The organism is Pseudomonas pergaminensis (genome assembly GCF_024112395.2).
In the GTDB taxonomy this organism is placed as follows: Bacteria; Pseudomonadota; Gammaproteobacteria; order Pseudomonadales; family Pseudomonadaceae; genus Aquipseudomonas; species Aquipseudomonas pergaminensis.
Genome location: NZ_CP078013.2, coordinates 4465517 through 4520619, shown reverse-complemented (window position 1 = coordinate 4520619; position 55103 = coordinate 4465517). Strand labels below are relative to the sequence as shown.

Sequence of the window (55103 nt, the reverse complement as noted above, 5' to 3'; positions counted from 1 at the left end):
TGGGGCGCCGCCGAACCGCTGCGTCGCATGCTGCGGATTCTGCTGGAGCGTTGATCGCTTGAGGCAATATTGGAAACCCGCGCTCTGGTGACAGGCGCGGGTTTTTTGTTGGCCTTTGGGGCCTCTTCGCGAGCAAGCCCGCTCCCACATTTGATTGCATTTCAACTGAATAAACTCGGTTGAATGTGGGAGCGGGCTTGCTCGCGAAGAGGCCATCAGCCACACCACAAAAGCCGGGTTAATTGCCTCACCCACCACCACCCGGTAAAGTGCCGCTCCCCCCGCAATGCCCGAGGCAGCCCCCATGACCCAGACCTTTGATATCGCCGTGATCGGCGCCACCGGTACCGTCGGCGAAACCCTGGTGCAGATCCTCGAAGAGCTGGACTTCCCGGTTGGCACCCTGCACCTGCTGGCCGGCAACAACTCTGCCGGTGCCTCGGTGCCGTTTCGCGGCAAGAACCTGCGGGTGAGGGAGGTCGATGAGTTCGACTTCAGCAAAGTACAGCTGGCGTTCTTTGCGGCGGGGCCGGCGGCCACCCTGAGTTTTGCGCCGCGTGCCACGGCAGCGGGTTGCTCGGTGATCGACTTGTCCGGCGCCTTGCCGGCCGAGCAGGCGCCTCAAGTCGTGCCGGAAGCCAATGCCCATGTGCTGGATGGCCTGGAAAAACCGTTCCAGCTCGGCAGCCCAAGCCCATCGGCGACCAACCTGGCGGTCGTCCTTGCGCCCTTGCGTGGCCTGCTGGATATCCAGCGAGTGAGTGTCACCGCCAGCCTGGCGATGTCAGCCCAGGGGCGTGAGGCCGTCAGCGAGCTGGCCCGGCAAACCGCCGAGCTGTTGAACATGCGCCCACTGGAGCCGAAATTCTTCGATCGCCAGGTAGCCTTCAACCTGCTTGCACAAGTCGGCACGCCGGACGCCCAAGGTCATACCGCCCTGGAGAAGCGCCTCGTCCATGAGCTGCGTGCGGTGCTGGAATCACCTTTGCTGAAGATTTCCGCAACCTGCGTTCAAGCCCCGGTGTTTTTTGGCGATAGCCTGACTGTGTCCCTGCAACTGGGCGCGGCGGTCGACCTCGCTGCGGTGAACCGCGCACTTGACGCTGCGCCGGGGATCGAGCTCGTGGATGAAGGGGATTTTCCTACAGCCGTAGGTGACGCAGTGGGCCAGGATGTGGTCTACGTCGGTCGTGTCAGGGCGGGCGTGGATGACCCGGCGGAACTAAATCTGTGGCTGACGTCAGATAACGTACGCAAAGGCGCCGCGTTGAATGCCGTGCAGCTGGCGCAGTTGTTGATAAAAGGCCTTGCGTAAAAGATACTTGGCGGCAATTTGTAGATTGATTCTAGCCAAGCGCTATGCTTGGCCCCAGGCAGGAAAAGTTGCGCGTCGGTGACCTATCGGCTCGCCATGCCTTATGGCAGCGGTTACCAACCTTCTCGCAGGCCGGGGAGTGTTCAAACAAAGGATGAGGCTATGGTTCAAGTTCGCAAACTGGTGTTAGCAATAGCGGCCGCCTCGGCGCTGTCCTCCGGTATGGCGCAGGCGCTGCAGCTGGGGGAGATGACCCTCAAGTCGAAGTTGAACCAGCCGTTGGCGGTGGAAATCGAATTGCTCGATGTCGGCGGCCTCACGGCGTCCGAGATCACGCCGAGCCTGGCTTCGTCCCAGGCGTTTGTGGACGCGGGCGTTGATCGCCAGGCATTTCTCGATGACCTGACGTTTACCCCGGTGGTCAATCCAAACGGCCGCAGTGTGGTGCGCGTCACCTCCAGCAAGCCGCTGCCTGATTCCTACGTCCGTTTCCTGTTGCAGGTGCAATGGCCTAATGGCCGTCTGATGCGTGACTACAGCGTGTTGCTCGACCCGGCCAAGTTCGACCAGCCGGCACCGACGACCGCCGCGCCGGCACCGCGCTCGGCTGCACCGGCCAGCACCGCGCCGGCCGCGAGCAAAACGGCGCAGCACACCACCACCTCCCGTGACACCCTGTGGGAAATTGCCGCGAAGAACCGCAATGGCGGCTCGGTGCAGCAGACTATGCTGGCGATCCAGGCGCTGAACCCCGATGCCTTTGTGGACGGCAATATCAACCGCCTGAAAACCGGCCAGGTCCTGCGCCTGCCGGACACCGTACAAAGCACCGCATTACCGCAACCCCAGGCGATTGCCGAGGTGAGCGCGCAGAACGCCGCCTGGCGCCAGGGTCGGCGTGCCGCGACCAATCCCGCAGCGGGCAAGCAGCAACTGGACGCCACCAAGCGCACCCAGGCCGGTAACGCCCCAGCCAGCACCAACGCCAAGGACAACTTGAGCCTGGTGTCAGCCGAGGCGGCCAAGAAGGGGGCCAAAGGCAAGGTCGGCGATAGCGCGGCACTCAGCGACAAGCTGGCGATGACCCAGGAGCAACTGGACACCACCCGCCGTGACAACGAAGAACTGAAGAGCCGCGCGGCCGACTTGCAAAGCCAGTTGGACAAGCTGCAAAAACTGATTCAACTGAAGAACGATCAACTGGCGCGTTTGCAGGCGGAAAAGGGTGTCCCGGCTACCGCGGCCACGGCGGCGATGCCCGCGCAGTTGGCAGGCGAACCGGCGGCTGCCCCGGTAGCGCCCGATACCGCCACGTCCACTGCTGCCCCTGCACCCACCGCACCAGCGCCAGCACCTGAGCCGGTCAAGGCGGATGCAGCGCCGGCCACCACCGAGGGCAAATTCAACGACCTGCTGACCAACCCGGTCGTGCTCGGCGTACTTGGCGGCGCCGCTATCTTGCTGGTGCTGTTGCTCCTGCTGTTGTGGGCGCGCCATCGCAATGCGCGCCGCGAAGAAGAAAAGCACCTGCGCATGGCGCGGGCCCTGGCGGAAGAGCCAGAGTTCACCTCGAACATCGATCACGACCTGCCGCCGGACAGCTTCGAAGGCCTGGAAGTGCCGCCGCCAAACGTCAAGCTGGCCGCGGCGCCAGCACCGGCCCCGGTGGTCGCGCCGGCTGTTGCGGTGCCGACCGTTGCTTCCGTGCTCGCGCCGCTGGCCGTTGCCGTGGCTCCGGTGAACTCAAGCGATGCGTTGGCCCAGGCTCAATCCCATATCGACCGTGGCCACCTCAACCAGGCCGCCGACGTGCTGCAACAGGCGATCAAGCATGAGCCCAAGCGCAGCGACCTGCGTTTGAAGCTGATGGAAGTCTACGGCCTGCAAAACGACAAGGACGGCTTTGTGACACAGGAGCGTCAGTTGGTGGCCAATGGTGAAAACCATGCCCAGGTCGAGCAGCTCAAGAGTCGCTTCCCGGCCATGGCCGTGCTGGCGGCAGGCGTCAGCGCGGCGGTGGCCGCTGCTGCCCTGGACGCTCAATACGTCAAGGATTTGCTCGAAGACAAACCGGCGCCTGCGCAGCCGGAGGCCTTTGATACCGATTTTGACCTGAGCCTGGACGATCTCGAAGAAGCTTCCCCGGCCGAGGTCAAGGACGATCAGCAAACCTTTGAGTCGCTTCTAAAGCAGCAGACTGAATCCAAGGCCAGCCCGGACGACCTGTCGGACTTCGATCTGGACCTGCAGTTGGACGCCCCGGCTTCGGCGCAATCCGATGACGACTTTCTATCGGGCCTCGAAGACCAGATGAAGGACGTGCCGGCCGTCGAGCCACCGACCCTCACACCTGCGGCACTGGACGACTTCGACCTGCCGGAAGATTTCGACCTGTCCCTGGCCGATGAGCCGGAAGCGCCGGCCAAGCCTGATGCATTTGCGTCGGAGCTGGATGATGTCAACGCCGAGCTGGACCGCCTGTCCCAGAGCCTGGAGCATCCGTCCATCGAACCGTCCTTCACTGCGCAAGATGCGGCGTTGGGCGATGATGAGCCGGAATTCGACTTCCTCTCCGGCACCGACGAAGTTGCCACCAAGCTCGACCTGGCCCAGGCCTATATCGACATGGGTGACGCAGACGGCGCACGGGACATCCTCTCGGAAGTGCTGACCGAAGGTGACGAGATCCAGCGTGGCGAGGCCAAGGAAATGCTCGGTCGCATTTAACGGGCGACGCCTACCCAGTGTGGGAGCGGGCTTGCTCGCGAAGACGGCGTGTCAGTTAATGAAGTTGTGACTGATCCGCCCCCTTCGCGAGCAAGCCCGCTCCCACATTTTGCTAGGGGCCAATCCGTAACAAAAGTGCCCATCGCGCTTTACGGTCTTTATAATGGCCGCCTTTGCGCAACTCATCAGGCTCTCAGTTCTTGGCAAATATAGATAATCCGGCTGCCGAAATGGCGGCCGCAGGCTTTTACCGCATCGCCCTGGGCGTGGAATACAAAGGTTCGCGCTATCGCGGCTGGCAGCGTCAGGCGTCTGGCGTGCTGACGGTGCAGGAAACCCTGGAAAATGCCCTGTCCAAAGTTGCTGATTCGCCGGTGTCGCTGATGTGCGCCGGGCGCACCGATGCGGGCGTGCATGCTTGCGGCCAGGTGGTGCATTTCGACACCCAGGCAGAACGCTCCATGAAGGCCTGGGTGATGGGCGCTAATATCAATCTGCCCCATGACGTCAGTGTCAGCTGGGCCAAGGTCATGCCCGCGCATTTCCACGCGCGCTTCAAGGCCATCGCCCGGCGTTATCGCTATGTGATCTACAACGACCAGATCCGCCCGGCGCACCTCAACGAAGAAATCACCTGGAACCATCGCCCGCTCGACGCCGAGCGCATGGCCGAAGCCGCGCAGCACCTGGTGGGCGTGCATGATTTCAGCGCCTTCCGTGCCGGCCAGTGCCAGGCCAAGTCGCCGATCAAGGAAGTCCATCACCTGCGCGTGACCCGCCACGGCAAGATGATCGTGCTGGATATCCGCGCCGGGGCGTTCCTGCACCATATGGTTCGAAACATTGCCGGGGTGCTGATGACCATCGGCACCGGCGAGCGCCCGGTGGAGTGGGCCAAGGAAGTGCTGGAAAGCCGGGTTCGCCGTACCGGCGGGGTCACGGCGCATCCGTTCGGCCTATACCTGGTGGATGTGGAGTACCGCGACGAGTTCGAACTGCCGGATCGTTTCATCGGGCCACACTTCCTCACAGGTTTCAGCGAACTTGGCGGCTGACGCCCGGAAAAGCTTTTGTTACCATCCGGGACTTTCTCGGTCCAACCCCTGAGGTTTCCACGACATGTCAGCCGTTCGCAGCAAGATTTGCGGGATTGCCCGCATAGAAGACGCTCTGGCGGCAGTCGAGGCGGGGGCGGATGCCATTGGTTTCGTGTTTTACGCCAAGAGCCCACGGGCGGTGAATGTGTTGCAGGCGCGGGCGATCATCGCCGCCTTGCCGCCGTTCGTGACTACCGTGGGGTTGTTCGTCGACGCGAGCCGTTGCGAACTCAACGAAACCCTGGATGCCGTACCGCTGGATATGCTGCAGTTTCACGGCGACGAGACGCCCGACGAATGTGAAAGCTACCAGCGCCCGTACATCAAGGCATTGCGCGTCAAGGCCGGGGATGACATTGCAGCCGCCTGTGCCGCCTATGGTGGCGCTCGCGGGATCCTGCTCGACACCTACGTCGAAGGCGTGCCCGGTGGAACCGGTGAAGCGTTCGATTGGTCGCTGATTCCCGCAGGGCTGAGCAAGCCGATTATCCTGGCCGGCGGGCTCAACCCTGCGAATGTCGGGGCGGCGATCAAGCAGGTTCGCCCGTATGCCGTGGATGTCAGCGGTGGGGTAGAGCAGGGCAAGGGCATCAAGGATCACAGCAAGATTCGCGCATTCATGCAGGCCGTGCGCAACAGCAGCGGTGGGATGTGACGGCTGGCAGTCTGCCGCCGTCCATAACTACCACTGTGTAAAACAGCCCGGCGCCGCCTGTGGGTGGCTCGGAAATGAAGTGGCAACCCTGCGCTGGCAGGTTGTCTGGAAGGCTGAGGATACATGCGGGAAAAGGCCGGTCGAACGTCTGACCCCGTCCAGCATGTGTCATCGCCACATATGAATTTAGCTCAAGGGCATACGCGGGGCTGTGTTCAAGCCACCGGTACTGGAGAAAGAAAGCATGAGCAACTGGTTAGTAGACAAACTGATCCCTTCGATCATGCGTTCCGAGGTGAAGAAAAGCTCGGTTCCTGAAGGTCTGTGGCACAAGTGCCCATCCTGCGACGCGGTGCTGTACCGCCCGGAGCTGGAAAAGACCCTGGACGTTTGCCCCAAGTGCAACCACCACATGCGTATCGGCGCCCGCGCCCGCATCGACATCTTCCTCGACGCCGAAGGCCGTAACGAGCTGGGCGCCGACCTGGAACCAGTGGACCGTCTCAAGTTCCGTGACGGCAAGAAGTACAAGGACCGCCTGACCGCTGCGCAAAAGCAGACCGGCGAGAAAGACGCGCTGATTTCCGTCAGCGGCAAGCTGCTGGGCATGCCTGTCGTGGTGTCGGCGTTCGAGTTCTCCTTCATGGGCGGCTCCATGGGTGCCATCGTCGGCGAGCGCTTTGTCCGCGCGGCCAACTACGCCCTGGAAAACCGTTGCCCGATGATCTGCTTCGCCGCCTCCGGTGGTGCGCGTATGCAGGAAGCCCTGATTTCCCTGATGCAAATGGCCAAGACCTCCGCGGTACTGGCGCGTCTGCGCGAAGAAGGCATCCCGTTCATCTCCGTGCTGACTGACCCTGTCTACGGCGGCGTATCCGCCAGCCTGGCGATGCTGGGTGACGTGATCGTTGGCGAGCCAAAGGCCCTGATCGGCTTTGCCGGCCCGCGCGTGATCGAGCAGACCGTGCGTGAAAAACTGCCGGAAGGCTTCCAGCGCAGCGAGTTCCTGCTGGAGCACGGCGCGATCGACCTGATCATCCCGCGCGGCGAGTTGCGTCCACGCCTGGGCAACCTGCTGGCACAAATGATGGGCCTGCCGACGCCTGTCTACATCGCGCCTAAGGTCGAGCCGATTGTTGTGCCGCCGGTGCCTGCAAACCTATGACCCAACGTACCCTGGGCGAATGGCTCGCCTACCTTGAGCAGTTGCATCCGTCCGCCATCGACATGGGCCTGGAGCGCTCGCAACAGGTAGCGGCCCGCCTTGGGTTGGGCCGGCCGGCGCCGCGAGTGATCACGGTGACCGGCACCAACGGCAAAGGCTCTACCTGTGCCTTTGTCGCGGCGCTGCTGCAGGCCCAAGGGCTGAAAGTCGGCGTCTACAATTCCCCGCACCTGCTGCGTTACAACGAGCGGGTGCAGCTCAATGGCGTCGAAGCCACCGATGAGCAACTCTGCGAAGCCTTCGCCGCACTCGATGCCGGCCGGGGTGAGACATCCCTGACTTACTTCGAGATGGGCACCCTGGCGGCGTTCTGGCTGTTCGAGCGTGCGCAACTGGATGTGGTGGTGCTGGAAGTCGGCCTGGGCGGACGCCTGGACACGGTCAATGTGGTGGATGCCGATCTGGCGCTGGTCACCAGTATTGGTGTGGACCACGCCGACTACCTGGGCAATACCCGCGAATCCGTGGCCTACGAAAAGGCCGGGATCTTCCGGCAGGGCAAGCCAGCGCTGTGTGGTGACCTGGATCCGCCACACACCTTGCTGGACAAGGTGCGCGAGCTGGATTGCCCTTTTTTCCTGCGCGGTCGCGAATTCAACCTTGAGATCGGTGAGCAGCACTGGCAATGGCGTGGGCGCGATGCACAAGGCCAGGCTGTGGAGCTGCGCGATCTGCCGCTGCTGAACCTGCCGATGGAAAACGCCGCGCTCGCGCTGCAGGCTTATCTGCTGTTGGATCTGCCGTGGAATGCCGAGCAGATCGCCGCCACCTTGTTGGCGACGCGCGTGGTCGGGCGTCTGGATCGACGTGAGTTCCAATGGCAGGGCAGGCGCCTGAACCTGCTGCTGGATGTGGGCCACAACCCCCATGCGGCCGAGTACCTGGCACAACGCCTGTCGCGCAGGCCACCGGTCGGCCGTCGCCTTGCAGTATTCGGTTTGCTCGCCGATAAGGACCTGGAGGGCGTGGTCGCGCCCTTGCTGGGCAATGTCCAGGCTTGGGCCGTGGCGCCTCTGGATACCTCGCGCAGCCGTCCGGCGACCGAACTGGAAGTGGCCTTGCAGAACCTTGGTGCGCCGGTGACGTCGTATGCAAGCGTGACCGATGCCCTTGAAGCACAGTGCGCCATTGCCACGCCCGACGATGAGATTCTGTTGTTCGGGTCATTTTATTGTGTTGCCGAGGCGCTTGAGTGGTTGGCCCGGCGCTCCACGGAGGAAGCTGCACATGGCATTACTGGATAGCGCGTACAAGCAGCGAATGGTCGGAGCCTTGGTGCTGGTGGCATTGGCGGTGATTTTCCTGCCGATGCTGTTTTCCCGCCAGGACGAAGAGCGTCAGGTTGTCGTCGAAGCCCCGGCTGCGCCCCAGGCGCCCGCAGTGCCCCAGGTGCAGGTTGAACCGGTGGTGGTGCCTGAGCCCCAGGCATTGCCTGAAGAAGAGCCTGTACCGACTGACGATGAAGTGGCTGCGCAGCAGGCACCGTCGATGCCGGTGCAACCCAGCGTGCCAGTGGTCAAGCCAGCACCCGCGGCGCCGGTTGTCGCCACCAAGCCCGCTGCGCCCGCACCTGCACCCAAGCCGGTAGCGCCGCAACCTGCCGCCCCGGGCAAGCCGGATGTGGGGCAGAGCCGTATCGACCCGAATGGCTTGCCGATCAGTTGGTCGATCCAGGTCGCCAGCCTGGGCAATCGCGAAGGCGCCGACGCCTTGCAGAAGAAGCTGCGTAGCCAGGGCTACAACGCCTATATTCGAAGCGCCGACGGCAAGAATCGGGTGTTTATCGGCCCGCTGATCGAGCGTGCCGAGGCGGATCGCCTGCGGGACCTGCTGGATCGCCAGCAGAACCTTAAAGGATTCGTCACTCGTTTCCAGCCTGAACGCGGCTGATTTGATCCCTGCTTGAGATGCGGCATACCTTTAGGAGCCCGGCTTGCCGGCGATGGCGTCGATAAGATCGCTATCGCCGGCAAGCCGGGCTCCTACATTCAGGGGTACAACCCATTGATTTGCAAAGCTGCCGTAATCACAGCTTACCGATAGCCCGACGCTCTGCTAAAATGCGCCGCCTTATCTGTCCGTAGGCTCAAACGTGCCATTTACCTGGGTTGATTGGGCGATCGTTGCAATCGTCGCCATCTCCGCTTTGATCAGTCTAAGCCGCGGCTTCGTAAAAGAAGCACTGTCGTTGCTGACCTGGATCATCGCAGGAGTCGTAGCCTGGATGTTCGGCGGTTCATTGTCGGTCTACCTGGCCGGATACATCGAGACACCTTCGGCTCGCGTCATCGCGGGCTGCGCCATCATGTTCATCGCCACGCTGCTGGTGGGGGCAATGGTCAATTATCTTATTGGCGAGTTGATACGTGTCACCGGCCTCTCCGGGACCGATCGATTTCTCGGCATGGCCTTCGGCGCCGCGCGTGGCGCGTTGCTGGTGGTCGTGGCGGTCGGGCTGTTGAGCCTGGGGCCGGTACAGCAGGATTCGTGGTGGCAGGAGTCGGTACTCGTGCCAAAATTTCTATTGGTTGCAGATTGGTCCAAAAACCTCATTCTGGGGTGGAGCAGTCAGTGGCTGGCCAGCGGAATCAGCGTACCCGCTGATCTTCCGTTCAAGGAACACCTCTTACCGGCCAAAACGCCTCAGTAAGCTGTGTTCAGTCAAGATTCATTAAGTAGGGGTTGCGTCGCATGTGTGGCATCGTCGGTATCGTCGGTAAGTCGAACGTCAATCAGGCGCTGTATGACGCGCTAACCGTCCTCCAGCACCGCGGCCAGGACGCTGCCGGTATTGTGACCAGCCACGACGGCCGGTTATTCCTGCGCAAGGACAATGGCCTGGTACGTGACGTGTTTCACCAGCGTCACATGCAGCGCCTGGTCGGGCACATGGGCATTGGCCATGTGCGTTACCCGACTGCCGGTAGCTCGACGTCGGCCGAAGCTCAACCGTTTTACGTCAACTCGCCTTACGGCATCACCCTGGCGCACAACGGTAACCTGACCAACGTTGAACAGTTGGCCAAGGAGATTTACGAATCTGACCTGCGCCACGTCAACACCAGTTCCGACTCGGAAGTGCTGCTCAACGTGTTCGCCCACGAGCTGGCCCAGCGCGGCAAGCTGCAGCCGACCGAAGAAGACGTGTTCGCTGCCGTCACCGACGTGCACAACCGTTGCGTCGGCGGTTATGCCGTAGTGGCCATGGTCACCGGTTATGGCATCGTCGGCTTCCGTGACCCGCACGGCATTCGCCCGATCGTGTTCGGCCAGCGTCACACCGACGAAGGCGTCGAGTACATGATCGCCTCCGAAAGCGTGTCCCTGGACGTGCTGGGTTTCACCCTGATCCGCGACCTCGCGCCAGGCGAAGCGGTGTACATCACCGAAGACGGCAAGCTGCACACCCGCCAGTGCGCCGTGGCACCGAAACTCACCCCGTGCATCTTCGAGCACGTCTACCTGGCGCGTCCGGATTCGATCATCGACGGCGTTTCGGTGTACAAGGCGCGTCTGCGCATGGGCGAGAAGCTGGCCGAGAAAATCCTGCGCGAGCGTCCTGAGCATGACATCGACGTGGTGATCCCGATCCCGGACACCAGCCGTACCGCCGCGCTGGAGCTGGCCAACCACCTGGGCGTCAAGTTCCGCGAAGGCTTCGTGAAGAACCGCTACATTGGCCGGACCTTCATCATGCCGGGCCAGGCAGCGCGCAAGAAGTCGGTACGCCAGAAGCTCAACGCCATCGAGCTGGAATTCCGCGGCAAGAACGTGATGCTGGTGGATGATTCCATCGTGCGTGGCACCACCTGCAAGCAGATCATCCAGATGGCCCGCGAAGCCGGTGCGAAGAACGTGTATTTCTGTTCCGCAGCACCTGCCGTGCGTTACCCGAACGTATACGGTATCGATATGCCGAGCGCCCACGAACTGATCGCTCACAACCGTTCGACCCAGGACGTGGCCGACCTGATCGGTGCCGATTGGCTGATCTACCAGGACTTGCCGGACCTGATCGAAGCGGTCGGTGGTGGCAAAATCAAGATCGACCAGTTCGACTGCGCCGTGTTTGACGGCAAGTATGTGACCGGTGACGTCGACGAGGCGTACCTGGACAAGATCGAGCAGGCGCGTAACGACTCGTCGAAGATCAAGACCCAGGCGGTCAGCGCGATCATCGACCTGTACAACAACTGAGTGACAACCGGCCCTGAGGGGCCGGTTTTGTATCTTAAATAAAGAATTGAGTAAGGAGTCGCAGCATGAGTCAGGAATGGGATGCCGGTCGGTTGGACAGCGACCTCGATGGCGTAGCTTTCGATACCCTGGCTGTGCGCGCCGGCCAGCACCGCACCCCGGAAGGTGAGCACGGCGACCCGATGTTCTTCACTTCCAGCTATGTGTTCCGCACCGCCGCCGATGCCGCTGCGCGCTTTGCTGGCGAAGTGCCGGGCAACGTGTATTCGCGCTATACCAACCCGACCGTGCGCGCGTTCGAAGAGCGTATCGCGGCGTTGGAAGGCGCTGAGCAAGCTGTGGCCACGGCCACCGGCATGGCGGCGATCCTGGCGGTGGTCATGAGCCTGTGCAGTGCCGGCGACCATGTGCTGGTGTCGCGCAGTGTGTTCGGTTCGACCATCAGCCTGTTCGAAAAGTACTTCAAGCGTTTCGGTATCGAAGTGGACTACGTGCCCTTGGCGGACTTGTCTGGCTGGGAGGCAGCGATCAAGGCCAACACCAAGTTGCTGTTCGTCGAGTCGCCGTCCAACCCATTGGCCGAACTGGTGGATATCGCTGCATTGTCCGAAGTGGCGCATGCCAAGGGCACCCTGCTGGTGGTCGACAACTGCTTCTGCACCCCGGCGCTGCAGCAGCCGTTGAAGCTGGGCGCGGACATCGTCGTGCATTCGGCGACCAAGTTCATCGACGGCCAGGGTCGTTGCATGGGCGGTGTGGTTGCGGGTCGCAGTGAGCAGATGAAAGAGGTCGTGGGCTTCCTGCGCACCGCTGGCCCAAGCTTGAGCCCATTCAACGCCTGGATCTTCCTCAAGGGCTTGGAAACCCTCAACCTGCGCATGAAGGCCCATTGCGCCAACGCCCAGGCGCTGGCCGAGTGGCTGGAGCAGCAAGACGGTATCGAGAAGGTGCATTACGCCGGCCTCAAGAGCCACCCGCAGCACGCGTTGGCCCAGCGCCAGCAGCGCGGTTTTGGTGCCGTGGTGAGCTTCGAAGTCAAGGGCGGCAAAGAGGGCGCCTGGCGTTTTATCGATGCGACGCGCCTGATCTCCATCACCGCCAACCTGGGTGACAGCAAGACCACCATTACCCACCCGAGTACCACTTCCCACGGGCGCCTGGCGCCGCAGGAGCGTGAGGCAGCGGGTATCCGTGACAGCCTGATCCGCATCGCGGTTGGCCTGGAAGACGTGGCTGACTTGCAGGCTGACCTGGCTCGCGGGCTGGCAGCCTTGTGATCGAGTGGTCCATGGAAGCCGCAGCCGCCAGTAACGGGCGTGTCGCACTGGTCACCGGTGCGGCGCGGGGCATTGGTCTCGGGATTGCCGCGTGGCTGATCAGCGAAGGCTGGCAGGTGGTGTTGACCGACCTGGACCGCGAGCGCGGTTCCAAGGTGTCCAAGGTGCTGGGCGAGAACGCCTGGTTTATCAGCATGGACGTGGCCGACGAGAAGCAAGTGGCCCAGGGTGTCGCCGAAGTGCTGGGGCAGTTTGGGCGCCTGGACGCGTTGGTCTGCAACGCGGCAGTGGCCGACCCGCGCAATATCACCCTGGAAAGCCTGGACCTGGCTTACTGGAATCGGGTGCTGGCCGTGAACCTCGGTGGGCCGATGTTATTGGCCAAGCACTGCGCGCCGTACCTGCGCGCCCACGGTGGTGCCATCGTCAATCTGGCGTCGACACGGGCTCGCCAGTCGGAGCCGGACACCGAGGCTTATGCCGCAAGCAAAGGCGGCCTGCTGGCCCTCACGCATGCCCTGGCGATGAGCCTGGGCCCGGAAGTAAGGGTCAATGCGGTCAGTCCTGGCTGGATCGATGCGCGTGATCCTGCAGCACGTCGTGCCGAGCCGCTGAGCGACACCGACCACGCCCAGCATCCGGCGGGCAGGGTGGGCACTGTAGAAGACGTAGCGGCGATGGTGGCATGGCTGCTGTCGCGCCAGGCGGGGTTTGTCACCGGGCAAGAGTTTGTCGTGGACGGTGGCATGAGCAAGAAGATGATTTACAGCGAGTAGGGCGGGTTGCCGTCTTGAAGTCATTTTGTCTTTTTCAGAAAAACTTCAAGCGGGCTATTGACTTAGGTCCGCTACCTGCGTAAATTTCGCGGCCTCAACGAAGCAAAGGGTGATTAGCTCAGCTGGGAGAGCATCTGCCTTACAAGCAGAGGGTCGGCGGTTCGATCCCGTCATCACCCACCACTTCTTGAGAGTTTTGCCCCAGGGCAAGACGCAACGCTAAAGGTTGCACCGACGCGCAGCGGTAGTTCAGTCGGTTAGAATACCGGCCTGTCACGCCGGGGGTCGCGGGTTCGAGTCCCGTCCGCTGCGCCATATTTTCCAAGTCTGATTTGTCGGGCTTGAGATTGAACAGCCAAGGCTGATCGATCAGATGTTTAAGGACGGTTGAGGCCTTACGCTCAGCCGGTCAAGCGATACGCAGCGGTAGTTCAGTCGGTTAGAATACCGGCCTGTCACGCCGGGGGTCGCGGGTTCGAGTCCCGTCCGCTGCGCCATATCTGCCTCAAGGCCCACTGAACGCCTTGAAGCGCAAAGAAAGCCTCTGGCTACTTTGATCCGATAGCAAAGACCCTGGTCGAAAGACCGGGGTTTTTTGTGTCTGCGATTTGATAAGTACGACCCGTAGGAGCCCGCGTGCGGCCTCCTACAGGTTTCGGTTCAGAACCCCAGTTTGTCGCGTAGGCCGTAATACCAGGCGCCCATTGCCGCGAACGGTGTACGCAACAATTGCCCGCCTGGGAACGGGTAGTGCGGCAGGTCGGCAAATGCATCAAAGCGCTCTGCCTGGCCTCTGAGGGCTTCCGCCAGTACCTTGCCGGCCAAATGCGTGTACGTCACGCCGTGGCCGCTGCAGCCCTGCGAGTAATAGATGTTGTCGCCCAGGCGCCCCACCTGCGGCAAGCGCGACAGGGTGAGTAGGAAATTGCCGGTCCAGGCGTAGTCGATCTTCACATCCTTGAGCTGCGGGAATGCCTTGAGCATCTTCGGACGAATGATCGCCTCGATATTCGCCGGGTCGCGCGCGCCGTATACCACGCCGCCGCCGAAGATCAGGCGCTTATCGCTGGTGAGGCGGTAGTAGTCGAGCAGGTAATTGCAGTCTTCTACGCAGTAATCCTGCGGCAGTAGCGTCTTCGCCAGTTCGTCGCCCAGGGGGGCCGTGGTGATCACTTGTGTGCCGCACGGCATCGACTTGGCCGCCAGCTCTGGCACGAGGTTGCCCAAGTAGGCATTGCCCGCGACGATGATGAACTTGGCCCTGACCTTGCCCTCGGCGGTGTGCACCACCGGGTTGGCACCGCGCTCGATATGCACCGCAGCCGATTGTTCGTAGATCGTACCGCCCAGGGATTCCACGGCAGCCGCTTCGCCGAGTGCGAGGTTAAGCGGATGGATGTGCCCGCCGCTCATGTCCAGCAGGCCACCCACATAGTTGTCACAGGCCACCACGTCACGAATGCGGCGCTCGTCCAGCAGCTCCAGCTGAGTATGGCCGTAGCGCTCCCACAGGCGCTTCTGCGATTCCAGGTGGCCCATGTGCTTGCTGTTGAGCGCGGCGAACACGCCGCCATCCTTCAAGTCGCACTGGATCTGATACTTGGCCACCCGCTCGCGAATGATCCTGCCGCCTTCAAACGCCATCTCTCCCAGCAATTGCGCCTGCTTGGGCCCGACACTGTGCTCGATCACATCGATATCACGGCTGTAGCTGTTGACGATCTGCCCGCCGTTGCGGCCCGAGGCGCCAAACCCCACCTTGGCGGCTTCCAGCACCGTCACGCGAAAACCGTTCTCCAGCAGGAACAGCGCGCTGGAGAGGCCGGTGTAGCCAGCGCCGATCACGCACACATCGGTTTCGACCTCGCCTTGCAGTACGGGACGGGGAGGAACGGCATTCGCGGAAGCGGCGTAATACGACTGGGGGTAGGGGGTGTTCGCCATCCTGGAACCTCTGTTTTATATTTTTTACGAGTGCGCCGATCCTACCTGAGTTGAAAATTGCCTGCCAGCCACCCGAAATCCACGGGTGTGCCCCACGCAAATAAAAAATTCGCATATTCATAGGGTTAGCTGCAAAAAAGATGTTGACACCCCTCCGGAATTCCGTAGAATGCCGCCTCACAGCAGGCACGTAGCTCAGTTGGTTAGAGCACCACCTTGACATGGTGGGGGTCGTTGGTTCGAGTCCAATCGCGCCTACCAAACAAAATCCGCTCTGCTGGGCGGTCTAGAAGGGCTCACCGAAAGGTGGGCCCTTTTTTGTTGTCTGCGATTTGCAAAACTTTTGCAAAACCCCCACCTCAGAACGCCAGTTCGGCGCCCACCTTCAATCTTGGGCGGGCTCTCCGGCAGGGTGTTCGTCAATGTCGAGCACGATAAGAAATCGTCGAACGACGCTCCAACCGGAATGGCTCACTCAGCTTCGCGTCAATACACTTTCCCCCGCCTGCGCCGGCAACCGATACACATCCACCAACGCCAACGCCCCCAGCAACGCCACCCCCACAAACGCCACCCGGAAATCCACAACCTGGGCCTGAACCTCATGCCCTTGCACCGTCATGGATGCGCGCAACAACAACGCGGCCACCGTCACACCCATGCCCATGGCCAGCTGGAACGACATGCTGAACAATGCCGACGCCTCGCTCATGCGTGCTTTGGGCACGTCGGCAAAGCCAATCGAGTTGTAGCAAGTGAACTGCATCGAGCGTGACAGCCCGCCCACGAACAACACCGCTGCAATCACTGCAAACGGTGTCTGCGCCGTAAACAAGGCGCAGGCCGCGATTGACACCACGCCGATCATGCCATTGACCATGAGCACCTTGCGAAACCCGAAGCGCTGCATGATGGCTGTGGTGAATGGCTTCATCGCCAGGTTGCCGGCGAAGACCGCCAGCACCAACAAGCCGGCATCCACCGGGGACAAGCCGAAGGCAACCTGGAACAGCAGCGGCAACAGGAAGGGGAGTGCGCTGATGGCCAGGCGGAACAGTGAGCCGCCATAGATGCTGACGCGGAAGGTGTTGATGGACAGCGTTTCCAGCGGCAGCAACGAGTCGGAGTAATGCCGGCAATGGTGCACGGCCCAGACCGACAGCAGTAGGCCCGCCGCCACCAATCCGGCGCCGGGGATGAGCATTTCGCCGGACTGGCTACCCAGCCATTCCAGCCCACCCAGCAATGCCACGCAGGCGCCCGCGAGCAACACAAAGCCCTTCGCATCGAACTTGCGCACGCTGGCCTCGCGGCCTTCCGGTACCAGCCACAGTGCGGCGGCCAGTGCCAAGGCGCCCAGCGGCAGGTTCACGTAGAAGATCCATGGCCACGAAGCATGGGTCACGATCAACCCACCGGCCAATGGCCCCAGGATCGGCGCCACCAGCCCTGGCCAGGTGATGATCGCGATCATTTTCACCAAGTCTTTTTTGTCGGTATTGCGCAGCACTGCCAGGCGCCCCACCGGCACCATCAGGGCGCCGCCGATGCCCTGCAGGACGCGGGCGAACACGAACATCTCAAGGCTCTGGCTCAGGCCACACAGTAATGAGGCGAGGGTAAAGGCGATGATCGCGCCGGCAAATACCCGGCGCGCTCCAAATCGGTCAGCGACCCAGCTGGACAGTGGGATGAAGATCGCCACGGCGAGAATGTAGGCGGTGATGCCGATGTTCATGTCGACCGGCGTCACCCCGAAGGCCGATGCCATGGTCGGCAGGGCGGTGGCGATCACCGTCGCATCGAGGTTTTCCATGAAGAAGGTCACGGCGACCACCAGGGCAATCAAGCGGGTTTTTACGCTGAGGTCGGTGTCGGGTGTTGTGGAAGAAGTCACCGGTGCAGGCCCTTGTTCAATGAAGGTCGCTTGGGCTGACGATACCGGGCGGCAGCCTTAGCCGCTACCGCCAAGAAAAAACTGCAGCAGCGCCAGTTCAACGACCGCCACCAGCAGCAAAAACATCACGAACCCCAATGAGAACACGCGTTTTCGCCGCGGTGGTGTGTAGTCGCCCGCGAACTCAAGCAGCTTGAACACGACGTCGATGAGCTTCCAGATACATTCGAGGAGTTCGCTCACAGCGGCGGTTTACTTGGCCTTTGCACTCTTGATATCGCTGATCATCTGCTTGGCAATCGCCTGCACCTGCTTCTGAGTCATGGCCGAGGCAATGCCTTCCCAGGCGGAGGATGACGTGTCGTAGGTGCGCGAGCCAATCGGGGCGCCGGATTTCAGGTCGGAATAGTCGGCGCGGGAGAACACCCAGGCGTTGCCGACCAATGCACCGGCGACATAGCGTGAACCCGGCTCGATGTAGCGGAACTTGCTCACATTAATGTTAATGCCGACGCCGTCTTCACCACTCGGCGCCACTGCGGGGCTTTCGGTGACATTGAAGCCGGCCTGGCGAGCTTCGACCTGCAGCGCGTTGTTCCAGTCACGCTTGAGCAGGTTCCAGTCCGGGTTTTGCTCGACCTGTCCTTCGCCCTTGATGCTGACCACGAGGTTGTGTTTCGCGGATTCCGGGATCGCCAGTGCGGCGCTGCCGCCACTTTTTACCTTGGCGGCGCAACCGCCCAGCATGGACAACGCAACGGCGCAGGAGAGGGCGATCAGGACCTTTTGGGTTTTCATTGAATTTCCATATCCGCAACAGTAATCGGGAGGGGTGTAATGATTTGAGGCGCGTGCCTGATAAACAGGCGGCGCTAAGATGCGCGAATCCCTGCCGGTCTGTCCACATCTCGTTACATGCGCGGTGTGGCATCACCGACAAAATTTATTGGTTCGCAGCAACAATTTTTCTTGTTGGACACCTCCCGCTCCCAGGCAGCAAAGTTGCCGCCACTGACGCTCGACCTTACGGGTCAACAATAAAAAACCGAGCCGACTGCACGCCACTTCTTGCTGTGAACCCGTTGTTCACATCCTGCTGTAATGGCGCCGCAGCGCGCACTTAAGGACCTCACCGCCATGCAAACTGTTGTGAACTTATGGCCGTTGATCGGCGTACTTGTGATCGTGGTTGGCTTTGTCTTGCGCTTCAACCCTTTGCTGGTGGTGACCGCCGCCGCTATAGCCACCGGGTTTGCCGCTCATTTCCCGCTGGAAAAAATCCTCGCCACCATGGGCGATGGCTTCCTTCAAACCCGCGCCCTGCAATTGATTCTATTATTGCCCCTGGCGGTCATCGGCCTGCTGGAGCGTCACGGGCTGCGCCTGCATGCGCAGAACTGGATTGCGCGGTTCGAGCGCGCCACGGTGGGGCGTTTGTTGATCATCTATCTGTTTGTGCGCGAATCCACGGCCGCCATGGGCTTGACCAGCCTGGGTGGGCACCCGCAGATGGTGCGTCCACTGCTGGCACCGATGGCCGAAGGCGCGGCGGAGAAACGCTACGGCAAGCTGCCAGACAAGTTGCGTCACAAGGTGTTGGCCATGTGCGCCGCGACGGACAACGTCGGGCTGTTTTTTGGTGAAGACATTTTTGTCGCCTTTGGCGCGATCGCGCTGATGCACACCTTCCTGCTCGGTTCGGGCATTGATGTGGAGCCACTGCACATTGCGGTGTGGGGGATTCCGACAGCGATCTGCGCGTTCATCATCCACGCCATCCGCCTGCATCGGTTCGACCGAAGGCTCACCCGTGAGATGACGACTGCCGCCACCCCCGTGGAGGCCGCGCAATGATTATTTCCATTCAATACCTTTACTGGCTGGCCGGGGTTCTGCTGCTGATCACGGCAGGCATGATCGTGATGGACCGGACCCATCCCAAGCGCTGGTCCACGGCACTGTTCTGGCTGTTGTTCGCCATTCCATTCCTGATCGGCGAGCGTCTGCCCTCAGTGGCCATCGGCGCTGGTGTCGTGGTGATGGCGTTGATCGCCGGCATGGGCGGTGTTGGCCGTGGCAAACATGCCGAACTGCATGACAAGGCATCCCGTGCCAGTGCCGGCCGCCTGGGTCATAAGCTGTTTATCCCGGCGCTGGCCATTCCCCTAACCACCGTGATCGGCTCGGTTTTGCTCAAACACACCGAGATCGGCGGCGTCCCGCTGCTGGACCCGAAAAACACCACCTTTGTGTCCCTGGGCATCGGCTGCCTGATCGCTCTGGGCCTGGCTTGCTGGCTGACCCGTGATACGCCGGTACAGGCCTTGCGCGAGTCCCGTCGCCTGACTGAAGCGCTTGGCTGGGCCATGGTGCTTCCGCAGATGCTGGCAATGCTGGGTTTGCTGTTTAACGAAGCTGGGGTCGGCACGGCTGTCGCGCATGTCACCACCACTTATATCAACCTGGATTACAAGTTGGTGGCAGTGATGGTCTACGTGCTGGGCATGGCGTTGTTTACGGTGATCATGGGGAATGGCTTCGCGGCGTTCCCGGTGATGACCGGCGGCGTCGGCGTGCCGGTGCTGGTCGGTATCTACGGCGGTAATCCGGCGGTGATGGCGGCGATCGGCATGTTCTCCGGCTACTGCGGTACCCTGATGACCCCGATGGCCGCCAACTTCAATATCGTGCCGGCGGCGTTGCTCGAGCTGCCGGACAAGAACGCAGTGATCAAGGCTCAGTTGCCAACTGCGTTGATGATGCTGGTGGTCAATATTGTGCTGCTTTACCTGCTGATGTGAGGCCAGGATGCAAATCATACTGCTGACGGGATTTGAACCCTTTGATCAAGACCCGGTGAACCCGTCCTGGGAAGCGGTGCGCCAACTGGACGGCGTGCCACTGGGCGTCGATGCGCAGATTGTTGCGCGCCGCCTGCCTTGTGCATTTGCCACCGCTGGCGAGCGCCTGAGTCAGTTGATCGACGAGCTGCGCCCAGCGATGGTGATCGCCACTGGCCTGGGGCCAGGGCGTAGCGATATCTCAGTCGAACGGGTGGCGATCAATATCAACGATGCACGCATCCCCGATAACCTCGGCGAGCAGCCAATCGATACGGCAGTGGTGGCTGGCGGCCCGGCGGCGTATTTCACGACGCTGCCGATCAAGGCGATGGTCAAGGCCGTGCGCGAAGCGGGAATCGCGGCCTCGGTATCGCAGACGGCAGGGACGTTCGTGTGTAATCAGATTTTTTATCTGTTGCAGCATGCGCTTGCAGGGTCTGGGATACGCAGTGGGTTTATCCACGTACCGCTTTTGCCGGAACAGGTGGCGGGAGCACAGCGGCCCTCGATGGCGCTGGATACGATGGTCGCGGGATTGCAGACGGCTGTACTGACAGCGTGGCATACACCGGTGGACACGAAAGAAGCGGGCGGGCAAGTCAGCTGACCGGCCCGACGCTTCTCAAACTGCAAACAGTCGAGTGAGCCCGAAGGTGATGGCGCAGGCCAGGCCTGTCATTGCGAAGGCAGTGGCCACGTACCACTTGATAAGGTTCAGTTCAGTGGTTGCGAGGTCTGCCTTGGACGCGAAGTGCTTATCCATGGCGTCTGCCTTGCTCGAAACGGTGATCAGCTTCTCATTCATTTCAGCCAGCCCCTTTTCCAGTAAACCTAAACGTATTTCCATTTCCGAATCTCCATTTGTCGACGGTTGCCGGCTCTGCCTTGAGCCCCTTGGAAATGAGAATAGTGTGGCTTCAGTCCAACCGTAAGCGACAAACCTTTGCAAAATAACACTGGGCGTTCGCCGTTCAGTTTTCGCGTTTCGGAAAGTACAGCTCAAAACACGTCACCCCCGCATCACTGCTGACGCTGTAACGGCCGTTATGCAGTTGCATGATGGTCGCCACGATCGACAAGCCCAACCCATTGGACTGCGCCGAACGTTCCCGTGACTCATCCACCCGGTAAAACCGTTCGAACAGTCGCGGCAGGTGCTCGGCGGCGATGGTTTCGCCTCGATTGCTGACTCTCAGGTGAATGCCTTCGGCACTTGGAATCGCCCGGATCTCCAGTGTTGTCCCCGGCGCACCATATTTGACGGCGTTGGCGCACAGGTTCGCCAGCGCCCTGCGCAGCAGCATCGGTTCCGCCCAGATCACGCCGTCACCTTCGGCCTGAATGCTGATGTCCACATCACCCGCCAAACCCTCGAAGTACTCGGCGATGCGTTCCACCTCGTCCGCTGCGCTGAGTTCCTGGCGCTGGCGCAGGGCGCTGGCCGGGTCGGTTCGGGCCAGGAACAGCATGTTGTCGAGCATCCGCGCCAGGCGCTCAAGTTCTTCAACGTTGGATGCCAGCAGTTGCTGATAGCTCTCGATGCTGCGGTTCTGTTGCAGGGCGACCTGGGTTTCCCCCAGCAGGTTATTGATGGGCGTACGCAGCTCGTGGGCCATGTCGGTGGACACCTGGCCCAGTTGCACAAAGCCCTTGGCCAGCCGCTCAAGCATGGTGTTGAACGAATCAATCATCGGCAGCAGCTCTTTCGGCGCGCCGTGGCTGTCGAGGCGTTCGGCAAGGTTGCCGACACCAATGCCCTGGGCATGCCGTGCCAGGCGGCGAAGCGGTAACAGCCCACGATGGACGAACAAGTAACCCACCACGGCCAGGATGATGGCGGCAATGCTCGCCAGGATATAAACGCTCAAGCGATAGCTGGCGAGCACGGCGGTGCGCTCGGTCATCAGGCGCCCCGTAGTCACTTGCAGGCTGCCCAGGTCACCGGAGTCGATGGACGCGGCCACGGTGGCGAGAGGTACGCCATTGATGCCGGGAAAATGGTGCACGTCGGCGAACGTCAGTTCATGGTGTTTGGGGACTGGCGGCACGGCAGGCAGCTCGATATTGCCGGGGTTGACCGTCAGCAATGGCTTCTGCCCTGGCGCGGCGATGCTCAGCACCGATTCGCGGTTGCCCAGCATGTTCTGGAACAGTTCCGGCTTGGTCTTGATCAGGTCCAGGGTGTTGCTGTCATTGAGCAAGTTGCGCAACTGATCGATGCGGTAGATCAACGCCGCGTCGTCACGCATGATCAATTCCCGCTCCAGCTCGCGATACAGTGCCACACCGAGGGTCGCTAGCAAGGCGAAGGCGAGCAGGGCGAAGATCAACGCCAGGCGCAGGGTCAGGGAGTAATGGCGAGGCTTGCTCATGGCTGGGTATCGAAGCGGTAGCCGATGCCGCGCACGCTGTGGATCAGTTTGAGCTGGAAAGGATCGTCGATTTTCAAGCGCAGTCGCCGCACGGCTACGTCTACCACGTTAGTGTCGCTGTCGAAGTTCATGTCCCACACTCGCGACGCGATCAGCGAGCGGGAGAGCACCTGGTCCTGATGAGTCGCGAACAGATGCAACAGGGCGAACTCTTTGTTGGTCAGGGTGATGCGGGTGCCGGCGCGGGTGACACGGCGCTTCAGTACATCGATTTGCAGGTCGGCGATTTGCAGTTGTTCCTCGTCCCGGCTCGGGCCGCGACGGGTCAGGGTACGCAAGCGTGCCACCAGTTCGGCGAAGGAAAACGGCTTGATCAGGTAATCATCGGCCCCCAGTTCCAGGCCCTTGATGCGGTCGGCAATGTCGTCGCGGGCCGTCAGGAAAAGCACCGGCGTATCGGCTTCCTTGCGCAGGCGGCGCAGCACTTCCCAGCCGTCCATTTTGGGCATCATCACGTCCAGCACGATCACGTCGAACGGCGTTTCCAGGGCTTGGTGCAAGCCGTCCACGCCGTCGCGGGCGAGGCTGACGGAGTAGCCCAATTCCTGCAGGCCATTGAGCAGGTAATTGCCTGCCTTGGGTTCGTCTTCGACTACGAGAATGTTCATGGGAAGTGCCCTGTTTCAATGCGTGGCGCAAGTGTAGCCCGATCAATTGTCACTGGCGCAACCAATGCCCTGGACCTGGTAGTCCAGCACGTGTTCGCGGCCCTGGCTGTCCAGGTAGTCGAGTCGTGCCGGGACGATGCCGCATTGACCGTAGGTGTCGGTGCTCGACAGCACTTTGGCCACATCCAGGTGTACGAAAAAGCCGGTCTTGTCGTGGATCACAGGTTCAGCAGCAAACACGGAACCGGTCGCGAGCAAAGCGGCAAAGCCGAGGATAAACAGTTTCATGGTGGTATCTCTCTTAAAGGGTTGGCTGTCAGGTCGTGGCAGTGAGTTCACAGTAACCAGGCTCCCCGAACAGCCAACCAACAGGATGATGACAAATGTGTAATGCAGGACTCAGGGCTGACGGCCAGAGGCTTCGAGGATCAGGTCGGTGATTTCCTTGGCGTGGGACACCAGCGACAAGTGGCTCGAAGGCAGCTCGATGGTGGTGGCGTTCATGCGCTTGGCGAGGAAGCGCTCCAGGTCCGGGTTGATGGTCTGGTCATTTGCCGACACCGCGTACCAGGACGGCTTGGTGTGCCACGCGGCATTGACGGTGCGGCCGCTGAACAGGGTCTTGGTGATGGGTTGCTGCAAGGCGTAGAGCTCGAGGGCCTTGGCGCGTGGTACATCGGCGGCAAAGTACTTGAGGAAGGCGTCCTGGCTCAGGGTGAGGTAGCCGCCGTGGTCTTCGACACCGGCGCGCACCGGCATGGTCGGGTACTTGGCCGAGAGCGCGACGAAGTCTTCGTTGGCGTCCGGCGCACGCGCGGCGACGTACACCAGGGCGCTGACCTTGGGGTTGACCCCGGCGTCGCTGACCACGGTGCCGGCATAGGAATGGCCGACCAGCACCGTGGGGCCATCTTGTTGGTCAAGCACACGGTTGGTGGCGGCGACATCGTCGGCCACCGAGGTCAGGGGGTTCTGCACGGCCGTGACGTGCAGGCCAGCGGCCTGGAGACGGGTGATCACCTCGGACCAGCTTGAACCGTCAGCCCAGGAACCGTGCACCAGCACCACGTTATTGGCTTTGACCGGCGTGACGGTGCTCGCCATGGCGGTGCCGGTACCCAGCATCAACAGGCTGGCGGCGATCAGGCAGAGTTTACTTGCAGGTTTCATGGGTGGACCCTTTTCATCAGTAGGAAGTAGCGTCATCCGATGTGGGTGACTGACGACTCCACTGTATGAAGTGAGGGTGCCGGCAAGACTTACAGCTTGATTACAAACCTGTAATGCAATCGCTGTCGGTAGCGTTTACAAGCAGCGAGGTGATCCGTAGATTGCATCGGGCCGATTATTTATTACAGCCCACGAGGAAGCCACGCAGTGTCCATCCGAGGTTCAGCCGTATTCAAGCGCCATTACCGTGCCTTTCTGTTTGATATGGATGGGACGTTGCTCAACTCCATCGCCGCCGCCGAGCGGGTATGGAGCATTTGGGCCGAACGCCACGGCCTGAATGTGGCGGCGTTCTTGAAGACCATTCACGGTGCCCGCGCGATCGATACCATCACGCGCCAGGCATTGCCCGGCGTCGATCCCGAGGTGGAGGCGCAATGGATTACCGAGGCTGAGCTCAATGATGTCGAGGGTGTTGTCGCGATTCCCGGTGCCGTCGATTTTCTGAACAGCCTGCCGGGCGACCAATGGGCGCTGGTCACGTCGGCACCCAGGGAACTGGCGTTGCGTCGACTGCAAGCGGCGGGCATTGCGCCGCCGGCGGTGCTGGTGACGGCAGAAGACGTTGCCATCGGCAAGCCGAACCCCGCGTGTTACGTGCTGGGCGCGCAACGCCTGGGCGTGCCGGTGCAGGAGTGCCTGGTGTTTGAAGATGCGGCGGTGGGTATTCGTGCGGGGGAGGCCGCCGGGGCGGACGTAATGGTGGTGACGTCGACGCATCACACGCCGATGGAGACCGAGCATCCTACGATTGCCGGGTACGCACACCTGAACGTACAGCGCGACGCGCAAGGCTTGTTGTGCGTGCAGAACCGAGCGGGCTGATACAAGAAGGCCGAGTTCCTTATCGGTCTCGGCCTTGTTCGGCGTTGGCTGGGGTGGTGGGCTGCATTCGATCATTGCGCATGCCCTGGCGTGACATCACCATTTCCCTGAGGATCTCATTGGCCAGCCGAGCAATGGCTTCCGGCCCGCGATAATGCGCGCGCACGATTCCCGTAATTGCGAAGTGGTCGGTTTCCGGGCCGCTGAGTACGGCTGAAAGGGTCCCGTCGGCGTGCAGGGTGCAGGTCACTTTGTAGCTTGGCAGGCGGGCTGCCAGAGCAGATTCGATTTGGGATTTACTCAGGGTATCCATCTGTATCGGCGCCTTTGACTGGTCATGCATGTCCAAGCATAGGTCCTGCTGTGGCGCTGTAAATACCGGTTATCTGATAGCGAAACGCGTGGCATCAGCGTGCCGCTCGCTGGCTCAATCGACGCAGCACAGCTTTCTGGATAGGTTGGAGACAGAATAGGAACAGGTACCCGCAAAGCAGCAGCGCCAGGTCCAGCCAGGAATGGTCGGTAGCCTCAGCGCCCTCTATTGCATACCTCAAGCCATAAGCCAGCCCCATGAAGACCAGGCCTATCAATAAGGCGATCATCCATGACCTGTAGGCAAGTGGCGGTGTGGTCTTAGGCCTCATCAACGTGCTCCTGAATGCACACGGATAGCTGAGTGTCAGTCAAGAGATTCGGCCGTGTATGAAACAACAAGTTCCAGGCGTGAAGACAGTTTCATCTTTCCATGAAGATGTACTGGGGGAGCGTCCGTCACGCAACAACGACAAGAACAGTCTGAAGGAGTTTTCGCCAGCCGTTACCGTGAACGAAAGGGCTGGCTACTGAGGGGGCTTCAAGGTGTCTGGTTTTTGTCCGGAGCAGTCAAGCCAGCCTGGATACGCTGGTAGATTTCCTCGCGATGCACGGCAACATCCTTGGGTGCGTTGATGCCGATTCGTACTTGCTGGCCGCTGACGCCCAGGATGGTGATCGTGATGTCATCACCGATGTTTATGCTTTCACCAACTTTGCGGGTGAGTATAAGCATGGACTTCTCCTTGATTACTTTTAAGGACACATGTTTCAGACAGGGCAGGTGTCGGATGTGTGTAGCTTACTGCTAAGCGCTTCCCTGTGACTGCCTCTTTTAGGACGCATAGAGGCGACATTAATTCCCATGGCGGCATCATACAGGTCTGCGATACATGATTCGCATTGTTTAAGCCAACGTTTATGACGGCCAGAATAGACAGTGAATGATAAAGTCGCCTCTTTATCTTTGAAGGAGCAGGGCAGTGCGTAAAGTAGCGATGGCAATTGCGGTGTTGGCATTGGCCGGTTGCGGTGAAGGCAAAAGCGTCGATGCGCCCAAGGCCAAGCCTGCCGTGACTGAAAGCCAGCCTCAAACCGGCGCAATTGCCGCCCAGGAATGGGATATCCGGGTAGGCCCGCCCGACCACAAGCTGCAGGCAATCACCGACCTCACGGCCTGGTTGCTGGAACATGGTTTCAATTTTTATATCGTGAAGATGGACGGCAAGGATGAAGTCCTGCTGGGACCGTTCGCATCCAAGGCGGAGGCCGAGGCCAAGCAGACGCTGCTTAACGAGAAGATGGCCCGGGCGAAGAAAACTGACACGGTGTCAGAGATCATTGAGCACAAGGCCGCCCAGTAATAGCCTGGCGGGGCGCGAGCCCCGCACACATTCAACCGCAGGCTTTAAGGTTCACCGGGCCGACAAATTCATTGCCGCGCCCCATCACACACGCCACGGTCTGGTTGCGCTGGCGTTCCCAGGCCTGCACCGGGTAGGTCTTGTTCCAGGCTTCGTACAACTGGCGATCCTGTTTTGACAGGCGCAAGCCGTACTGCTTGCTCATGTAGAAATACGTGCGGGCGATCATTCCCCGGATGGATGGGCGTGGCATCACCTTCTTGGCTTTGAAGTCCACCTGGGTCAGGCATGAGCCGTACTGCCCGCGTTGCACCGGCAGCCAGCCAAAACTGAAGTTGTTACGGTCCCCGTTGACCTCGCCGATGCTCGGCACCAGGTTGTGCAGGTCGGCTTCGGCACGCTTGAACACATCATCGTGGCGCGTGCAGTTCTTGCGCCCGCCATCTTGCCAGCACTGGCGCTGATGCCCGATCTGCCAGGCCGGTACAATGTGCTCCCATTCAATGCGCGCAGCGCGGTTGGCGTTTTTGCGCGGGATGTAGCCGCAGGCTTTCAAGTCCACGCGGTTGCCGGTGTATTTGCAGCCGCAATAGAACTCGGTGGATTGCGGGGCGTAGAGCTTCCAGGCAACTTTCTTGGCTTCGCTGAACGTTCGGGGTGCCTGGGCGTGGGCGGTAACGGCAAAAAACAGGCAGCACACAGCGATAAAACGGACGCTCATTAAATCAATCTTCCTTCGGTACAACCCAGAAAATCTGCACACCGCCGTCGTCCCGATAGGCGAGGGTGACGTTATCGTTCTCCGCGATTTCTTCCAGCAAACGCGCCCACTCATCCTCTGGTTCATCCGGCAAACGGAAGATCAAGGCTGCCTTGGCTTTCTGGGCATGGGTCGAGTTGATGATCTTTTGCACGCGGATGGCCAGGCGTTCATAGGCATCGGGCGGGGTTGGCACTGCGGAAGAGGACTTTGCCACGGAGTATTCCTTAATAAGCTGTACGCACATACAGTATTTAACTGTAGGCAATTTCGCAACTGCTTAAACTTCAGGAAGTTCGTCTGACAGCAATTCAGGCAATTTTGTAGGGGCGGGGGAGGGGAGTTGTAGGTGCAAGCGTGCTCGCGAGAGGCTTGAGGGCGATGGGTTAAACCAGACGCGCCGCATCATCGTTAACGACCTTCGCGAGCAAGCTCGCACCTACGGGGAAAAACTAGGGATCAATATTCCCAGAAAATCCGTTGCAGCTCTTTGCTGTCCTGGGTCTTGGTCATGGCGACCATGGCCAGGATGCGTGCTTTCTGCGGGTTCAGGTCAAGTGCAGCGACCCAATCGTATTTGTCGTCAGGCTGTTCGGCGTTGCGCAGGACCATACCGCCGGCATTCACGTGGGAAGAGCGAATGATCTGTACGCCTTGCTTACGCAGTTCCACCAGGGCAGGTACGACTTTGGAGGACACGGAGCCGTTGCCGGTACCAGCGTGGATGATGGCTTTGGCGCCGGCTTGAGCCAGGGCCTTGTAGGCGGTGTCGCTTACGTTGCCGTAGCCATAGGCGATCTCGACATCCGGCAGGCTCTTGATGTTCTTGATATCGAATTCCGAATCCATGGTGTGACGCTTGGCAGGCAGGCGGAACCAGTAGGATTTGCCTTCAACCACCATGCCCAGTGGGCCCCATGGGCTCTTGAACGCTTCGGTCTTGATATTGATCATCTTGCTGACGTCGCGACCCGACTGGATCTCGTCGTTCATGGTGACCAGCACGCCCTTGCCGCGTGCATCCTTGCTGCCGGCCACTGCCACAGCGTTGTACAGGTTGAGCATGCCGTCAGCCGACATGGCGGTGCCTGGGCGCATGGAACCGACCACCACGATCGGCTTATCGGTCTTCTCCACCAGGTTCAGGAAGTAGGCAGTTTCTTCCAGGGTGTCGGTGCCGTGGGTGATCACGATGCCGTCCACATCCTTGCTGTCGGCCAGTTCGGCGACGCGGCGACCCAGTTGCAGCAGGTTTTCATTGTTGATGCTTTCGGACGCAATTTGCATCACTTGCTCGCCACGCACATTGGCGATCTGGCTAAGCTCAGGAACACCGGCGATCAATTGCTCGATGCCGACTTTGGCGGCCTGGTAGGTGGCACTGTTGGCCGCGCTGGCGCCAGCGCCGGCAATGGTGCCGCCCGTGGCAAGGATCACGACGTTGGACAGTTTAGTCTTGGTTTCAGCTTCCTTTGCCTGGGCAGCAAGGGGGAACAGCAGCAGGAGGGCTAACGCGCCCGGAACAAAAGTCTTCAGTGCAGATTTCATTATTTTTCTCTCTGGTTTTTGATGAGTGCTGTAGCAGGTTCATCTAGAACACCCGGGCGGTTCTGAATGCCACGAGGTGATGGAGTAGAGCAGGATCTATACCAGGCTGATCGTATTCGCGGTTAGAAAATAAATTACTGATTTATAACAAGTTATATTGTTTTTTGTGGGTGGTCGGTCGTGCAGGTGTCCGGCTTTCCGAACATTTGGCTGTATTGTGTTCGGATGTCCGAAAAAAGTGGCGCCAGGGGCTTGGAGATTGGCCGAGTGACACGGCGTTGCCTGTCGTTTTAGAGAACGACCGGCAGGGGGGAATGTTTAATACGCCACTTTGCCAGACGAGGGGGAGGGTTGGATAGCGTGGATGAAAGGCTGTTTTCAACCGTTGACAAATCTCGACAAGGTTCTCATAGTTTGACTAACGCAAACGTTTGCGAGATGTTTCACGGAACACGCCTGGAGTATCGTGACAGCTCGTATCAGCCACCCGGGTGGGAAGGCTGCCGAAGCGCTCTTCGGTGCAAGCGTTGCTCACAATAATCATAAGATCGGAGTGAACCCATGAAGCTGCCATTTGCTGGACGTCTTCTTGCTGTCGCTGTGCTTGCCGCCGCATCCGCTGCCCTGCCTCTCTCCTCTGCATTTGCTGATGATGCCGCCAAACCCAAGGTCGGCCTGGTCATGAAATCCCTCGCCAACGAATTCTTTGTCACCATGCAAGACGGTGCCAAGAAGTACCAGAAAGAACACGCCGCCGATTTCGACATGATCACTAACGGGATCAAGAACGAAACCGATACCAGCGCACAGATCGACATCGTCAACCAGATGATCCTCGCCAAGGTCAACGCCATCGTCATCGCACCTGCCGACTCCAAGGCGCTGGTCACCGTGCTGAAGAAAGCCTCGGACGCCGGCATCAAGGTCGTCAACATCGACAACCGCCTGGATCCGGACGTGCTCAAGAGCAAGAACCTCGATATTCCGTTCGTAGGCCCGGACAACCGCAAAGGCTCCAAGCTGGTGGGCGACTACCTGGCCAAGCAACTGGCCTCGGGTGACAAGGTTGGCATCATCGAAGGTGTGCCGACGACCACCAACGCCCAGCAACGTACCGCAGGTTACAAGGATGCGATGGACGCTGCCGGCATGAAGATCGTTTCCACTCAGTCCGGCAACTGGGAAATCGACCAGGGCCAGAAAGTGGCATCCGCCATGCTGAGCGAGTACCCGGACCTCAAGGCGCTGTTGGCCGGTAACGACAACATGGCCCTGGGCGCGGTCTCCGCCGTGCGTGCGGCCGGCAAGGCTGGCAAGGTGCTGGTCGTAGGCTACGACAACATCGAAGCCATCAAGCCGATGCTGCAGGACGGCCGTGTACTGGCGACCGCCGACCAGGCGGCTGCCCAGCAAGCCGTGTTCGGTATCCAGAATGCGCTCAAGCTGGTCAAGGGTGAGAAAGTCGATGCCAAAGATGGCGTGATCGAAACCCCGGTCGAACTCGTCCTCAAGAAGTAATCCTGGCAGCACCCAACAGCGCCCGCTCGTCCTGAGCGGGCGCCTGGAGATTTTCCTATGTCATCTTCCGCCCCGAACGCTGTCCTCTCGGTCAGCGGTATCGGCAAGACCTATGCCCAGCCGGTTCTGTCCGACATCACCCTGACGCTCAATCGCGGGGAAGTGCTGGCGCTGACCGGTGAGAACGGTGCAGGCAAAAGTACCTTGTCGAAGATCATCGGCGGGCTGGTCACACCGACCACCGGGCACATGCAGTTCAATGGCCAGGATTTCCGCCCTGGCAGCCGCACCCAGGCCGAAGAGCTGGGCGTGCGCATGGTCATGCAGGAGCTCAACCTGCTGCCGACCCTGACCGTCGCCGAGAACCTGTTCCTGGACAACCTGCCCAGCCACTGTGGCTGGATTAGCCGAAAGCAACTGCGCAAGGCCGCGATCGAGGCCATGGCCCAGGTCGGTCTGGACGCCATCGACCCCGATACGCTGGTTGGCAGCCTGGGTATTGGTCACCAGCAGATGGTCGAAATCGCCCGCAACCTGATCGGCGATTGTCACGTACTGATCCTCGACGAACCCACGGCCATGCTCACGGCGCGTGAAGTCGAGATGCTGTTTGAACAAATCACCCGCCTGCAGGCCCGGGGCGTGGCGATCATTTATATTTCGCACCGGCTGGAAGAGCTGGCCCGTGTTGCCCAACGTATTGCGGTACTGCGTGACGGCAAGCTGGTCTGTGTCGAGCCGATGGCCAACTACAACAGCGAGCAACTGGTCACCTTGATGGTCGGTCGCGAGCTGGGCGAACACATCGACCTGGGCCCGCGTTCCATTGGTGGTCCAGCCCTGACGGTAAAAGGCCTGACTCGCTCGGACAAGGTCCGCGATGTGTCCTTCGAGGTGCGCGCGGGCGAGATCTACGGTATCTCCGGCCTGATCGGTGCGGGGCGTACTGAGTTGTTGCGGCTGATCTTTGGTGCCGACCTGGCCGACAGCGGCACTGTGGCGCTTGGTTCGCCAGCCCAGGTCGTGAGCATCCGCTCGCCCGTGGACGCGGTAGGCCATGGCATTGCCCTGATCACCGAAGACCGCAAGGGTGAAGGCCTGTTGCTGACCCAGTCCATCAGCGCCAACATTGCCCTGGGTAATATGCCGGAGATCTCCGGCGGTGGCGTGGTCAACAGCCGCGACGAAACCGCCCTGGCCAAGCGTCAGATCGACGCCATGCGCATCCGCAGTTCCAGTCCGGCGCAGTTGGTTTCCGAATTGTCCGGCGGCAACCAGCAGAAGGTGGTGATTGGCCGCTGGCTGGAGCGCGACTGCTCGGTGATGCTGTTCGATGAGCCAACCCGCGGCATCGACGTGGGTGCCAAGTTCGATATTTATGCCTTGCTGGGCGAGTTGACCCGCCAGGGCAAAGCGCTGGTGGTGGTGTCCAGTGATCTGCGTGAACTCATGCTGATCTGCGACCGCATCGGTGTGTTGTCCGCCGGGCGCTTGATCGAGACGTTCGAGCGCGACAGCTGGACCCAAGACGAATTGCTCGCCGCCGCCTTCGCCGGCTATCAGAAACGTGATGCGCTGCTCAACGACGCAGTGCTTAGGGATACCCCATGAAAACCACAACTTCCCCCGGCAAGACTGGCGGCAACTTCTACGGCCTGGGCACCTACCTGGGCTTGGCGGGTGCTTTGCTGGCGATGATTGCGCTGTTCTCGGTGCTCAGCGATCACTTCTTGTCCTATGACACCTTCAGCACCCTCGCCAACCAGATACCGGACTTGATGGTGCTGGCGGTGGGCATGACCTTCATCCTGATCATCGGCGGAATCGACCTGTCGGTGGGCTCGGTGCTGGCACTGGCGGCGTCGGCGGTCAGCGTAGCGATTCTCGGCTGGGGCTGGAGCGTATTGCCGGCGGCCGTGCTGGGCATGGGCTGCGCGGCATTGGCCGGTACCATCACCGGCTCGATCACCGTGGCTTGGCGCATTCCGTCGTTTATCGTGTCCCTGGGCGTGCTGGAAATGGCCCGTGGCGTGGCGTACCAAATGACCGGCTCGCGTACCGCTTACATCGGTGATTCGTTTGCCTGGCTGTCCAACCCGATTGCCTTTGGTATCTCGCCGTCATTCATCATCGCCTTGCTGGTGATCATCGCCGCGCAGCTGGTATTGACCCGCACTGTGTTTGGTCGTTACCTGATTGGTATCGGCACCAACGAAGAGGCCGTGCGCTTGGCCGGGATCAATCCCAAGCCCTACAAGATCCTGGTGTTCAGCCTCATGGGCCTGCTGGCCGGTGTGGCCGCGCTGTTCCAGATCTCGCGCCTGGAAGCGGCGGACCCGAACGCCGGTTCCGGCCTGGAACTGCAAGTGATTGCAGCCGTGGTGATCGGCGGCACCAGCCTGATGGGCGGGCGCGGCTCGGTGATCAGTACCTTTTTTGGTGTGTTGATTATTTCGGTATTGGCGGCTGGCCTGGCGCAGATCGGTGCCACGGAACCCACGAAACGCATCATCACGGGTGCCGTGATCGTGATCGCCGTGGTCCTCGATACCTACCGCAGCCAGCGCGCCAGTCGGCGAGGCTGAACCATGGCAACGATCAAGGATGTGGCAGCGCTTGCAGGTATTTCCTACACGACGGTGTCCCATGTGGTGAACAAGACGCGCCCGGTCAGTGAACCGGTGCGCATCAAGGTTGAGGCGGCGATCAAGCAACTCGACTACGTGCCCAGTGCCGTCGCGCGTTCGCTCAAGGCCAAGACCACGGCCACCATCGGTCTGCTGGTGCCCAACAGCCTCAACCCGTATTTTGCGGAACTGGCCCGCGGCATCGAGGATTACTGCGAGCGTAACGGTTACTGCGTGATCCTCTGCAACTCCGACGACAACGCTGAAAAGCAGCGCAGCTATTTGCGCGTATTGCTGGAAAAGCGCATCGACGGCTTGATCGTGACCTCGGTCGGCGGCGACGACAGCGGCCTTGCCGCTGGGTTGAGCGCGGTACGCACGCCCATGGTGATCGTCGACCGGGCGCTGGATGGTATTGATGTGGACCTGGTGCGTATCGATCACGAGGAGGGCGCCTACCTGGCGACCCGGCACTTGCTCGAACTCGGTCATCGCGACATTGCTTGCATCGGCGGCCCTGCCCATACCCGTGTCGCGCAAATGCGTCTGGCGGGGTATCACCGCGCATTACGCGAGGCGGGCGTGGAAGTGGCGGCCAATCGCATCCAGGAAAGCGACTTCACCAGCACCGGCGGGTATGCCGCCGCGGTGCAGCTGCTGGCGCACAACCCGCCGAGTGCCATTTTTGCCAGCAACGACATGATTGGTTTCGGTGTGTTGCGCGCCGCAGCAGAGCGCAATATCCGTGTGCCGGGCGAGCTCTCGGTGATCGGTTTCGATGACATTCAAATGGGCCGTTACGTCTACCCGGCGTTGACCACGGTCGGGCAGTCGATCGTGCAGTTGGGCGAGACGGCGGCCGAACTTTTACTGCGAAGAATTGCGACACCCCAACTGCCGATCGATCAACGCATCGTGACGCCGAGCATCGTATTGCGTGAGTCGACGGCGCCTGTCGCCGGTACGTTCGCCCAATACCGCTGAACCGAATTGATGAGTACTGATGTATGCCAGCAAAAGTAGTGGTAGTAGGCAGCTTGAACATGGACCTGGTGACTCGCGCGAGCCGGTTGCCGCGTGCCGGTGAAACCTTGATCGGGCAGACGTTCTCCACCGTGCCCGGCGGCAAGGGCGCGAACCAGGCGGTAGCCTCCGCACGCCTGGGTGCCGATGTGTCGATGATTGGCTGTGTCGGTACCGATGCCTACGGCACCCAATTGCGTGACGCGTTGACGGTGGAGGGCATCGATTGCCAGGCCGTCAGTACCGTGGACGGTTCCAGTGGCGTGGCCCTGATCGTGGTCGATGACAGCAGCCAGAACGCGATTGTGATTGTGGCAGGCAGTAATGGCGAACTGACGCCTGCCTCGTTGCAGGCGTTTGACGCGGTGCTGCAAGCGGCTGACGTGATCGTTTGCCAGTTGGAAGTGCCGATGAATACGGTGGGCTACGCCCTCAAGCGCGGTCGTGAGCTGGGCAAGACGGTGATCCTCAACCCGGCACCGGCCAGCGCACCGTTGCCGGCTGAGTGGTATGCCTCGATCGACTACCTGATCCCCAATGAAAGCGAGGCCACCGCACTGAGTGGCGTGACGGTCGACTCCATTGACAGCGCCAAGGCGGCGGCGACCCAACTGATCCAGGCGGGCGCCGGCAAAGTCATCATCACCCTGGGGGCTCAAGGCGCGTTGTTCACTGACGGCCAGGTCTTTGAGCACCTGCTGGCGCCAAAGGTCAAGGCGGTCGACACCACGGCCGCGGGCGACACCTTCGTCGGCGGCTTTGCGGCGGCACTGGCCAATGGCAAAAGCGAGGCCGAGGCCATCCGTTTTGGCCAGGTCGCGGCGGCGCTGTCGGTCACCCGTGCCGGCGCGCAACCCTCTATTCCAACGCTGCACGACGTACAAGGTTTTGTGCCCTCATGAAAAAGACACCTCTGCTCAATATCGCCCTGTCGCGTGTCATCGCCTCGCTTGGGCATGGTGACATCCTGGTGATCGGCGACGCTGGCCTGCCAGTCCCGCCGGGCGTCGAATTGATCGACCTGGCGTTGACCCAGGGTATCCCGGACTTCATCAGCACCTTGCGTATCGTACTCAGCGAAATGCAGGTGGAGCGCCATGTGCTGGCAGAAGAGATCCTGCTCAAGCAACCACCGGCGCTGGCCGAGCTCAATACGCTCACAGAGCAGGCGGCCCTCGGTGAGCGGCGTCTGGTCAGTCATGAGGAGTTCAAGCAGCTCAGCCACAAGGCACGCGCCGTGGTGCGCACCGGCGAATGCCAGCCTTACTGCAATATCGCGCTGGTGTCCGGCGTAACGTTCTAGCGTTCTCAACGACAAGGAGTGTTTTATGCAATATGGTCTTCCCACCCTGAAAAACCTGTTCCGGAGTGTTCTGCTTTTGTCCGCACTCACTGCTGCAAGCGCCCAGGCGGCGGAAAAAATCGACCTGATCATCGACACCGACCCAGGCGCCGATGATGTGGTGGCGCTGCTGTTTGCCATGGCCTCTCCGGAGGAACTGAACATTCGTGCGCTGACCACCGTCGCCGGCAACGTGCGCCTGGACAAGACTTCCCGCAATGCACGCCTGGCCCGCGAGTGGGCAGGGCGCGAGGACATCCCGGTGTACGCGGGGGCGCCGGCGCCACTGCTGCGCACGCCGATCTATGCCGATAATATCCATGGCAAGGAAGGTATTTCCGGCGTCACCGTGCATGAGCCGAAAAAGGGCTTGGCTGAAGGTAATGCCGTTGATTACCTGATCAAGACCCTCACCACCGCCAAGCCTCACAGCATCACTATCGCCATGCTCGGTCCGCAGACCAACCTGGCGCTGGCGCTGACCCAGGCACCGGAAATCACCCAGGGCATCAAGGAAGTGGTGGTGATGGGCGGCGCGCACTTCAATGGCGGCAATATCACACCGGTGGCGGAGTTCAACCTGTTCGCAGACCCGGTTGCGGCTGAGATTGTGCTCAAGAGCGGTGTCAAGCTGACCTACCTGCCGCTGGACGTGACCCACAAGGTACTGACCAGCGAAGCCCGCCTGAAAAAGATCGCCGACCTCAAGAACAACGCAAGCAAGGTTGTTGGCGATATCCTCAATGAATACGTCAAGGGCGACATGGAGCACTACGGTATTCCAGGCGGTCCTGTGCATGACGCTACCGTCGTTGCTTACCTGCTCAAGCCATCGCTGTTCAGCGGCCGTGAAGTCAACGTGGTGGTGGACAGCCGTGAAGGCCCGACCTTCGGCCAGACGATCGTCGACTGGTACGATGGCCTGAAACAACCGAAGAATGCGTTCTGGGTAGAAAACGGTGATGCCCAAGGCTTCTTCGATCTGCTGACCGAGCGCCTGGCGCGCCTGAAGTAACGTGTTGACCGGTCGGCGTTCGCCGGCCGGTTCTTATTCGCGCTCGGGGTCGTGTGCGCCCATGTGATCGGCCGGATATTTCTCGAATATCTGGCCGATGAACGCTTGTGCCGCTTGTGTACCTAGCTCCTTGACCAGCAGGTCGATACCAATGATCGCCAATTCCTCTGGGCTTCCAGGGCTGTAGGAGCTCTGTCCTTGGGGCCACTTGGCTTTGATGTCGGCTTGGAGCGTTACGGTGGTCATGACTGTCTCACGGGGCTGGAAGTACTGGGCAATGCGCTGGAACGCGGTTCTTACCAGCCCAGTTAACCATTTTGTATCGGGTTTGGCACTGATACTTAGGCATGAGGCGATTCGGAATGACGGCGGCGCTGTGCGACACTGTCCGCCTGTTTAATTGCCGGGGAACACCACGTGCAGATCGACTTGAACAACCCCGAGAACCTGACGCTGGCGAATGTGCGCCAGCTTCTCGCCAGTGCCAGTGACGACGAACATGCCCAACTGCGGGTGACCAAGGCCGGGATCGCCTACATCTCCTCAGGGAGGGTCGTGGGTGGCGTGGACATCGACGGGCTGCTGTTTCGCCTGGAGACCTGGGCCAAGGGGTCCGGGTACGTAGGCAATGTGGCCGCCAGCGACGAAGTCTGGGTGACGCAGATTTTCAATGCGCTGAAGGAAAACTGGCCGAAGCCGGCGTTCGACTACATCGACATCTACTGAATACATTCATATCTGGTCACGATTGACCGGGCGAATGCCTGCCGAGAGTCAGGCAGACTTGCCAAGCGGCGGTTTACGTCTTGAAACCAATCCGCCCAATCGCTGTCGCACGATCTCTGTCCATTTTTTATCATAGGAGGCTTCATGCCTTGGAAGCTCGCATCATTCGGTACTTTGTTGGCAGCACTCGCGTTGGCGGGTTGCAGCACCCCGGGTGCCTCTGAGCCAGCCAAAGACGCCGCCGTGGCCGATGCCGGTCATAGCCGCTGTGAGTCGAAGGCCGCCGAATTCACGATCGGCCAGAAAGCTTCGCCCCAGTTGCTGGAGCAGGCACGCACCCGTGCCGGTGCGCAGAACGCACGCATCCTCAAGCCCAACGACATGATTACCCTGGAATACCGCTCCGACCGCCTGAACCTGAACACCGATGACAACCTGGTGATCACGCGGGTCAACTGCGGCTAAGTCATTCAAGGCTTTTGCAGTGCCCATAAAAAACCCCGTCACATGGACGGGGTTTTTTTAGCTCAGCGGAGAATTACTCGCCGCGAACCTGTGCAGCTTGCATACCCTTTTGGCCTTTCTCAGCCACGAAGGAAACGGTCTGGCCTTCTTTCAGGCTTTTGAAACCGTCACTTTCGATAGCTTTGAAGTGTACGAACAGGTCGTCACCGCCACCTTGAGGAGTGATGAAGCCGAAGCCTTTTTCATCGTTGAACCATTTAACGGTGCCGGTTTGGCGATTAGACATGGTGTATCTCCAAGAAACATATATTTTCAGTAGTGCTGTGCTGCTCAGGCCAACTGGGCACACCGGGCTATCATAGTCGAAATGTTCGGCTTGGGAGCCCCCCCAAGGCATTGTTTGCTAATCAATAGCGTTGCGTTTAGTACCGTTTTCGGCTGGAAGCCCCGATCTACGGGGCTTTGGCTCGAAATATCAACTGGTAAAAAAAGCCGTAAAAGCTGCGTAATTTGTGAGAAATGGCAGTTTTCGGGCTGTTTTACCCGTGAAAAAGCCGTGTGATCAGTGGCAGATCTTACTTTTTCTTCACGACTTTGCAGGACGAAATAGCCGCGACAGCTTTGTTTTTAAGCTCCGGGCTGGCGTTCTGGTTGGTCATGAGCTCTTTGATTTCGGCGGTGCTCAATTCAGCGTTGATCTTGTCGGCGCCACATTCGCAGTGGGCTTTGGCAGTTTTGACGTCTACGTTCTGGCTGGCAGCTGCGCTGCAATCGCTGACGAAGCTGTCGCGAGCACCGGCTGGCCAGTTCGACGGGGCTGCTGCCTGGGCGCCGAGGGAAAGGAGGGTCAGGGAAGCGGCGAGAGCGAGGGTAGAGGTAAAACGCATCATGAGGATGCTCCTTTGGGTCGAGGACGAACGGCGATTCTCAGTGGGTTTGAGGCATTGCGTACAGCTCAAGTTCACTTTTGCAGCTATAAAGGCCGGATTTTGTCGTTACGCAAGATAGCAGCGCCGCGATGACCGTTCATCTGTGCTAGCATCTTGCGCTTGGCTATCTCCAGGCGTGCCAATTGCCGCCTTGCCAGGTTCTTTTTAGCTCACTCCAGTCACTCTGGTTCGATTATCGGTTGGCCGAAAGGCTCCTGCCGCTGTAAGGCAGGCGTTCATCACTGAACGGCCTGGTGTTGGATCTTGTACTGGCTCATCCCAACCCACGTGACCTTTGGTAGGGGTCACCACTAGGAGAGGAGGCGCCATGCCAACTATTACTCTTCCCGACGGCAGTCAACGTTCATTCGATCATTCGGTTTCCGTAGCCGAGGTCGCCGCATCCATTGGTGCAGGCCTGGCCAAGGCCACCGTGGCCGGCAAGGTCGACGGCAAGCTCGTCGACGCCAGCGACCTGATCACCAGCGACGCCAGCCTGCAAATCATCACGCCCAAGGATCAAGAGGGGCTGGAGATCATTCGCCACTCTTGCGCGCACCTGATTGGCCATGCGGTCAAGCAGCTGTACCCCACCGCGAAGATGGTAATCGGCCCGGTCATTGAAGAAGGCTTCTATTACGACATCGCCTACGAGCGTCCTTTTACCCCGGACGACCTGGCTGCCATTGAGCAGCGCATGCACGCGCTGATCGAAAAAGATTACGACGTGATCAAGAAAGTCACGCCGCGCGCCGAAGTGATCGACGTGTTCACCGCCCGTGGCGAAGACTACAAGCTGCGCCTGGTGGAAGACATGCCGGACGAGCAGGCCATGGGCCTGTACTACCACGAAGAATACGTCGACATGTGCCGTGGCCCGCACGTGCCGAACACGCGCTTCCTCAAATCGTTCAAGCTGACCAAGCTGTCCGGTGCCTACTGGCGTGGCGATGCGAAAAACGAGCAACTGCAGCGAATCTACGGCACTGCGTGGGCTGACAAGAAGCAGCTGGCGGCCTACATCCAGCGTATCGAAGAAGCTGAAAAACGCGACCACCGCAAGATCGGCAAGCGCCTGAACCTGTTCCATCTCCAGGAAGAAGCACCGGGCATGGTGTTCTGGCACCCGAACGGCTGGACCCTGTACCAAGTGCTCGAGCAGTACATGCGCAAGGTTCAGCGCGAAAACGGCTACCTGGAGATAAAGACGCCTCAGGTCGTTGACCGCAGCCTGTGGGAGAAATCCGGGCACTGGGCCAACTACGCCGACAACATGTTCACCACCCAGTCGGAAAACCGCGACTACGCCATCAAGCCGATGAACTGCCCATGCCACGTGCAGGTGTTCAACCAAGGCCTGAAGAGCTACCGCGAGTTGCCAATGCGCCTGGCCGAGTTCGGTGCCTGTCACCGTAACGAACCATCGGGTGCGCTGCACGGCATCATGCGCGTGCGTGGCTTCACCCAGGACGACGCCCACATCTTCTGCACCGAAGAGCAGATGCAGGCTGAATCCGCCGCGTTCATCAAGCTGACCATGGATGTTTACCGCGATTTCGGCTTTACCGAAGTCGAAATGAAACTGTCCACTCGTCCGGAAAAACGCGTCGGCTCCGACGAGCTGTGGGACCGCGCCGAAGCTGCACTGGCTGCAGCGCTGGACAGTGCGGGGCTTGCGTACGACCTGCAACCGGGTGAGGGCGCGTTCTACGGTCCGAAGATCGAGTTCTCGTTGAAAGATTGCCTTGGCCGCGTCTGGCAGTGTGGTACCCTGCAGCTCGATTTTAACCTGCCGATCCGTCTGGGAGCCGAATACGTCTCCGAAGACAACAGCCGTAAACACCCGGTTATGCTGCACCGGGCGATCCTCGGCTCGTTCGAACGGTTCGTCGGGATCCTGATCGAGCACTACGAGGGTGCATTCCCTGCGTGGCTGGCTCCGACCCAGGCAGTGATCATGAATATCACTGATAAACAGGCAGATTTTGCCGCTGAAGTTGAAAAAACACTCAACGAAAGCGGATTTCGTGCCAAGTCCGACTTGAGAAATGAAAAGATCGGCTTTAAAATCCGCGAGCATACTTTGCTCAAGGTTCCCTATCTTTTGGTTATCGGAGATCGGGAAGTCGAGATGCAGACTGTCGCTGTGCGTACTCGTGAAGGTGCTGACCTGGGCTCGATGCCCGTCGCCCAGTTCGCTGAGTTCCTCGCGCAAGCGGTTTCCCGGCGTGGTCGCCCAGATTCGGAGTAATTATTATTAAGCGTGAAATGAGACAAGATAAACGAGCTGCACCGAAAGCCCCGATCAACGAGAATATCTCGGCACGCGAGGTTCGGTTAATTGGCGCTGACGGCGAGCAGATTGGCATCGTCTCGATTGATGAAGCGCTTCGTATCGCTGAAGAGTCCAAATTGGACCTGGTGGAAATCTCCGCCGACGCAGTCCCGCCTGTTTGCCGGGTGATGGACTACGGCAAGTCGATCTTCGAAAAGAAGAAGCAGATTGCTGCGGCGAAGAAGAACCAGAAGCAGATTCAAGTAAAAGAAATCAAGTTTCGTCCAGGGACGGAGGAAGGGGATTACCAGGTAAAACTGCGCAACCTGGTACGTTTCCTGAGTGATGGGGACAGGGCCAAGGTATCCTTGCGATTCCGCGGCCGTGAGATGGCCCACCAGGAGCTGGGGATGGAACTCCTCAAGCGGGTTGAAGCTGACCTGCTCGAGTACGGTTCCGTCGAACAGCATCCTAAGATGGAAGGACGCCAGCTGATCATGGTCATCGCCCCGAAAAAGAAGAAGTAATCAACAGGGCACGGCAGGCCTTCTGATTATGTTTATCAACTGAATGCGGAGTATCCGAACATGCCAAAGATGAAGACTAAAAGTGGTGCTGCTAAGCGGTTTCTGAAAACTGCTAACGGTATCAAGCACAAGCACGCTTTCAAGAGCCACATCCTGACCAAAATGTCGACCAAGCGTAAGCGTCAACTGCGCGGTAGCAGCTTGCTGCATCCGTCTGACGTGGCAAAAGTCGAGCGCATGCTGCGCCTTCGTTAATTTTTGGATCAAGAATAGAGGAAGTAACTCATGGCTCGTGTAAAGCGTGGCGTCATTGCCCGTAAACGTCACAAAAAAATTCTGAAACTTGCTAAAGGCTACTACGGCGCGCGTTCACGCGTATTCCGTGTTGCCAAGCAAGCGGTAATCAAGGCAGGCCAATACGCCTACCGTGACCGTCGTCAGAAAAAACGTCAGTTCCGCGCTCTGTGGATCGCTCGTATCAACGCTGGTGCACGTGTTAACGGTCTGTCCTACAGCCGTTTCATCGCTGGCCTGAAAAAAGCGTCCATCGAGATCGACCGTAAGGTTCTGGCTGATCTGGCAGTGAACGAAAAAGCGGCGTTTGCTGCGATTGTCGAGAAAGCTAAAGCCACCTTGGCTTAAGTACCCCCGACAGTCACCCTGGGTTACGCTGTAGCCCAAGGTGTTAAACGTCATAAATAGGGGAAGAGCCTTCAAGCTCTTCCCCTATTTTGTATCTGGAGTCTGTACATGGAAAACCTGGACGCGCTCGTCGCTCAAGCCCTTGAGGCTGTGCAAAGCGCTGAAGATGTAAATGCCCTGGAGCAAATCCGGGTTCACTACCTTGGCAAAAAAGGTGAATTGACTCAGGTGATGAAGACCCTGGGGAATTTGCCGGCTGAAGAGCGTCCGCAAGTCGGTGCGCTGATCAACGTCGCCAAGGAGCGTGTTACAGAGGTGCTCAATGCGCGCAAGGCGTCGCTCGAGGAGGCCGATCTTGCGGCCAAACTCGCCGCCGAGTCCATTGACGTCACCTTGCCTGGCCGTGGCCAGGCCTCGGGCGGTCTGCATCCGATCACCCGGACTCTGGAACGTATCGAGCAGTTCTTCACCCACATCGGCTACGGCATCGCCGAAGGCCCTGAGGTCGAAGACGACTACCACAACTTCGAGGCGCTCAACATCCCAGGCCATCACCCGGCCCGGTCGATGCACGACACCTTCTATTTCAATGCGAACATGCTGCTGCGCACCCATACCTCGCCGGTACAGGTCCGCACCATGGAAGCGAACAAGCCGCCGATCCGCATCGTCTGCCCAGGCCGTGTGTACCGTAGCGACTCCGATATTACCCACTCGCCGATGTTCCACCAGGTCGAAGGCCTGCTGGTTGATCGCGACATCAACTTCGCCGACCTCAAGGGCACCATCGAAGAATTCCTGCGGGTGTTCTTCGAGAAGGAACTGGCGGTGCGTTTCCGTCCATCGTTCTTCCCGTTCACCGAGCCATCCGCTGAAGTCGACATGGAATGCGTGATGTGCAGCGGTAAAGGCTGCCGCGTCTGCAAACAGACCGGCTGGCTGGAAGTGATGGGCTGCGGCATGGTTCACCCTAACGTGCTGCGCATGTCCGGCATCGATCCGGAAGAGTTCTCGGGCTTTGCCTTCGGCATGGGCGTTGAGCGTCTGGCCATGCTGCGTTACGGCGTGAACGACTTGCGTCTGTTCTTCGACAACGACTTGCGGTTTCTCGCGCAATTTCGCTAGTCGTAACGAATCTTTAGGAGAGCAGGATGAAATTCAGTGAACAATGGCTACGTGGCTGGGTAAGCCCGCAGGTAGATCGCGACGCGCTGGTTGCGCGTCTGTCGATGGCCGGTCTTGAGGTCGATAGCGTTACCCCGGCCGCCGGTGTATTCAGTGGCGTGGTGGTGGGCGAGGTGCTGAGCACCGAGCAGCACCCCGATGCCGACAAGTTGCGTGTTTGCCAGGTCAGCAATGGCACGGAAACCTTCCAGGTCGTGTGCGGAGCGCCCAATGTGCGCCCGGGCCTGAAGATCCCATTCGCCATGATCGGTGCCGAGCTGCCGGGCGACTTCAAAATCAAGAAGGCCAAGCTGCGTGGCGTTGAGTCCAACGGCATGCTGTGCTCCCAGGCGGAGCTGCAGGTCGGCGAGGGCAATGATGGCCTGATGGAGCTGCCGGCCGACGCGCCAGTGGGCCAGGACATCCGCGTTTACCTTGAACTGGAAGACGCCAGCATCGAGGTCGACCTGACCCCAAACCGCGGCGACTGCCTGTCCCTGGCTGGCCTGGCGCGTGAAGTGGGCGCGCTGTACAACGCCCCAGTCACCCGTCCAGTGGTTGCCGCCGTCCCGGCTGTGCACGACGAAGTACGCCCGATTGACGTGCTGGCGCCAAACGCCTGCCCGCGTTACCTGGGCCGTGTGATCCGCAACGTCGACCTGTCCAAGCCAACCCCCCTGTGGATGGTTGAACGCCTGCGCCGCGCCGACGTACGCAGCATCGACGCTGCCGTCGACATCACCAACTACGTGATGCTGGAACTGGGTCAGCCGCTGCACGCGTTCGACCTTGCCGAAATCAACGGCGGCATCCGCGTACGCATGGCCGAAGAAGGCGAGAAACTGGTGTTGCTTGATGGTCAGGAAGTCAGCCTGCGTGCCGACACCCTGGTCATCGCCGACCACTCCCGCGCCCTGGCGATTGCCGGCGTAATGGGTGGCGAGCACAGCGGTGTGTCCGAGACCACCCGTGACCTGTTCCTTGAAAGTGCATTCTTCGACCAGATCGCCATCGCCGGCAAAGCCCGTTCCTACGGCCTGCACACCGACGCATCGCACCGCTATGAGCGCGGCGTGGACTGGAAGCTGGCGCGTGAAGCCATGGAGCGCGCCACTGGCCTGCTGCTGGAAATCACCGGTGGCGAAGCGGGTCCGATCACCGAAACCGTCAACGAGCAGTACCTGCCGTCGGTTGCGCCGATCACCCTGCGCGCCAAAAGTGTCGAGCAGATGCTCGGCCTGGTGATCGAGCCGGCTGAAATCGAACAACTGTTGTCCGCCCTCGGCCTGGGTATTTCCGCTGGCGGGGAAGGGCAGTGGACCGTTGAAGTGCCAAGCCACCGCTTCGATATCAGCCTGGAAGTTGACCTGATCGAAGAACTGGCTCGTCTCTACGGTTACAACCGTCTGCCGGTTCGTTACCCGCAAGCGCGTCTGGCGCCGCAACCCAAGGCTGAGGCGCGTGCGCACTTGCCTGAACTGCGTCGCCTGCTGGTTGCCCGTGGCTACCAGGAAGCGGTGACCTACAGCTTCATCGATCCCAAGCAGTTCGAGCTGTTCAACCCAGGCGTCGAACCGCTGCTGTTGGCCAACCCGATCTCCAACGACATGGCGGCCATGCGTTCGTCACTGTGGCCTGGCCTGGTGAAAGCGCTTTCCCACAACCTGAACCGCCAACAAGACCGCGTGCGCATGTTCGAGAGCGGCCTGCGTTTCGTCGGCCAACTCGACGGCCTGAAGCAAGAGCCAATGCTGGCTGGTGTGGTGTGCGGCAGCCGCCTGCCGGAAGGCTGGGCGCAGGGCCGCGATGCCGTGGACTTCTTCGACGTCAAGGCTGACGTGGAAGCTGTGCTGGGCTTTGCCGGTGCGCTGGACGCCTTCACCTTCGTCGCTGGCAGCCACCCGGCGTTGCACCCGGGTCAGACGGCACGCATCGAGCGCGAAGGCCGTTTGGTGGGCTTCGTCGGTGCCATTCACCCTGAATTGTCGAAAACCCTCGGTCTCGACCGTGCGGTGTTCGTGTTCGAACTGGTCCTGGCTGAAGTCGCTTCGGGCAAAATGCCTAAATTCAGCGAGTTGTCACGCTTCCCTGAAGTGCGTCGTGACCTGGCGTTGATTGCCGACCGCGAAGTGGCCGCCACTGCTGTTCTGGATGTAATCCGTGAAAATGCAGGGGAATGGCTGACAGACCTCAGGCTATTTGACGTCTATCAGGGTAAAGGTATTGATCCGCATAGAAAAAGCCTTGCAGTTGGCTTGACCTGGCAGCATCCATCGCGCACTCTTAATGACGATGAGGTGAATACCACGACACAAAATATCCTCACCTCGCTCGAACAAAGGTTGAACGCCACGTTAAGGAAGTGACGTATGGGGGCTTTGACGAAAGCTGAGATGGCGGAACGTCTGTACGAAGAGTTGGGTCTGAACAAGCGCGAGGCCAAGGAATTGGTCGAGCTGTTTTTTGAAGAGATCAGACACGCTCTGGAAGACAACGAACAGGTCAAATTGTCCGGCTTCGGCAATTTTGACCTGCGGGACAAACGCCAGCGGCCTGGCCGCAATCCAAAAACGGGAGAAGAAATCCCGATCACGGCTCGCCGTGTGGTCACCTTTCGTCCAGGGCAGAAGTTGAAGGCCCGAGTTGAGGCTTATGCTGGAACCAAGTCATAACGACGAGCTACCCGTCATCCCAGGCAAACGCTACTTCACCATTGGTGAAGTCAGCGAGCTCTGTGCGGTAAAACCGCACGTGCTGCGCTATTGGGAGCAGGAGTTTCCTCAACTCAACCCCGTCAAACGCACTGGGAACCGTCGGTATTATCAGCGCCAGGATGTGCTGATGATCCGACAGATCCGCGCGTTGCTGTACGACCAGGGGTTCACCATCAGCGGCGCGCGTCAGCGCATGTCCGGTGATGAAGCCAAAGACGACACCACCCAATACAAGCAACTGATCCGCCAGATGATCTCCGAACTCGAAGATGTGCTGGTGGTGTTGAAAAAGTAATTCCGGCTTTTAAAATACTTCCACATTTCAAAAGCTTGCGGTATATTCCGGATCGCTTCGTCAAGAAGCGAACCCAGTAACACGCCTAGTCGGGGCGTAGCGCAGTCCGGTAGCGCACTAGCATGGGGTGCTAGGGGTCGAGTGTTCGAATCACTCCGTCCCGACCATTATTCCGAAAGGGGACCAATTACCTAGGTAGTTGGTCCCCTTTCTCGTTTCTGGCGTTCACCACCCTAAGTGAGCATGGCCTCAACGTCCGCGAGGGTGACATGCGGGACGACACTGTCCGGGATTTTTGAGGTGTCAGACAAGTTGTAGACCATGAAGTCGTTGCCCATGACCTTTGCGGACATCAGCTCAAACGACGGCAATATGCGTGTGAAGTAATGATGATCGAGGCCGCAGGGAGAGTTTGTGCTGTCGCGGTTTTCGTAGAACCTGCCGGCGTTCTGGTCCAGATCAACGCCCACCAGGAAGACCTGAGTGAATCCAACGTGATACGCCAGCTGTAGGGCCAGGTAGGCCACGGTTCGGGCGTCGAAGAAGCCCTCGCTCATGTCTTTGCTAAACCCCAGCGGTCTTTCACGACTCGGCAGCAGGGGGTGGTTGACGACCAAGACGCTGTGTTTGCCCAGCACCGACTCCAGCCAGGAGGGTCTCTTGGCTTTGGTTAACGGGTATAGCCGCCCGGTCGGGCGAGCCTGTGAAGACCGTGCGTGATCCTCCCAGAGCGCGACTCGTTGGCTGACAGCCATGGCGTGTTTGAATAACGCCGGTTGCTGCTCGGAAAAGCTTCTGTCCGTACAGGCGTAGAAATACGGCTTAACGTCAGTGTCCAAGAACATCGAGATAGCGCCGTTCATCGTGATCATTGGCACGTGCGCGAATTTCTCGACGGGGAACGACTGTGCGGACAAGCCTGAGGCGACGATAAACACTGCGCCGGATTCGGTGTTCCGGCAGGACTCAAACGCGTGCAGGTCCAGTTCGCCTTTGTTCGAAACCCGTGGTCCTGAACGGCGTGCCTGCGAAGCCTGCCGGGTATGACCAGCAGGCTCGGTGCCCATCAAGGATATCTGTTTCATCCGACCCAGCCGTGCAGTTAAAAGGAAAGTGCGTACATCACCCGACCTTGTGGGGCGTCGCAGAGTTCCTTCTTAAAGCAATGTTCATGAACCTGCCGGCTGGCTGGGATCCTGAGTCTGCGTACTGAAGCTTTTAAAAAAATGTCGGCGGCAGCTGTCCCCTTTTTTCACTTCGCCTGTCATTCCAGGTAAGTGAACATCATCGAGAGCTTCCTCCAATGCCCGCAGTCCGACCCTTGCGCTTGCGCCCGTTGCTGAAACTGAGCCTGATGCTGAGCCTCAGCGCCAGCCCGTTATTCGCCACTGTCAGCTACGGCGAAGATACCGCCACCCGCCGCAGCTACCAGGTACCGGCCGGCAGCCTGAGTGCGGCGTTGACGCGTTTTGCCGGGCTGTCGGGGGTCAACCTGTCGGTAGACCCGGCGCTGGTCAGTGGTCGAACCAGCAGCGGGTTGTCTGGCGAATATGCGGTAGAGGAGGGCTTTGCCCGCTTGCTGCAGGGCTCCGGCCTGCAATTGCAGCCAATGGGTGAGCAGGGCTACAGGCTGATACCGGCGCCGGAGGGCAGCAGCCTGGAATTGGCGCCCACCTCGATCCTCGGCACCACCGGCCTGTATGACGGCGACACCTATGCCGGCGGCCAGGTTGCACGCCGCACGGCCCAGGGCATGCTGGGCACGCGGGACTTCATGGAGACCCCGTTCAGCATCACCACCTACACCGCCGATGCGGTGAAGAACCAACAGGCGCGCACCCTGGGCGACTTGATCGCCAGCGACCCTTCGGTGCGGGCCACCAACCCGGCCGGCGGGCGTTACGAGCAGTTCACCATTCGCGGGTTCAGCCTGTTCAACAGTGACGTGGCCTACAACGGCCTGTACGGCGTGCTGCCGACCTACACCATCGACATGGAAATGGCCGACCGCGTCGACATCCTCAAAGGCCCGAGCCAGTTGATCAACGGCATCTCTCCGCGCGGCAGCGTGGGCGGTGGGATCAACGTGGTGCCCAAGCGCGCCACCGACAAGGACATCAACTCGTTTACCGGCAACTGGGCCTCCGACAGCCAGGCGGGCGGCGCGGTCGACATCGGCCGACGCTTTGGCGAGGACAACCAGTTCGGCATTCGTTTCAACGGCGTGAAGCAGTCCGGCGATACCGAGTGGGACCATCAGAGCGTTGATCGCGAAATGGCCGTGCTGGGCCTGGATTTTCGCGGCGAGCGTCTGCGTCTTTCCACCGATATCGGCCACACCGAGCGCGACACCGATGCCCCGCAGGAGCGTGTGCAAGTCGCGGCGGCGGCCCCGGTGCCGAGTGCCAACGACGTGCGTCGCAATTACGCGCAGTCCTGGAGCAAGGCCAGCACCAATGACACGTTCGGGACGTTCAACGGTGAGTACGATCTCAGCGATAACGTGATGCTCTACGGCGGTGTGGGCGCGCGTAAAAGCAACCATGATTTCCTGCGTCACGCGGTGTCCGTGACCAACGCGGCGGGTGACTTCAGCGTGCAGCCACGGGATTTTACCCGTGATGAAAACGTGCGCACCTACACGGCCGGTGTGCGCAACTGGTTCCATACCGGGCCGGTGAGCCATGAGGTCAACCTCGCCGCCAGCTACTTCGATATGGACTTCACCAACGGTGGCGCACGCTATGGGGCGGCGCCGAGCAATCTCTATAACCCGGTGCAAACGCCGACGCCGTCCACCGCTACCCGCCAGGACGCCAAGGTCTACACCGAAAACAAGTTCAGCGGCGTGGCCTTGTCCGACACCCTGGGCTTTTTGGACGACCGCCTGCTGCTCACCCTCGGTGCGCGCTGGCAGCGCGTGAAGGTGGATGACTGGAGCGACGGCATCAAAGGCAGCACCGCCTACGATGAAGAAAAGGTCTCGCCGTCGGGTGGCATTCTGTTCAAGGCCACCGACAAGCTGTCGCTGTACGCCAACTACATGGAAGGCCTGAGCCAGGGCAAGATCGCGCCCTCTACCTCAAGAAACGAAGACGAAATCTTCCCGCCGTTCATCAGTCGCCAGGTGGAAGTGGGCGCCAAGTACGACGCCGGCGCATTCGCTGTGACCGCCGCCGTGTTCCGCATCAAGCAGCCGGCCTATGAAACCAACGCCACCACGCGGCTCTTTGGTCCCAACGGCAAGCGTGAAAACACCGGTGCGGAGCTGAGTGTGTTCGGCGAGCCGCTCAAAGGTTTCAGACTGCTGGGCGGGGTGATGTACATCGACAGTGAACTGACCAACACCACCAACGGTACCTTCGATGGCAACCGCGCCCCGGCAACGCCCAAGTACAACGTCAACCTCGGCGCGGAATGGGACGTGCCGGGCCTCGAAGGCCTGACGTTGACCAGCCGTGGCCTGTATTCCAGTTCGCAGTACCTGGACCAGTCCAACGTCAAGGAAATCGACGCCTGGAACCGCCTCGACGTTGGTGCGCGCTATGCGTTCAAGGTGGACGATAAACACATCACCCTGCGCGCGAATGTGGAAAACGTCGCGGATAAACGCTATTGGAGCTCGGCCGGCGCGTCGGATGACAGTGAGCCGGGGCTGACCTTGTCGACGCCGCGCACCTACCTGCTGTCGGCCACTGTCGACTTCTAACACTGGGCTTTCGGTGTGGGCCTGCTTCTGTAGTGAGTGGGCTTGCCCCGCGCCGGGTGACGAAGCCGCCCGAAAACCTGGCACCGCGTTCCACCTGAGACGATGCGGTGTTCTTGTTGGGGCTGCTGCGCAGCCGAGCGCGGGGCAAGCCTGCATCCACATCGTCGAGCGGGGTATAAATGAGAATGTTTTTTGATCACGCCGCCTCGATATGGAATAGTACCCGCCGTTTTCCCCAGCCTGTCTAGCTGGGGTGTTTTAACGCCGAGGTCCTTTTCATGCGAATGCTGCGCTCCATCCCCACCCTTGCCGCCTGCGTGTTGGCGTTGTCTTCAAGCCTGCTGAGCGCCGCCCCCATCGACCTCAACGACGGCCAGCACGCGGTGCATCTGCCGGATGCGCCCAAGCGTGTGGTGGTGCTGGAGTTTTCCTTCCTCGACAGCCTGGCCGCCGTTGACGTAACGCCGGTCGGCGCTGCCGATGATGGCGATGCCAACCGTGTACTGCCCCGTGTGCGCCAGGCCATCGGTCAGTGGACGTCCGTGGGCCTGCGCTCGCAGCCGAGCATCGAGGAAATCGCCCGGCTCAAGCCGGACCTGATCGTGGCCGACCTCAACCGCCACCAGGCCTTGTACAGCGACCTGGCGAGTATCGCGCCGACGCTGTTGCTGCCCTCGCGTGGCGAGGATTACCAGGGCAGCCTGAAATCCGCCGAGCTGATCGGCAAAGCCCTTGGCAAGAGCGCGCAGATGCAAGCACGCATCCAGCAGAACCGTGAAAACCTCAAGGCCATTGCGCAACAGATACCCGCCGGCGCCAGTGTGTTGTTCGGGGTGGCGCGTGAGGACAGCTTCTCCGTGCACGGTCCGGACTCCTATGCCGGCAGCGTGCTTGAAGCCATCGGCCTGAAGGTTCCATCGGTGCGCGCCAACGCCGCGCCCACCGAGTTCGTCAGCCTGGAGCAACTGCTGGCCCTCGACCCTGGCTGGTTGCTGGTCGGGCACTACCGTCGCCCCAGCATTGTCGACAGCTGGAGCAAGCAGCCGCTGTGGCAAGTACTCGGTGCGGTGCGCAATAAGCACGTAGCCGAAGTGGACGGCGACAGTTGGGCGCGCAACCGTGGCGTGCTGGCGTCGGAGCAGATCGCCGAAGACGCGCTGGCGATTCTCAAGGGCGGCAAAGCCGTATTGAGCCAATAACCGTGCAACGCAGTTTCGCTGCCATTGGCATCCTGCTGTTGGGCGCTGGGTTGTTCTGGTGTTCGCTGTACAGCTGGTCGCCGTTCACGCTTACCGCGACGGACGCATGGAATGGCCTGGTGCATCAGGGCAGCGTGGGCGGCAACATGGCGTATATCGTCGCTCAGTTGCGGGTGCCGCGTGCCGTGTGCGCGGCGTTGGTCGGTGCGTGCCTGGGCCTGGCCGGCGCGTTGATGCAGGGCATTACCCGCAACCGGCTGGCTTCACCCTCCTTGTTTGGTGTGACGGCGGGGGCGGCGCTGGGGTTGGCGTTGTTTTCCACTGGGTTGGTCGCGCCACCCTTCGCGGGCGGTGCGTTGTTGATGACCTGCCTGGGTGGCGCGCTGGCCTGGGTCACAGTATTCAGCCTCGGCGGCGCGTGGTCGCCGACCACCGCCCAAGGCCGCCTGGTATTGGCCGGCGTGGCCGTGGCGGCATTGTGCGCGGCCTTGACCCGGCTCACGGTGATCCTGGTCGAGGCCCAGGCGCAAAGCGTGCTCAACTGGCTGGCCGGTTCCCTGGCGAATGTCGGCGCCGCGCAAGTGCAATTGCTGTGGCCATGTACCTTGATCGGCGGGCTGTGGGCCCTTTGGTGTGCACCGCGGCTGAACCTGATCAACCTCGGTGAGGACGCCGCCCGCTCGCTGGGCGTGGGCATCGCCAGCCTGCGCCTGCAGGTGTTTATCGCCAGCTTGCTGCTGGTGGGGGCGAGCGTGTGTGCGGTGGGGCCGATCGGGTTTGTCGGGCTGATCGCACCGAATATCCTTCGCCAGTTCCTCGGCAATGACTACCGCTGGCTGATCCCGCTGAGCGCGGCATTGGGCGCTGTGATCGTACTGGGCGCCGACCTGCTCAGCCGCGCCGTGGCGTTTCCGGTGGAGACCCCGGCCGGCGTGGTCACTGCCCTGATCGGCGCACCGTTCTTCCTCTTTCTTGCCAGGCGCGCCCTATGATCCGCCCACGACTGCGCCTCTGGCTGCTGCTCGGCCTGTTGCTGCTGGCCACCCTGGTCAGCCTCAGCGCCGGTACCTTGTGGCTCACGCCGCATACTGTTTTGGAGCGCCTGCTGGCCCACGACGCCCTCGATTTCGAAGTGTGGAACCACCGCCTGCCACGTAGCCTGATCGCGATCCTGGCCGGTTGCGCCTTCGGCCTTGCCGGCGCGATTGTGCAGGGCGTGATCCGCAACCCGTTGGCCTCGCCGGAGATACTCGGTGTGACCCAGGGCGCCGGGTTGGCACTGACCGTCGCGATCATCGGCTGGCCGCATTTGCCGATTGCCTGGCTGCCGCTGGTGGCCTGCCTGGGCGGTGCCGGTGGCGCGTTGCTGCTGGCGCTGTACAACACCGGGGTGAGTTTTTCCGGGGTGCGCTTTGCGCTGTCCGGCGTGGCGATTGCGGTGACCCTGTCCAGTGTCACCGAATTCCTGATCCTGTCCCACCCGCTGGATATCAACACCGCCTTGCTCGCGCTGACCGGCAGCCTGTGGAGCCGCAACTGGCACCATGTGGCGCTGGTGCTGCCGTTCCTGGTGCTGATCCCCCTGGGCCTGTGCCTGGCCAAGCCGCTGAACCTGATCGCCCTCGGCGATGAAGCCGCCCACAGTCTCGGCACGGTCCTGGGCCGCACGCGCTGGCTGGCAATGGCGTGCGCGGTGGTGTTGACCAGCCTGGGCGTGGGCGTGATCGGGCCGATTGGTTTTATCGGCCTGGTGGCGCCGCACATGGCGCGCCGGTTGGTCGGTGGGCATCACCAGTGCCTGCTGCCGGCCGCGATGCTGATTGGCGCGCTGTTGTTGGTGCTGGCCGATACGCTGGGGCGTACGTTGATCGCGCCCAGTGAAATCCCCGCCGGGGTGCTCACCGCAGTGATCGGTGCGCCGTATTTTCTTTGGTTGCTGGCACGGTTCAAGGGCTGATGACATGAGTATTCTTCAAGCACGCGAGCTGGATATCGGCTACGGCACCACGCGTATCGTACAGGGGTTGTCCTTTGCACCCCCCGCCGGAAAGGTCACCGCCCTGATCGGTCCCAATGGCTGCGGCAAATCCACCTTGCTCAAGGCCTTCGCCCGCATTCTCAAGCCGACCCAGGGTGAATTGACCCTGGATGGCCAGGCCTACGCGAGCCTGTCCGCCCGCCAATTGGCGCGTCAGATCGCGTTCTTGCCCCAGGTGTTGCCGGTGCCGGAAGGCGTCAGCGTGCGCCAGTTGGTTGCCTATGGCCGCAGCCCGCACAACTCGCTATGGGGACGCCTGAGCGGCAACGATCAATCCCATGTCACCCAGGCCATGCAACGTTTGGAACTGGACACTCTGGCCGACCGCGCCCTGGCGGACCTGTCCGGCGGCCAGCGTCAACGGGCCTGGCTGGCCATGGTGTTGGCGCAGAACGCGCCGGTGGTGCTGCTCGACGAACCTACCACTTATCTCGACATCAGCCATCAGGTCGAATTGCTCGACCTGATGGCTGAGCTGGCGGCTGAAGGCAAGACGGTGATCACCGTGCTCCACGATATCAACCAGGCCTGTCGCTACGCCGATCACTTGGCGGTGATGCACGGCGGCCAGTTGGTGGCCGATGGGGCGCCGGGGGAGGTGATCAGTGTCGGGTTGATGCGGCAGGTGTTTGAGGTGCAGGTGCGGGTGATGAGTGAGCCGGTGGCAGGTACGCCGATGTGTTTGATCGAAAAAAGCACACGGCTTTAAGCCTGGCTTGGTTGAAAGTGTAGGAGCTGGCTTGCCAGCGATGGCGGCCGAACTGCTGCCCCTCGATCCAAATGTGGGAGCTGGCTTGCCTGCGAAAGCGGCCTGACAGCCGACCACTCTCTAACTGCTACCCCAAGATCCAAATGTGGGAGCTGGCTTGCCTGCGAAAGCGGCCTGACAGCCAACCGCTCTCTAACTGCCACCCCACGATCCAAATGTGGGAGCTGGCTTGCCTGCGAAAGCGGCCTGACAGCCGACCGCTCTCTAACTGCCACCCCACGATCCAAATGTGGGAGCTGGCTTGCCTGCGAAAGCGGCCCGACAGCCGACCGCTCTCTAACTGCCACCCCACGATCCAAATGTGGGAGTTGGCTTGCCTGCGAAGGCGGCCTGACAGCCGACCGCTCTCTAACTGCCACCCCACGATCCAAATGTGGGAGCTGGCTTGCCTGCGAAGGCGGCCTAACTGCCGACCGCTCTCTAACTGCCACCCCACGATCCAAATGTGGGAGCTGGCTTGCCTGCGAAAGCGGCCTGACAGCCAACCACTCTAAAACTGTTGCCCCGCGACCCAAATGTGGGAGCGGGCTTGCTCGCGAAGGCGGCCTGACAGCCGACCAGAATGTTGGATCAGACCAGGTACATATCCGTTATTTAGGTAAAGGCTGCTATGGGTTCCGCCCTTACGGCGGCTCACTTTTGAAAAGCGCAAAAGTAAGCAAAACGCTCTTGCCCCAACACTCGGCACCTCGCCTAGGCTCGGTGTGCCCGTAATCCGACAGGTATTTGGGGGGCCGCCGCCACGCGCCATCCATGGCGCGGGGCGGCTAAACCGGCATCCCTGCCGGTTTACCCCCCAAATCCCTGTCGAATTCCGGCCAGCGTGTTTGACGGGGCGCCTAGGATCAAGATCAAAACCTAGATCAAGAGCGGCTCGCTTCGCATCGTGGTTAGGGTGGGTTTACTCGCTGCCATCGCCGGCTCTTACAGAGCAGCAGCTTGCTTCACGTCGATAGCCTTGGGTAGCAACCGGTTTTGGTAGAACAGGTCCGCCGTCGCCTGCTGTGCCTGGATGACTTTTTCATCAATCGGCAGGATCGGTGAAGGCGGGCGGTTGTCCATGTAGCGTGCGATTACCTCGGCGGGCAGGCCCA

The 55103-nt window shown here is 60.5% G+C and carries 59 protein-coding genes and 5 tRNA genes (2 of these 64 running past the window's edge); 44 read left to right on the top strand and 20 right to left on the bottom strand.

Annotated features, from left to right (window positions below):
- The 15 genes from asd to KUA23_RS20325 form a co-directional block, all read left to right on the top strand.
- On the top strand, positions 1 to 54 hold the 3' end of the coding sequence (gene asd / locus KUA23_RS20395) for an aspartate-semialdehyde dehydrogenase (RefSeq protein WP_034107599.1). The gene continues 1059 nt to the left of window position 1, outside the view; the window shows 54 of its 1113 coding nt (coding positions 1060-1113); its start codon lies beyond the left edge, outside the window; the stop codon is at positions 52 to 54.
- A gap of 250 nt (positions 55 to 304) precedes the next feature.
- On the top strand, positions 305 to 1315 hold the full coding sequence (locus tag KUA23_RS20390) for an aspartate-semialdehyde dehydrogenase (protein WP_099492913.1): 1011 nt from the start codon (positions 305 to 307) through the stop codon (positions 1313 to 1315).
- Between the two features lie 162 nt (positions 1316 to 1477).
- Complete coding sequence (locus KUA23_RS20385; RefSeq protein WP_252992737.1) at positions 1478 to 4042, top strand: FimV/HubP family polar landmark protein; 2565 nt, start codon at positions 1478 to 1480, stop codon at positions 4040 to 4042.
- Between the two features lie 230 nt (positions 4043 to 4272).
- Complete coding sequence (truA, locus tag KUA23_RS20380; RefSeq protein ID WP_078049422.1) at positions 4273 to 5097, top strand: tRNA pseudouridine(38-40) synthase TruA; 825 nt, start codon at positions 4273 to 4275, stop codon at positions 5095 to 5097.
- Between the two features lie 64 nt (positions 5098 to 5161).
- The gene (locus KUA23_RS20375) at positions 5162 to 5794 is read left to right on the top strand and encodes a phosphoribosylanthranilate isomerase (protein WP_252992736.1); all 633 of its coding nucleotides are present in this window, start codon (positions 5162 to 5164) and stop codon (positions 5792 to 5794) included.
- A 244-nt stretch (positions 5795 to 6038) separates the two neighbouring features.
- On the top strand, positions 6039 to 6959 hold the full coding sequence (accD, locus tag KUA23_RS20370) for an acetyl-CoA carboxylase, carboxyltransferase subunit beta (RefSeq protein ID WP_078049420.1): 921 nt from the start codon (positions 6039 to 6041) through the stop codon (positions 6957 to 6959).
- Positions 6956 to 8263 carry a bifunctional tetrahydrofolate synthase/dihydrofolate synthase gene (gene folC / locus KUA23_RS20365; RefSeq protein WP_099492917.1) on the top strand — a complete coding sequence of 436 codons (1308 nt, stop codon included), beginning with the start codon at positions 6956 to 6958 and terminating at the stop codon, positions 8261 to 8263. The genes accD and folC overlap by 4 nt, the downstream gene beginning before the upstream one ends.
- A complete protein-coding gene (locus KUA23_RS20360) occupies positions 8247 to 8909 on the top strand; it encodes an SPOR domain-containing protein (RefSeq protein ID WP_078049418.1) in 663 nt (220 codons plus the stop codon). Before folC ends, KUA23_RS20360 begins: the two co-directional genes overlap by 17 nt.
- Before the next feature lie 202 nt (positions 8910 to 9111).
- Positions 9112 to 9669 (top strand): CvpA family protein, encoded by a 558-nt coding sequence (locus tag KUA23_RS20355; RefSeq protein WP_003192538.1) that lies wholly within the window; start codon positions 9112 to 9114, stop codon positions 9667 to 9669.
- A 41-nt stretch (positions 9670 to 9710) separates the two neighbouring features.
- Positions 9711 to 11216 (top strand): amidophosphoribosyltransferase, encoded by a 1506-nt coding sequence (gene purF / locus KUA23_RS20350; protein ID WP_078049417.1) that lies wholly within the window; start codon positions 9711 to 9713, stop codon positions 11214 to 11216.
- Positions 11217 to 11281: 65 nt separating this feature from the next.
- Positions 11282 to 12493 carry an O-succinylhomoserine sulfhydrylase gene (locus KUA23_RS20345; RefSeq protein WP_078049416.1) on the top strand — a complete coding sequence of 404 codons (1212 nt, stop codon included), beginning with the start codon at positions 11282 to 11284 and terminating at the stop codon, positions 12491 to 12493.
- 11 nt (positions 12494 to 12504) lie between these two features.
- Positions 12505 to 13269, top strand: coding sequence for an SDR family oxidoreductase (locus KUA23_RS20340; RefSeq protein WP_078049415.1), 765 nt, complete (start codon positions 12505 to 12507; stop codon positions 13267 to 13269).
- 107 nt (positions 13270 to 13376) lie between these two features.
- A tRNA-Val gene (locus KUA23_RS20335) sits at positions 13377 to 13452 on the top strand.
- Between the two features lie 55 nt (positions 13453 to 13507).
- Positions 13508 to 13584: transfer RNA gene (locus KUA23_RS20330), tRNA-Asp, on the top strand.
- A gap of 105 nt (positions 13585 to 13689) precedes the next feature.
- Positions 13690 to 13766 (top strand) — tRNA-Asp (locus tag KUA23_RS20325).
- A gap of 163 nt (positions 13767 to 13929) precedes the next feature.
- Here the strand turns inward: KUA23_RS20325 and KUA23_RS20320 are convergent.
- Positions 13930 to 15213, bottom strand: coding sequence for an NAD(P)/FAD-dependent oxidoreductase (locus KUA23_RS20320; RefSeq protein ID WP_252992735.1), 1284 nt, complete (start codon positions 15211 to 15213; stop codon positions 13930 to 13932).
- Between the two features lie 184 nt (positions 15214 to 15397).
- Here KUA23_RS20320 and KUA23_RS20315 point away from each other — a divergent pair.
- Positions 15398 to 15474: transfer RNA gene (locus KUA23_RS20315), tRNA-Val, on the top strand.
- 214 nt (positions 15475 to 15688) lie between these two features.
- On the opposite strand, the gene KUA23_RS20310 is transcribed toward KUA23_RS20315, so the two are convergent.
- Genes KUA23_RS20310 through KUA23_RS20300 form a run of 3 tightly spaced genes read right to left on the bottom strand, consistent with a single transcriptional unit; the run spans position 15689 to position 17908 of the window.
- Entirely contained in the window at positions 15689 to 17110 is a 1422-nt protein-coding gene (locus tag KUA23_RS20310; RefSeq protein ID WP_256997318.1) for an MFS transporter, read from the bottom strand.
- A 57-nt stretch (positions 17111 to 17167) separates the two neighbouring features.
- The gene (locus KUA23_RS20305; protein WP_100490190.1) at positions 17168 to 17353 is read right to left on the bottom strand and encodes a hypothetical protein; all 186 of its coding nucleotides are present in this window, start codon (positions 17351 to 17353) and stop codon (positions 17168 to 17170) included.
- A gap of 9 nt (positions 17354 to 17362) precedes the next feature.
- Positions 17363 to 17908: a DUF4410 domain-containing protein gene (locus KUA23_RS20300; RefSeq protein ID WP_100490191.1), complete on the bottom strand. Its 546-nt coding sequence runs from the start codon at positions 17906 to 17908 to the stop codon at positions 17363 to 17365.
- A 339-nt stretch (positions 17909 to 18247) separates the two neighbouring features.
- Here KUA23_RS20300 and KUA23_RS20295 point away from each other — a divergent pair, with 339 nt between their 5' ends.
- Genes KUA23_RS20295 through pcp form a run of 3 tightly spaced genes read left to right on the top strand, consistent with a single transcriptional unit; the run spans position 18248 to position 20560 of the window.
- Positions 18248 to 18964, top strand: a complete 717-nt coding sequence (locus tag KUA23_RS20295; protein ID WP_078049410.1) for a DUF969 domain-containing protein — start codon at positions 18248 to 18250, stop codon at positions 18962 to 18964.
- Positions 18961 to 19911, top strand: coding sequence for a DUF979 domain-containing protein (locus tag KUA23_RS20290; protein ID WP_078049409.1), 951 nt, complete (start codon positions 18961 to 18963; stop codon positions 19909 to 19911). The genes KUA23_RS20295 and KUA23_RS20290 overlap by 4 nt, the downstream gene beginning before the upstream one ends.
- Positions 19912 to 19918: 7 nt before the next feature.
- Positions 19919 to 20560 (top strand): pyroglutamyl-peptidase I, encoded by a 642-nt coding sequence (gene pcp / locus KUA23_RS20285; protein WP_099492560.1) that lies wholly within the window; start codon positions 19919 to 19921, stop codon positions 20558 to 20560.
- A gap of 15 nt (positions 20561 to 20575) precedes the next feature.
- On the opposite strand, the gene KUA23_RS20280 is transcribed toward pcp, so the two are convergent.
- The 5 genes from KUA23_RS20280 to KUA23_RS20260 form a co-directional block, all read right to left on the bottom strand.
- On the bottom strand, positions 20576 to 20800 hold the full coding sequence (locus KUA23_RS20280; RefSeq protein WP_099492561.1) for a hypothetical protein: 225 nt from the start codon (positions 20798 to 20800) through the stop codon (positions 20576 to 20578).
- Positions 20801 to 20924: 124 nt separating this feature from the next.
- Positions 20925 to 22325: a heavy metal sensor histidine kinase gene (locus KUA23_RS20275; RefSeq protein ID WP_252992734.1), complete on the bottom strand. Its 1401-nt coding sequence runs from the start codon at positions 22323 to 22325 to the stop codon at positions 20925 to 20927.
- Positions 22322 to 22993, bottom strand: coding sequence for a heavy metal response regulator transcription factor (locus tag KUA23_RS20270; RefSeq protein WP_010209090.1), 672 nt, complete (start codon positions 22991 to 22993; stop codon positions 22322 to 22324). Before KUA23_RS20270 ends, KUA23_RS20275 begins: the two co-directional genes overlap by 4 nt.
- A gap of 42 nt (positions 22994 to 23035) precedes the next feature.
- Positions 23036 to 23281: a DUF2790 domain-containing protein gene (locus KUA23_RS20265; protein ID WP_025857849.1), complete on the bottom strand. Its 246-nt coding sequence runs from the start codon at positions 23279 to 23281 to the stop codon at positions 23036 to 23038.
- Positions 23282 to 23392: 111 nt separating this feature from the next.
- Positions 23393 to 24163, bottom strand: coding sequence for an alpha/beta fold hydrolase (locus KUA23_RS20260; RefSeq protein ID WP_252992733.1), 771 nt, complete (start codon positions 24161 to 24163; stop codon positions 23393 to 23395).
- A 207-nt stretch (positions 24164 to 24370) separates the two neighbouring features.
- Here KUA23_RS20260 and KUA23_RS20255 point away from each other — a divergent pair, with 207 nt between their 5' ends.
- Positions 24371 to 25048, top strand: a complete 678-nt coding sequence (locus tag KUA23_RS20255; protein WP_078049404.1) for an HAD family hydrolase — start codon at positions 24371 to 24373, stop codon at positions 25046 to 25048.
- A gap of 19 nt (positions 25049 to 25067) precedes the next feature.
- On the opposite strand, the gene KUA23_RS20250 is transcribed toward KUA23_RS20255, so the two are convergent.
- The 3 genes from KUA23_RS20250 to csrA all read right to left on the bottom strand — a co-directional run bounded on the left by KUA23_RS20250 (position 25068) and on the right by csrA (position 26096).
- Complete coding sequence (locus tag KUA23_RS20250; RefSeq protein ID WP_078049402.1) at positions 25068 to 25361, bottom strand: DUF1652 domain-containing protein; 294 nt, start codon at positions 25359 to 25361, stop codon at positions 25068 to 25070.
- 94 nt (positions 25362 to 25455) lie between these two features.
- Positions 25456 to 25692, bottom strand: a complete 237-nt coding sequence (locus KUA23_RS20245; protein WP_099492562.1) for a hypothetical protein — start codon at positions 25690 to 25692, stop codon at positions 25456 to 25458.
- Positions 25693 to 25901: 209 nt separating this feature from the next.
- Positions 25902 to 26096, bottom strand: a complete 195-nt coding sequence (csrA, locus tag KUA23_RS20240) for a carbon storage regulator CsrA (RefSeq protein WP_003192511.1) — start codon at positions 26094 to 26096, stop codon at positions 25902 to 25904.
- A 262-nt stretch (positions 26097 to 26358) separates the two neighbouring features.
- Here csrA and KUA23_RS20235 point away from each other — a divergent pair, with 262 nt between their 5' ends.
- Positions 26359 to 26724, top strand: coding sequence for an SPOR domain-containing protein (locus tag KUA23_RS20235; protein WP_032864195.1), 366 nt, complete (start codon positions 26359 to 26361; stop codon positions 26722 to 26724).
- Positions 26725 to 26755: 31 nt separating this feature from the next.
- On the opposite strand, the gene KUA23_RS20230 is transcribed toward KUA23_RS20235, so the two are convergent.
- The 3 genes from KUA23_RS20230 to KUA23_RS20220 all read right to left on the bottom strand — a co-directional run bounded on the left by KUA23_RS20230 (position 26756) and on the right by KUA23_RS20220 (position 29032).
- The gene (locus KUA23_RS20230; RefSeq protein ID WP_078049398.1) at positions 26756 to 27445 is read right to left on the bottom strand and encodes an endonuclease; all 690 of its coding nucleotides are present in this window, start codon (positions 27443 to 27445) and stop codon (positions 26756 to 26758) included.
- Between the two features lie 4 nt (positions 27446 to 27449).
- Positions 27450 to 27701, bottom strand: coding sequence for a DUF1654 domain-containing protein (locus KUA23_RS20225; protein WP_177409445.1), 252 nt, complete (start codon positions 27699 to 27701; stop codon positions 27450 to 27452).
- Between the two features lie 242 nt (positions 27702 to 27943).
- Complete coding sequence (locus KUA23_RS20220) at positions 27944 to 29032, bottom strand: asparaginase (protein ID WP_078049397.1); 1089 nt, start codon at positions 29030 to 29032, stop codon at positions 27944 to 27946.
- Positions 29033 to 29593: 561 nt separating this feature from the next.
- Here KUA23_RS20220 and KUA23_RS20215 point away from each other — a divergent pair.
- Genes KUA23_RS20215 through KUA23_RS20185 form a run of 7 tightly spaced genes read left to right on the top strand, consistent with a single transcriptional unit; the run spans position 29594 to position 36557 of the window.
- Positions 29594 to 30550: a sugar ABC transporter substrate-binding protein gene (locus KUA23_RS20215; RefSeq protein ID WP_099492564.1), complete on the top strand. Its 957-nt coding sequence runs from the start codon at positions 29594 to 29596 to the stop codon at positions 30548 to 30550.
- Positions 30551 to 30607: 57 nt separating this feature from the next.
- Complete coding sequence (locus tag KUA23_RS20210; protein ID WP_058426259.1) at positions 30608 to 32161, top strand: sugar ABC transporter ATP-binding protein; 1554 nt, start codon at positions 30608 to 30610, stop codon at positions 32159 to 32161.
- Positions 32158 to 33135: an ABC transporter permease gene (locus KUA23_RS20205; protein ID WP_010209107.1), complete on the top strand. Its 978-nt coding sequence runs from the start codon at positions 32158 to 32160 to the stop codon at positions 33133 to 33135. The genes KUA23_RS20210 and KUA23_RS20205 overlap by 4 nt, the downstream gene beginning before the upstream one ends.
- Positions 33136 to 33138: 3 nt before the next feature.
- Positions 33139 to 34161 carry a LacI family DNA-binding transcriptional regulator gene (locus tag KUA23_RS20200; RefSeq protein ID WP_078049395.1) on the top strand — a complete coding sequence of 341 codons (1023 nt, stop codon included), beginning with the start codon at positions 33139 to 33141 and terminating at the stop codon, positions 34159 to 34161.
- A 23-nt stretch (positions 34162 to 34184) separates the two neighbouring features.
- Positions 34185 to 35102 carry a ribokinase gene (rbsK, locus tag KUA23_RS20195; RefSeq protein ID WP_214497873.1) on the top strand — a complete coding sequence of 306 codons (918 nt, stop codon included), beginning with the start codon at positions 34185 to 34187 and terminating at the stop codon, positions 35100 to 35102.
- Positions 35099 to 35503, top strand: a complete 405-nt coding sequence (gene rbsD, locus KUA23_RS20190; protein WP_078049393.1) for a D-ribose pyranase — start codon at positions 35099 to 35101, stop codon at positions 35501 to 35503. The genes rbsK and rbsD overlap by 4 nt, the downstream gene beginning before the upstream one ends.
- Before the next feature lie 25 nt (positions 35504 to 35528).
- On the top strand, positions 35529 to 36557 hold the full coding sequence (locus KUA23_RS20185) for a nucleoside hydrolase (RefSeq protein ID WP_252992732.1): 1029 nt from the start codon (positions 35529 to 35531) through the stop codon (positions 36555 to 36557).
- Positions 36558 to 36590: 33 nt separating this feature from the next.
- On the opposite strand, the gene KUA23_RS20180 is transcribed toward KUA23_RS20185, so the two are convergent.
- Positions 36591 to 36803 (bottom strand): hypothetical protein, encoded by a 213-nt coding sequence (locus tag KUA23_RS20180; RefSeq protein WP_010209115.1) that lies wholly within the window; start codon positions 36801 to 36803, stop codon positions 36591 to 36593.
- Between the two features lie 171 nt (positions 36804 to 36974).
- On the opposite strand from KUA23_RS20180, the gene KUA23_RS20175 reads away from it, so the two are divergent.
- A complete protein-coding gene (locus KUA23_RS20175) occupies positions 36975 to 37283 on the top strand; it encodes a hypothetical protein (protein ID WP_071492213.1) in 309 nt (102 codons plus the stop codon).
- A 144-nt stretch (positions 37284 to 37427) separates the two neighbouring features.
- The gene (locus tag KUA23_RS20170) at positions 37428 to 37748 is read left to right on the top strand and encodes an I78 family peptidase inhibitor (protein WP_025857833.1); all 321 of its coding nucleotides are present in this window, start codon (positions 37428 to 37430) and stop codon (positions 37746 to 37748) included.
- Between the two features lie 73 nt (positions 37749 to 37821).
- On the opposite strand, the gene KUA23_RS20165 is transcribed toward KUA23_RS20170, so the two are convergent.
- Together KUA23_RS20165 and KUA23_RS20160 are read right to left on the bottom strand one after the other, a co-directional pair.
- Complete coding sequence (locus KUA23_RS20165) at positions 37822 to 38034, bottom strand: cold-shock protein (protein WP_003234260.1); 213 nt, start codon at positions 38032 to 38034, stop codon at positions 37822 to 37824.
- A gap of 289 nt (positions 38035 to 38323) precedes the next feature.
- Positions 38324 to 38638, bottom strand: coding sequence for a hypothetical protein (locus KUA23_RS20160; RefSeq protein WP_016978147.1), 315 nt, complete (start codon positions 38636 to 38638; stop codon positions 38324 to 38326).
- Positions 38639 to 39005: 367 nt separating this feature from the next.
- Here KUA23_RS20160 and thrS point away from each other — a divergent pair, with 367 nt between their 5' ends.
- The 9 genes from thrS to KUA23_RS20115 all read left to right on the top strand — a co-directional run bounded on the left by thrS (position 39006) and on the right by KUA23_RS20115 (position 46461).
- On the top strand, positions 39006 to 40928 hold the full coding sequence (thrS, locus tag KUA23_RS20155) for a threonine--tRNA ligase (RefSeq protein ID WP_025857830.1): 1923 nt from the start codon (positions 39006 to 39008) through the stop codon (positions 40926 to 40928).
- Complete coding sequence (gene infC, locus KUA23_RS20150) at positions 40928 to 41479, top strand: translation initiation factor IF-3 (protein WP_169850653.1); 552 nt, start codon at positions 40928 to 40930, stop codon at positions 41477 to 41479. Before thrS ends, infC begins: the two co-directional genes overlap by 1 nt.
- A gap of 60 nt (positions 41480 to 41539) precedes the next feature.
- On the top strand, positions 41540 to 41734 hold the full coding sequence (gene rpmI, locus KUA23_RS20145) for a 50S ribosomal protein L35 (RefSeq protein WP_002553160.1): 195 nt from the start codon (positions 41540 to 41542) through the stop codon (positions 41732 to 41734).
- A 30-nt stretch (positions 41735 to 41764) separates the two neighbouring features.
- Positions 41765 to 42121, top strand: coding sequence for a 50S ribosomal protein L20 (gene rplT / locus KUA23_RS20140; protein ID WP_002553161.1), 357 nt, complete (start codon positions 41765 to 41767; stop codon positions 42119 to 42121).
- Between the two features lie 108 nt (positions 42122 to 42229).
- Positions 42230 to 43246, top strand: a complete 1017-nt coding sequence (gene pheS, locus KUA23_RS20135; protein ID WP_003192486.1) for a phenylalanine--tRNA ligase subunit alpha — start codon at positions 42230 to 42232, stop codon at positions 43244 to 43246.
- A 26-nt stretch (positions 43247 to 43272) separates the two neighbouring features.
- The gene (gene pheT / locus KUA23_RS20130; RefSeq protein ID WP_099492567.1) at positions 43273 to 45651 is read left to right on the top strand and encodes a phenylalanine--tRNA ligase subunit beta; all 2379 of its coding nucleotides are present in this window, start codon (positions 43273 to 43275) and stop codon (positions 45649 to 45651) included.
- Between the two features lie 3 nt (positions 45652 to 45654).
- Positions 45655 to 45957: an integration host factor subunit alpha gene (ihfA, locus tag KUA23_RS20125; RefSeq protein ID WP_002553164.1), complete on the top strand. Its 303-nt coding sequence runs from the start codon at positions 45655 to 45657 to the stop codon at positions 45955 to 45957.
- Positions 45938 to 46294: a MerR family transcriptional regulator gene (locus KUA23_RS20120; protein ID WP_003174972.1), complete on the top strand. Its 357-nt coding sequence runs from the start codon at positions 45938 to 45940 to the stop codon at positions 46292 to 46294. The genes ihfA and KUA23_RS20120 overlap by 20 nt, the downstream gene beginning before the upstream one ends.
- A gap of 90 nt (positions 46295 to 46384) precedes the next feature.
- Positions 46385 to 46461, top strand: a tRNA-Pro gene (locus KUA23_RS20115).
- A gap of 66 nt (positions 46462 to 46527) precedes the next feature.
- On the opposite strand, the gene KUA23_RS20110 is transcribed toward KUA23_RS20115, so the two are convergent.
- Positions 46528 to 47379, bottom strand: a complete 852-nt coding sequence (locus KUA23_RS20110; RefSeq protein ID WP_252992731.1) for a lipopolysaccharide biosynthesis protein — start codon at positions 47377 to 47379, stop codon at positions 46528 to 46530.
- Between the two features lie 218 nt (positions 47380 to 47597).
- Here KUA23_RS20110 and KUA23_RS20105 point away from each other — a divergent pair, with 218 nt between their 5' ends.
- The 5 genes from KUA23_RS20105 (at position 47598) to fecE (ending at position 53949) form a co-directional block, all read left to right on the top strand.
- Complete coding sequence (locus KUA23_RS20105) at positions 47598 to 50003, top strand: TonB-dependent receptor (protein WP_252992730.1); 2406 nt, start codon at positions 47598 to 47600, stop codon at positions 50001 to 50003.
- Positions 50004 to 50287: 284 nt separating this feature from the next.
- Positions 50288 to 51202, top strand: a complete 915-nt coding sequence (locus KUA23_RS20100; RefSeq protein ID WP_371857076.1) for a Fe(3+) dicitrate ABC transporter substrate-binding protein — start codon at positions 50288 to 50290, stop codon at positions 51200 to 51202.
- Positions 51203 to 51204: 2 nt separating this feature from the next.
- A complete protein-coding gene (gene fecC / locus KUA23_RS20095; RefSeq protein ID WP_078049385.1) occupies positions 51205 to 52194 on the top strand; it encodes an iron-dicitrate ABC transporter permease FecC in 990 nt (329 codons plus the stop codon).
- Positions 52191 to 53159: an iron chelate uptake ABC transporter family permease subunit gene (locus KUA23_RS20090; RefSeq protein WP_252992729.1), complete on the top strand. Its 969-nt coding sequence runs from the start codon at positions 52191 to 52193 to the stop codon at positions 53157 to 53159. The genes fecC and KUA23_RS20090 overlap by 4 nt, the downstream gene beginning before the upstream one ends.
- 4 nt (positions 53160 to 53163) lie before the next feature.
- Entirely contained in the window at positions 53164 to 53949 is a 786-nt protein-coding gene (gene fecE / locus KUA23_RS20085; RefSeq protein ID WP_252992728.1) for a Fe(3+) dicitrate ABC transporter ATP-binding protein FecE, read from the top strand.
- A gap of 984 nt (positions 53950 to 54933) precedes the next feature.
- Here the strand turns inward: fecE and KUA23_RS20080 are convergent.
- Positions 54934 to 55103: the end of a sulfonate ABC transporter substrate-binding protein gene (locus tag KUA23_RS20080; RefSeq protein ID WP_100490203.1), read on the bottom strand. The gene runs 751 nt beyond the window's last position; only the last 170 of its 921 coding nucleotides appear in the window; the start codon falls outside the window, past its right edge; the stop codon is at positions 54934 to 54936.

Bases quoted from the DNA above. Each gene is read 5' to 3' on its own strand.
- KUA23_RS20160 (WP_016978147.1), bottom strand. From the start codon at position 38,638: ATGATGCGTTTTACCTCTACCCTCGCTCTCGCCGCTTCCCTGACCCTC.
- KUA23_RS20375 (WP_252992736.1), top strand. From the start codon at position 5,162: ATGTCAGCCGTTCGCAGCAAGATTTGCGGGATTGCCCGCATAGAAGAC.
- rbsK (WP_214497873.1), top strand. From the start codon at position 34,185: ATGCCAGCAAAAGTAGTGGTAGTAGGCAGCTTGAACATGGACCTGGTG.
- rpmI (WP_002553160.1), top strand. From the start codon at position 41,540: ATGCCAAAGATGAAGACTAAAAGTGGTGCTGCTAAGCGGTTTCTGAAA.
- KUA23_RS20110 (WP_252992731.1), bottom strand. From the start codon at position 47,379: ATGAAACAGATATCCTTGATGGGCACCGAGCCTGCTGGTCATACCCGG.
- pheS (WP_003192486.1), top strand. From the start codon at position 42,230: ATGGAAAACCTGGACGCGCTCGTCGCTCAAGCCCTTGAGGCTGTGCAA.
- KUA23_RS20345 (WP_078049416.1), top strand. From the start codon at position 11,282: ATGAGTCAGGAATGGGATGCCGGTCGGTTGGACAGCGACCTCGATGGC.
- KUA23_RS20385 (WP_252992737.1), top strand. From the start codon at position 1,478: ATGGTTCAAGTTCGCAAACTGGTGTTAGCAATAGCGGCCGCCTCGGCG.
- truA (WP_078049422.1), top strand. From the start codon at position 4,273: ATGGCGGCCGCAGGCTTTTACCGCATCGCCCTGGGCGTGGAATACAAA.
- KUA23_RS20265 (WP_025857849.1), bottom strand. From the start codon at position 23,281: ATGAAACTGTTTATCCTCGGCTTTGCCGCTTTGCTCGCGACCGGTTCC.
- KUA23_RS20275 (WP_252992734.1), bottom strand. From the start codon at position 22,325: ATGAGCAAGCCTCGCCATTACTCCCTGACCCTGCGCCTGGCGTTGATC.
- KUA23_RS20340 (WP_078049415.1), top strand. From the start codon at position 12,505: ATGGAAGCCGCAGCCGCCAGTAACGGGCGTGTCGCACTGGTCACCGGT.
- KUA23_RS20105 (WP_252992730.1), top strand. From the start codon at position 47,598: ATGCCCGCAGTCCGACCCTTGCGCTTGCGCCCGTTGCTGAAACTGAGC.
- KUA23_RS20290 (WP_078049409.1), top strand. From the start codon at position 18,961: ATGATTATTTCCATTCAATACCTTTACTGGCTGGCCGGGGTTCTGCTG.
- KUA23_RS20260 (WP_252992733.1), bottom strand. From the start codon at position 24,163: ATGAAACCTGCAAGTAAACTCTGCCTGATCGCCGCCAGCCTGTTGATG.
- KUA23_RS20165 (WP_003234260.1), bottom strand. From the start codon at position 38,034: ATGTCTAATCGCCAAACCGGCACCGTTAAATGGTTCAACGATGAAAAA.
- KUA23_RS20170 (WP_025857833.1), top strand. From the start codon at position 37,428: ATGCCTTGGAAGCTCGCATCATTCGGTACTTTGTTGGCAGCACTCGCG.
- KUA23_RS20300 (WP_100490191.1), bottom strand. From the start codon at position 17,908: ATGAAAACCCAAAAGGTCCTGATCGCCCTCTCCTGCGCCGTTGCGTTG.
- KUA23_RS20120 (WP_003174972.1), top strand. From the start codon at position 45,938: ATGCTGGAACCAAGTCATAACGACGAGCTACCCGTCATCCCAGGCAAA.
- accD (WP_078049420.1), top strand. From the start codon at position 6,039: ATGAGCAACTGGTTAGTAGACAAACTGATCCCTTCGATCATGCGTTCC.
- KUA23_RS20295 (WP_078049410.1), top strand. From the start codon at position 18,248: ATGCAAACTGTTGTGAACTTATGGCCGTTGATCGGCGTACTTGTGATC.
- KUA23_RS20250 (WP_078049402.1), bottom strand. From the start codon at position 25,361: ATGGATACCCTGAGTAAATCCCAAATCGAATCTGCTCTGGCAGCCCGC.
- KUA23_RS20205 (WP_010209107.1), top strand. From the start codon at position 32,158: ATGAAAACCACAACTTCCCCCGGCAAGACTGGCGGCAACTTCTACGGC.
- KUA23_RS20185 (WP_252992732.1), top strand. From the start codon at position 35,529: ATGCAATATGGTCTTCCCACCCTGAAAAACCTGTTCCGGAGTGTTCTG.
- KUA23_RS20220 (WP_078049397.1), bottom strand. From the start codon at position 29,032: ATGAAATCTGCACTGAAGACTTTTGTTCCGGGCGCGTTAGCCCTCCTG.
- pheT (WP_099492567.1), top strand. From the start codon at position 43,273: ATGAAATTCAGTGAACAATGGCTACGTGGCTGGGTAAGCCCGCAGGTA.
- fecE (WP_252992728.1), top strand. From the start codon at position 53,164: ATGAGTATTCTTCAAGCACGCGAGCTGGATATCGGCTACGGCACCACG.
- pcp (WP_099492560.1), top strand. From the start codon at position 19,919: ATGCAAATCATACTGCTGACGGGATTTGAACCCTTTGATCAAGACCCG.
- KUA23_RS20235 (WP_032864195.1), top strand. From the start codon at position 26,359: ATGGCAATTGCGGTGTTGGCATTGGCCGGTTGCGGTGAAGGCAAAAGC.
- KUA23_RS20100 (WP_371857076.1), top strand. From the start codon at position 50,288: ATGCTGCGCTCCATCCCCACCCTTGCCGCCTGCGTGTTGGCGTTGTCT.
- csrA (WP_003192511.1), bottom strand. From the start codon at position 26,096: ATGCTTATACTCACCCGCAAAGTTGGTGAAAGCATAAACATCGGTGAT.
- KUA23_RS20210 (WP_058426259.1), top strand. From the start codon at position 30,608: ATGTCATCTTCCGCCCCGAACGCTGTCCTCTCGGTCAGCGGTATCGGC.
- KUA23_RS20270 (WP_010209090.1), bottom strand. From the start codon at position 22,993: ATGAACATTCTCGTAGTCGAAGACGAACCCAAGGCAGGCAATTACCTG.
- ihfA (WP_002553164.1), top strand. From the start codon at position 45,655: ATGGGGGCTTTGACGAAAGCTGAGATGGCGGAACGTCTGTACGAAGAG.
- purF (WP_078049417.1), top strand. From the start codon at position 9,711: ATGTGTGGCATCGTCGGTATCGTCGGTAAGTCGAACGTCAATCAGGCG.
- rbsD (WP_078049393.1), top strand. From the start codon at position 35,099: ATGAAAAAGACACCTCTGCTCAATATCGCCCTGTCGCGTGTCATCGCC.
- rplT (WP_002553161.1), top strand. From the start codon at position 41,765: ATGGCTCGTGTAAAGCGTGGCGTCATTGCCCGTAAACGTCACAAAAAA.
- KUA23_RS20360 (WP_078049418.1), top strand. From the start codon at position 8,247: ATGGCATTACTGGATAGCGCGTACAAGCAGCGAATGGTCGGAGCCTTG.
- KUA23_RS20390 (WP_099492913.1), top strand. From the start codon at position 305: ATGACCCAGACCTTTGATATCGCCGTGATCGGCGCCACCGGTACCGTC.
- KUA23_RS20180 (WP_010209115.1), bottom strand. From the start codon at position 36,803: ATGACCACCGTAACGCTCCAAGCCGACATCAAAGCCAAGTGGCCCCAA.
- KUA23_RS20230 (WP_078049398.1), bottom strand. From the start codon at position 27,445: ATGAGCGTCCGTTTTATCGCTGTGTGCTGCCTGTTTTTTGCCGTTACC.
- KUA23_RS20090 (WP_252992729.1), top strand. From the start codon at position 52,191: ATGATCCGCCCACGACTGCGCCTCTGGCTGCTGCTCGGCCTGTTGCTG.
- KUA23_RS20280 (WP_099492561.1), bottom strand. From the start codon at position 20,800: ATGGAAATACGTTTAGGTTTACTGGAAAAGGGGCTGGCTGAAATGAAT.
- KUA23_RS20245 (WP_099492562.1), bottom strand. From the start codon at position 25,692: ATGAGGCCTAAGACCACACCGCCACTTGCCTACAGGTCATGGATGATC.
- KUA23_RS20215 (WP_099492564.1), top strand. From the start codon at position 29,594: ATGAAGCTGCCATTTGCTGGACGTCTTCTTGCTGTCGCTGTGCTTGCC.
- KUA23_RS20320 (WP_252992735.1), bottom strand. From the start codon at position 15,213: ATGGCGAACACCCCCTACCCCCAGTCGTATTACGCCGCTTCCGCGAAT.
- KUA23_RS20200 (WP_078049395.1), top strand. From the start codon at position 33,139: ATGGCAACGATCAAGGATGTGGCAGCGCTTGCAGGTATTTCCTACACG.
- folC (WP_099492917.1), top strand. From the start codon at position 6,956: ATGACCCAACGTACCCTGGGCGAATGGCTCGCCTACCTTGAGCAGTTG.
- thrS (WP_025857830.1), top strand. From the start codon at position 39,006: ATGCCAACTATTACTCTTCCCGACGGCAGTCAACGTTCATTCGATCAT.